We start from the raw sequence: 56708 nt of genomic DNA on the forward strand, positions 1-56708 counted from the left end.
GGGTTGAGCAGGATGGTCAGGTCGGGCAGGGCGGTCGGCGCCGGCTCGCCGTCGTCGTCTGTCTGGCCGGGCTCCGACTCCCAGTCGATCAGGGCGACCGTCACGGTCCAGCGGCCCGCCGGCAGGGGGAACCGCACGCCGTCGGAGGGGTCGGCCCGGACGTGTTCCAGGCCGCTAATCACGGCGCCGCCGGCGGTGGTCAGCAGGTAGGGGGCCGAGGTGGCGTACGCGTATTCGCGCTCCCGCTCGGTCCAGCGGGCCGGGGCCGCGGCCGTGCCGATGCGGGCCACGAACGCGAACCGGCCGTCGCTTTCGATGTCCACCGGCACGAGGGTGCCGGCGGCTATGTGCCCCGCTATGTCCTCGTCGTGGTCGACGATGCGGTCGAAGGCGCCGGGTGCCCACAGCGCGCCCACGGCCACGTCGGTGACCATCGTGCCGGTGACTTCCATCGATGATCGGTCCTCAGGGGGTGGCTCGGGCTCGGAGGATCAAGGCTAGGCCGAACAGGGCCGGCAACACCATCACCTGTGGCAGCAGGGCGATCAGGCCGTGGCCGGACAGGCGCCAGTTGGTCCACAGGCCGATCAGGGTGGCCGCGGCGATGATCGCGAGGCCCACCGGGACCTCACGGGTGGCGGGGCGCGGGACCGGTGGCGGCAAGGGACGGTCCGGCTCCACCGCTATGCCGGCCGTCAGGCGGCGGTAGCCCTCCGGGGTGCCGATCCCGGCCCGCTCGGCCGGGTGGGCCAGGTAGAACCGGAGGGCGGCGGCCACGAACGCGCCGGAGGTCTTGTCGAAGGTGAGGGTCGCCTCGGGCGCGCCGGCCAGGGCGACCGTGATCTCGCCGTCCAGGTCGTTGCGGGGCTGGGTCTCGGCCAGTGCCGGCCACGGGTGGAAGAAAGTGCCGGTCAGCCTGTCCGCGCGTACCCCCGAAGACGTGAAAGTGACTCCGGTGCCGTGCCACAGGCCGTACCCGTAGAACGGTAGTGGCGTGAGCGTGGCGGCCAGCAGGACCACCCACGCGGTCCGGTCGGGCTCGGTCAGGCCGAGTGACAGAACCGTCGCGATGAGCGCGAAGTGGGCCAGGCCGGCCAGGATCAGCGCCGGGCCGCGGGGTGTGGCGAAGCCGGGCATCGACGGTGTGCGGGGGCGTTCGGCCACGAACCAGGCCAGCAGGGCCAGGACGACCGCGGCGCCGAGCAGCAGGGCACCGCGGTGGGCGAGGGCCAGGACCACGAGAACCGCCGCGCCTCCCAGGAGGGTGGCGCGGCGGTGCCGGACGATGAGCACGGGTGGAGGCTAGCGCCGTGGGGTGACGGCAACCTGAAAGATGGGCAAACGGCCGAGCTTGCGGTACGCGTTGAGGGCGGCCGGCGTGCTGTCCACCGACGAGTCCTGGCCCTTCTGGTTGCTCGGCGTCTCGAACTGCACCATGGCCTTGATCCGCGGGAACTCGCGGATGTCGTTGCCCATCCGGCGGTAGAAGTCGGCCTTGTACTGGGTGTTCCGCTTGGAGGACCAGACGCCCCACTCGGCCAGCATGAGCGGCTTGTTGGGGTGGCGGGTCACCGCCCAGCTGTAGAAGCCGGGCCAGCTGCGCTTGCCTTCGAGCCGGCGGTTGAGGATCTCGGCGAAGTCGCCGTGCCCGTATCCGGGGTCGCTGTAGGCGTAGGTGTCGAAGCCGATCCAGTCGACCACGTCGTCGCCCGGGTACATCTGGTTGAACCAGCTCTTCTGGGCGTGCGGCACGTACGCCATGTGGACGAGCACGCTGACGATGTTGTCGGCGCCCTTGGCCCGCAGCCGCTTGACCACGTGACGGTACATGGCGGCGTAGTCGCGGGCGGTGTAGCCGGAGCCGGCTTTCTCGCGGACGTCGTTCTCGCCCTCATGGTGCACGGCGAAGAAGAACTGCTCGGGAAAATTCTTCTTGATGTGTACGGCGAGCCGGTCCAGGAACGCGTCGGTGCGCCGGTCCCCCTTGGCGATCTTGGCCCAGGACGCGGACTCGGGCTTCCAGTTGAGGAACAGGATGCGCTGGCGGCCGGGCTGGTGCGCGATCGCGATCTCCTGCTCGGTCGGGAACAGCTGCCGCGTGCCGCCGTGGTAGGCGTGGTAGATCGCCTGGTGGCGGCCGGTCTTGCGCTCGAACCGGGAGAGGGCGGAGGCGCCGCGGCTCTCGGTGTGCGCGCCGGGGGCCACGCCCCAGAGGACCCCGCAGGTCGGCACCAGGTTGTGGCCGGTGTAGCAGCGTCCCCCGCGACGCTGCTGCTGCTGCTGTTGCTGCGGCTGGGTGATGGCGGCGGCGAAGCCGGGCGCGGCGATGTTGGCGATCCGTGGCGCCGGGGCGGGCGCCAGAACCGCGGCGGCGGCGCTGGTGGCCGAGGTGGCGGCGGTGGAGGGAGCAGCCGACGACGGCGCGCGGAAGACCGGCGGCGCGACGCCGGGCTCGGCCGTTTCCGGGGCTTCGGGCGGCGACATGGCCGGAACGGAGACGGTCGGGTCGCTGAGCCCGAGTCCGATCTGGTCGGCGCCGCCGGTCCACGCCCAAGCGAGCGTGGCCGCGACCGACAGCGCGAATGCCGTGGGTATCGCGGCGAACTGAACAATTCGTCGACTCACGATCAGCCAGTATTGAGGCTTAAGTCCGTTTTGTCTAATACCCGACGGGAAAAGGCAGAGGGGAGTCCCATCTCGACCACGATCACGCGGGCTGCCAAACTGTCCCCTTAGTCGGCCCGCAGGGGGATACGGAAGTGAATGGTTCGATGCTGCCCGAAGACGTGCTGCGCGACGCCCCGTCGTACACGCCGCACCCGCACGAGCTGGCGGACCTCGAACTTCTGCTCTCCGGCGCCTATGCGCCGCTGACCGGTTTCCTCGGCCGCGCCGATCTGCACGCGCTGCGCCGCCGGGGCCGTCTGGCCGACGGCACGCCGTGGCCGGTTCCGGTCACATTGGAGATTCCCGAGGAGATCGCCGGACGGCTCGACCTCGAGGACCCGCTGCACCGCACGGTCATCCTCACCGACCCCGAGGGCGCCCCGGTGGCCGCGCTCGAGGTCAGCGACGCCTGGCCGTCGCGGGAGCGCGAGTGGGGCGTCGGCGGCCGGGTGACCCGGATGGGCGACGGCGGCCACGGTCCGTTCCAGCGCCTGCGGCGTACGCCCGAGGAGGTCCGCGCCCTGCTCCCACCCGGCCGGGTGCTCGGCGTGATCGCCGACCGGCCGCTGCATCGCCCGCAGCTCGCGCAGATCTCGCACGCCGCCCGCACGCTCGGCGCTCACCTGCTGATCCTCATCCCGGTGATCGGCCCCGGGCCCGACGGGCTGCCGCCCGAGGCGCTGGTCCGCACGATCTTCGCGGCCCGTGACCGGATGCCCCCGGCCACGATCGTCGCCGTGCCGCTGCTGCCGCGCGGTGACGAGCTGCGCGACGCCCTGCTGCGGGCCCGCGTCGCCGGCGCGTACGGCGTGAGCCACGTGCTCTCCACCGGCGACATGCTCACCGGCGGCAACCTGCGCGTGCTCGTGCCGCGCGAGCTGGCCTACGACAACCGGGACGGCCAGTGGCGCTGGCGCGACGACATCCCGCCGCGCAACCGCCGACTCGCGATGACCCCGGCCGAGATCGACGACCTGCTCGACCGCGGCTTCCCGCTGCCCGAGTGGCACACTCCCCCGGCCGTGGCCAAGGAGCTGGTCCGGGTCCGGCCGCCGCGCCGGCACCGCGGCCTGGTGGTCTTCTTCACCGGCTTCTCCGGCTCCGGCAAGTCGACGATCGCCCGCGGTCTGGCTGACACGCTGCGGGAGAGCGGCGACCGGACGATCACGCTGCTCGACGGCGACGTGGTGCGCCGCGAGCTCTCGGCCGGGCTGGGCTTCAGCAAGGCCGACCGCGACCGCAACGTACGCCGCATCGGCTGGGTCGCGGCCGAGGTCGGCCGCCACCGGGGCATGGCGGTGGCCTGCCCGATCGCGCCGTACGAGAACGCCCGCGCGGCCGTGCGGGCGATGGCCGTCGAGGCCGGCGCGGGCTTCGTGCTGGTGCACGTGAACACGCCGCTCGAGGTCTGCGAGCAGCGCGACCGCAAGGGCCTGTACGCCCGGGCCCGGGCCGGCCAGCTGCGCGGCATGACCGGCATCGACGACCCGTACGAGGAGCCGGCCGACGCCGAGCTGACCATCGACACCACGACGATGTCGGTGGCCGAGGCCATCGAGATCGTGATCGCCCATCTCGTGGAAAGCGGCTGGGTGGAGCCGAAAATGTAAAGCACCCATCACGTCGGCGGGAGTGAGGCGTTGAGCCCTTGGGGGCGAAACGCCCAAATGAACCTCACTCCACCCCCGAAAGGGCCGCCAACCGATGGAAGCGTCACGCCCCGCGGATGTCTCGCACTATCTCGGTGTCTTCCGCCGGCACTGGTGGATCGCACTGATCGCGACGGGCGCCGGCCTCGGTGCGGGAGCGGGCCTGACCTCGGCGATGCCCAAGGTCTACCAGTCGTCCACGGCGGTGCTCGTGCAGGCCGTCGACCAGGACACCAACGCGCAGGGTGGCCGCACCAAGGGCTCGGTCAACCTCGACACCGAGGCCCAGCTGGTCGGCTCGGGCGCGGTCGCGACCAAGGCGGCCGCGTTGCTGCGCAGTGACCGGTCGCCGATCGAGCTGGCCAAGGACGTCTCGGTCGAGGTGCCGGCCAACACGACGGTCCTGATGGTCACCTTCCAGGCGGACTCGCCGGAGGGCGCGCAGGCCGGCTCGCACGCTTTCGCCGAGGCCTATCTGCGCAACCGCGAGGAGACCGCGCAGAACGGCCTGGACCAGCAGATCAAGACGCTCACCGCGAAGATCAAGCAGCTCACCACGACGCTGACCGGGATCAACGCGCGGCTGGCCCGGGCCACCCGGGGCAGCTCGGACGAGAGCAACCTGCAGAGCCTGCGGCAGAACTCGCAGAACCAGCTCAACGGCATGACCGGCAAGCTGAACGAGCTCACCACCACCACTGTCGGCGCGGGCAGCATCATCAGCGACGCCCGCCTGCCGGAGACCCCGGTCAGCCCGAACGCGATGATCAACATCGCCACCGGGGGCATGCTGGGCCTGCTGCTCGGCCTGGCTCTCGCCTTCGTCCGGGAGCGGTACGACCGTCGGCTGCGCTCGGCGGCCGACGTGCGCGACCGCGGGCGGATGAACGTGCTGGCCGCGCTCGACGAGCGGACCACGCCGCACTTCGACGACGTCCTGCAGCCGTACGGCGCCGGTGGCCGGGTCTTCAACCGGCTGCGCAACGAGGTGCTGGCGACCCTGCCGGCCGACGCCCGGACCATCGTGGTGACCGGCGCCAGCCGCGGCTCGGCCAGCACCCTGGTCGCCGCGAACCTGGCCGCCGCCCTGGCCCGCACCGGCAGCGACGTCGTGCTGATCGGCGCGCACCTGCCGGACAGCGTCGTCGACGCCGCCCCGCTGGCCCGGATGCTCGGCGTCTCGGCCGTACCCGGCCTGTCCGACCTGCTGGCCGGCCGGGTCGGCCTCAACCGCGTGCTGCAGCGCTGCCCGCGCATCCCGTCGCTGCGGGTGATCACCACCGGTGGCGCCGCCACCGCGGCCGGGCTGATGCAGTCGCAGCGGCTGCGCGACACCCTGGAGACGCTGCGCGGACAGGGCGGCTACGTGGTCATCGAGGCGCCGTCGACGGCGAGCAGCGCCGACGCGCAGAGCCTGGCCAGCCTGGCCGACGCCGCGATCCTCGCGGTCGAGCTGCGCCGGGCCCGCCGCCCCGCCCTGCTCGACGCGGCCGAGCAGCTGCAGCGGGTCGGCACGCCGCTGCTGGGCGCGGTCGTGCTGCCGCATCTGACCAACCTGCGTACGGCCGAAGCGGCCGCACCCGTGGTGACCCTGACGCCCGCACCGGCCTCGTCGGAGGGCCCTCGGCCCGACGAGACGGCCGTGCTGACCGCGCCCCAGCGCTTCCCGACCAACACGGTCTCGTCGGCCGAGAAGGCCGCGCTGCGCCAGCGGGACGCCAACCACGCGGACGAGATCACCGCGGTGATCGACATGTCGGGCGCGGTCAAGGACATCGCCAAGGACGGCGACAAGAAGTGACCCAGACGGCCCCCACCCCGGCGCGTGTAGCGGGCGGGGCGGCTCACGGTGCGCCGAAGCGGCGGGATCTGCCGGCCTGGCCGGTGGCGTGCATCCTGGCCTTCTACCCGGTCTGGTGGGCGCTCGGCCTGGGCGTGCTGATCTTCGCGCTGATGGCCGTGCCGATGCTGTTCCTGCTGATCCGGCGCCGCGCCGCCGGCCGCCCGCTGCGGCTGCCGCCCGGCTTCGCCTTCTGGGTGATCTTCCTGGCGGCCGTGGTGGTCAGCATCGGCGCGCTCGGCGCCGACCCGGCCGGCACGGTGGCCGAGCACGCGACCGGGCGACTGCCGGCGGTGACTTACAAGGCTCTGATGTACGCGTCGCTGACCGTGCTGCTGGTCTACGCGGGCAACCTGACCGAGGCCGAACTGCCGAAACGCCGGCTGGTGAAGCTGCTCGGCTGGCTGTTCGTGGTGACCGTGCTGGGCGGGCTGCTCGGCATGGTGGCGGGCACGTTCGAGTTCACCTCGCCGGTCGAGTGGCTGCTGCCCCCGGGCGTACGCAACAAGGGCTTCGTGCAGTCGCTGGTCCATCCGTACGCGGCACAGATCATGGACATCGTCGGCGAGGGCCAGCCGCGCCCGGCCGCGCCGTGGGGTTACACGAACACCTGGGGCAACAACTTCTGCCTGCTGGTGGGCTGGCTGATCGTGGCCGCCCGGTCGTCCCGGGCGAAATTCTGGACGACCGTCTGCCTGGTCGTCTCGATCGTGCCGGCCGTCGTCTCGCTCAACCGGGGCCTGTGGATCGGCATCGGCGTGCTGGTCGTCTACGTGGCCGCCCGGTACGTGCTGGCCGGCAAGCTCTGGATCATCGGCGCGGTCGTCATGGCCGCCGCCATGCTTTCGGTCACCCTGGTCGCCACCCCCCTCGGCGACGTGGTCGGGGCCCGGATGGACAACGGCAAGTCCAACGGCGTCCGCTCGTTCCTCATCGACCGCGCCCTGGACGGCTTCACCGGCTCCCCCGTGATCGGCTACGGCGGCACCCGCAACACCCTGGGCGGCCGCAACTCGATCACCGTCGGGGAGAGCGCCGGCTGCGAGCGCTGCGGCAACTTCACCGTCGGCGGCAACGGGCAGCTGTGGCAGCTGCTCTACGCGCACGGCGCGGTCGGCACCGTGGGTTATCTCGGCTTCTTCGCGTACGGGCTGTGGCGGTTCCGCCGCGACCGCAGCCCGATCGGGGTGGCCGGCAGCGCCGCGATCGTCACCTCGTTCTCGGCGATGCTCTGGTACAACTCGCTCGTCACCCCCCTGGCCTTCACCGTTCTGGCGTTCGCGCTGCTCTGGCGCAATTCATCCGAGGGGGACACGACGACATGAGTCCGGTCAAGACGGCGCCGGCCGAGCTGACCGCGGGCGACGCGGAGCTGCGTACGCGGTACCTGACCGAGGTGCTCGACCTTCTCTACCCGCAGCCGTGCCGTACGGACGGCTCGCCGGGCACCCCGATCGCCGAGTACCTCGTGGTTCCGGACGCGCGGCGGCCCCGCCTGCTGGTGCCCTCGATGTCGCGCCGGGTCGCGGCGGCCGCGGTCCGGCGTTACGCCGAGCCGCAGTCGCGGGCCGCCCGCCTCAAGCGCGAGGCGGTGGTCGCCGCGGTCCGCACGGGCGCCTCCGGCGTGCTGTTGCGCGACCGGGTCCGGGTCACCGGCCCGTACTCGCAATGCATCGACGGTTATCTGAGCGAGGCGCTGGGCCGCGAGCTGGCGGTGAGCGTCCACATCGGCCCGGCCCGGGCCAACCGCAAGCCGGTGCTCCAGCTGCTCAGCCCGGACGGTGACACGTTCGGCTTCGGCAAGCTCGGCACCGGGCCGCTCACCCAGCGGCTGGTCAAGGCCGAGGCGGCGGCGCTGACCGCGCTCGGCAACAGCGGCCTGACCAAGCTGACCGTGCCGCGGGTGCTGCACGCCGGCGAGTGGCGCGGCCTGCAGGTGCTGGTGCAGTCGGCGCTGCCGGTGTGGTTGCCGCGCGCCCCGCTGAACCAGCGCCGCCTGGTCGGGGCGATGCTCGACATCGCCGGCTGCTGCGGCTACACGACCGGGACGCTGGCCGGCAGCGCGTACTGGCACGAGCTGCGGGGACGGCTGGCCGGGGTGAGCGACCGGCCCGAGGGCGTCGCCCTGGCCTCGGCGGCCGAGCTGCTGGTGCGCCGCGGCGGCGAGATCGGCTTCCGCTACGGCGCCTGGCACGGCGACTGGGCGCCCTGGAACATGGCCAACCTGGCCGACGCGCTGCTGGTCTGGGACTGGGAACGGTTCGCCACCGGGGTGCCGCTGGGCTTCGACGCGGTGCACCACGAGCTGCAGAAGCGCATCCAGTCCACCGAGGACGCCCGGGACGCGGTCGAGGCGACCGTCAAGCGCGCGGGCGAGCTGCTGGCGCCGTTCGGGGTGGTACCCGAGGGCCGCGAGGTGACCGCGCTGCTCTACCTGGTCGACCTGGCCACCCGATATCTGACCGACCGCCAGGCCGAGGCCGGCGCCCGCCTGGGCGTGCTCGGCACCTGGCTGCTCCCGGTGCTGATCCGCCGGGTCGAGGAGCTGTGACCATGGACGTACGCAAGATGCCGGCGCCGATGAAGCGCGTGGTGCACCTGGGCTCACGCTCCTACGGCCGGCTCACCGCGCCGGGCCGGATGACGCCGTCGTTCCTGATCTGCGGCGGGCAGCGCTGCGGCACGACGTCGCTGTACCGCGCGCTGGCCGAGCATCCGGTGGTGCTCAAGGCCGTACTGCACAAGGGCGTGCACTACTTCGACACGTCGTACGACCGCGGAATGGGCTGGTACAAGGCGCATTTCCCGCTGACCCGCAGCGCCGACAAGATCTCCGACAGGTACGGGGTGGCGGCGCAGACATTCGAGTCGAGCCCCTACTACATGTACCACCCGCAGGCGGCGGCCCGGATCGCCCGCGACCTGCCGTACGCCAAGCTGGTCGTGCTGGTCCGTGACCCGGTGGAGCGGGCGTACTCGCAGCACCACCACGAGGTGGCCCGCGACTTCGAACCCGAGCGCGACTTCGGGGCGGCGCTCGCCCTCGAACCGGCCCGCCTGCACAAGCAGGAGGAGAAGCTGGCCGAGGACCCGGAGTACTACAGCTTCAGCCACCAGCACCACGCGTACCGGGCCCGCGGCGAGTACGCCCGCTACCTGAGCGTGATGGCGCAGCACGTGGGCCGCGAGCGGATCCACGTGGTGGAGAGCGAGCGGTTCTTCGCCGAGCCGGAGGACGTCTACGACGAGGTCTGCGACTTCCTGGGGCTGCCCAACTATCTCGAGCGGCCGCCGTTCGAGCGGCACAACGCCCGCCCCCGCCAGGCCGACATGGACCCGGCCCTGCGCCGCGAGCTCACCGACTACTACCTGCCCCACGACGAGGCCCTGGCCCGGTGGCTGGGGCGCATGCCGATCTGGCGCCGCACGTGACAGCTGTTCTGGATAGCTCTTCTTCGACGAAAGCGGCGGCCCGGGGCGGGCTGGCCAACATGGTCGGTTCGGCGCTGGCCGGCGGCACCGGGGTGGTGGTCACGTGGGTGGTGGCCCGGTCGCTCGGCGCCGAGCAGGCCGGGGCGTTCTTCGCCGCCACGGCCGCGTTCGTGCTGGCCGGTGGGCTGGCCAAGCTGGGCACGCAGACCGGGTTGGTCTACTGGCCGGCGCGGCTGCGGGCCACCGGCCGGGCCCACCTGCTCGGCGCGTGCCTGCGGGCCGGGCTGGCGCCGGTCGTGGTGGTCTCGGTCGTGCTCGCGGCGGCGATGTGGCTGACCGCGCCGGCGATCGCGCGGATCACCGCGCACGACGCGGGACACGTGGTCGACGCCCACACCGCGGGGCTGCGGGTGCTGGCCGCGTTCCTGCCGTTGCAGGCGCTGACCGACGCGCTGCTCACGGCGACCCGCGGCTACCGGGCCATGCGGCCGACCGTGCTGCTCGACCGGGTGCTGCGCAACCTCGTGCAGGTCGCCCTGGTCGGGATGGCGGCACTGTGGACCGCGGGATCGTTGCCCGGGTTCGCGCTCGCCTGGGCGGCCCCCTACCTGCCGGTCGCGGTGCTGGCCGCGTACAGCCTCAGAAAGGTCTATCGCGCTCAGAAGCCGCCCGGGGTGACCACGCACCGGGCCGAGCGGATCGGCGTCCGCCGCGACTTCTGGCGGTTCACCGGGCCGCGCGCGCTGGCCAGCGTGGCCCAGCTGGCCCTGCAGCGGGTGGACGTGCTGCTGGTGGCGGCGCTGGCCGGTCTCGCGCCGGCCGCCGTCTACGCCGTAGCGGGGCGATTTGTCGTTTTGATTCAGTTCGCCAATCAGGGGATCTCGCAATCGGTGCAGCCGCGGCTGGCCGAGGCGCTGGCCACCGGCGACCGCCGCCAGGCCAACCACCTCTACCAGACCGCCACCGGCTGGCTCGTGCTCGTCACCTGGCCGATCATCCTGCTGGTCATCCTGTTCGCGCCGCTCTGGCTGCGGCTGTTCGGCGAGCACTACGCGAGCGAGGGACGGGTCGTGGTGGTCGTGCTGGCCGGCGCGATGCTGGTCGCCACCGGCTGCGGCATGGTCGACATGGTCCTGGCCATGGCCGGGCGCACCTCGTGGAACCTGGCCAACGTGCTGATCGCGCTGGTCGTCACGGTCGGGCTGGACCTGCTGCTGATCCCCGCGTACGGCGCGCTGGGCGCGGCCATCGGGCTGGCCTGCGCGATGGTCGCCAACAACCTGCTCCCGCTGGCCCAGGTGGGCCGGTCGGCGGGGCTGCACCCGTTCGGGCGCGGCACGCGGGTGGCGGCCCTGCTGGCGGTCGTCTGCTTCGGCGTACTCCCCTGGGCCGTCACCGCGATCGCCGGAACCGGCGGCATCGGACTGACCCTCGCGGCGCTGGCCGCCGTTCCCGCCTACGGCGGCGGCGCCTGGCTGCTGCGCGCACACCTCGCTCTGGACGCCTTCAAACCTTCGAGGAGGACGAGTTGACCACCGACTACACAAAGGTGTTCCAGGACACCGACGCGGTCGAGAAGTACGAGAACGTCACCTACGCACCGGACAGCTACGCGTCGCAGATCAACGAGCGGCAGCAGGACTACCTGCGCACGCTGGTGCGGCGCGAGTTCGGTCCGCTGGCGCCGGTGCAGCACGACTTCGCCTGCGGCACCGGGCGGGCCATCCGCATCCTGCACGGGCTGGTCCGCGAGGCGCACGGCTACGACACGTCGGCCGAGATGATGGCGAAGGCGGCCGAGGTCGGCTCGCGGGCGAACTGGCACCAGGTGGCGCCGGACGGCCCGGTGCCGCACCCGGTGCCGGCCGGCTTCCCGGCCATCGTGACGATGTTCCGGCTGTTGCTCAACGTGGACTCGGCGATCCGGGACCGGGCGCTCGCGTTCGCGGCGAAGGCGCTGCCGACGCGGGACTCGGGGGTGCTCGTGGTGGAGAACCACGGGAACGCGGCCTCGGTACGCCATCTGCGGGCCCGCCGGCACCAGGGGCAGCGGTGGTTCGCCGAGCTGTCGCACGAGGAGGTGTCCGCGCTGTTCGAGCGGCACGGATTCGAGATCGTCGAGCGGCGGGGCTTCTCGATGATCACGCCCTCGCTGCACGGGAATCCGGTGGCCCGGGCCGTGGACGCGGCGGCCCGGCGAATGCCCGGCAGTGACTCGTACGCCGTGAACGTTCTCTACACCGCCCGCCGTGTCCATGCGTAAAGGCATTTTGATCTTAGTTCTTGTCCTGTTTGTGAGCGCTTGCTCATTTAGCCGGGACAAAAAGGACACGGAGCTACCCCCGGTGCCACCCGATTTGTCGGCGGCGCCGGCCGCCGTCGCCGTCCAGCAGGGGCCCTTCGCGTCGGGCCCGGTACGCGCGCCGCAGCGGGGCGCCCTGGTCGGGGCGTGGATCAAGCCGGATGCGCTGACCCACGTCGGCCGGCTCGCCGCGGTGGACAGCCTTCAGGCCGACCTGGGGCGGCGGCTGAGCATCGTGAACACGTACCGCCGCTTCGAGCAGATGGTGGGCACCCCGTCCGACAAGGAGTTCCTGGCCCGGGGTTCCACGCTCATGGTGAGCTGGGCGACCGGCGACAACCGGTCCATCCTGGACGGCGAACACGACGAGCTGATCCGCAAGCAGGCCAAGGCCGTACGCAAATTGAAGGTCCCGGTGTTGCTGCGGATGCGCTGGGAGATGGACCGGCCCAACCTGCGCGCGACGATGTGGTCCGGCGCCGACTACATCGCGGCCTGGAAGTACGTCCGGAAGATCTTCGACGAGGAGCGGGCGACGAACGTGTCGTGGGTGTGGTGCCCGACGGCCGAGGGTTTCATCCGGGGCGACGCGCCGGACTTCTATCCGGGCGACGACCAGGTCGACTGGACGTGCGTCGACGTGTACGCCGGCGAGAAGTTCGAGCCCATCGGCCAGCTGATGGCCCCGTTCCTGCAGTGGGCGGCCCAGCGCCCGAAACCGATCGTGATCGGCGAGTTCGGCGTGGCGAAGGCGTGGGGTTCAGCCGGCCGCGCGGACTGGCTGAAGGACGCCGGCCGCACCTTCAAGGCCAACCCGCAGATCAAGGCCATCGCCTACTTCGAGTCGGACCCGGAGGGCAACGGCCCGACAAAGCAGTTCCAGCTCACGGGCGACAAGGCGGCGTTCAGGGCGTTCCACAAGCTGGTGCGAGACCCGTACTTCAATCCGTGACGGCTTCAAGAAACTCCAGCCGATTCCCGTGATCGTCCTGCGAGTAGAACCGCCGGTGGCCCGGAAAGTGAGCATCCCACTCCACCGGGCGACCGGCGGTTTTCAGCCTCTCCGCAAGACCGTCAAGGTCATTGACGAGTACGCCGGCGTGAGCCCTCCTAGCGGCCACGAAGCCGGCCACGGGACTGACGTGGATCTCCCAGCCCCCACCGCGGAACCAGCACCCACCCCGCGCCGCGAGGGCAGGCGGTTTGGGGAGTTCCGTCATGCCGAGCACACCCCCGTAGAAGCCGCGCGCGTCATCCTCACCCCCGGGCGGACAGAGGACTTGAACGTGGTGCAGCCGCTCAAAACTGAAGGACATGCCCGCAGCCTACCCTGCAAACCGTACGTACGTCTTGCTTAAGGTTCCGCCTTGTGCACATGGGCACCGCCCATGGTGGCTTGCCCTGGACGGCCCAGGCCGGGCGAGGGTGCGGCCCCGGCCGCCCGACTCACGCTTGCACGGAGGGCAAGCGCTGGTCGCGGCCTCACGCCTGCCCGGCTTCCGCTTCCACGAAGGGCCAGCCCGGGCTCCATCCTTACGCCTGCACGGCTCGCGCTTCCACGGACGGCCAGCCCTAAGCCTGCACGGCTCGCGCTTCCACGGACGGTCAGCCCTAAGCCTGCCGACCTGCGCTTCCGCGGACGGCCAGCCCGGGTCTCGCTTCAGGGCTGCCCGACCTGCGCTTCCACGGACGGCCAACCCGGGTCTCGCTTCAGGGCTGCCCGACCTGCGCTTCCACGGACGGCCAACCCGGGTCTCGCTTCAGGGCTGCCCGACCTGCGCTTGTGCGGACGGCCGGTTCGGGCGGAGGCGCGGCTTTACGACCGGATCGCGTTCGAGCGGTTCTCCGGCCGCACAATTCCCTATCGCCGCGTCGAATTTGGCATGATCCTCATCAATTATCGATGGCTTAGACGACGCGGCGGCGGGATAATTGGGCATGCGATACCAACAGCTTGGACTTTTCACTCGCAAACAAATGGACAGCATGCGCGATCGCACCCGTGCCCGAAATTGGTCGCCCGAGAATGACGCCTTCCGCCGAGAGCACGAACGTCACCGCGCATGGGGTCTCATCCAGCGCCACGGACTCAAGCTCATGCGGTTACGACTCGAGCAAAGCGCCGCGCCCCGGTCCCCGACCGACACTCGAGGACCGGACACCGCCCAGTCCACTTCGGAACATTGCCGAACCGGAGTGCAGACGAGGACCCCGCCGCCAGAGCAGCCCCGCCCCGCCACTACAGCTCAGGCGCCAGCCTCATCCACAGCTCAGCAGCCACCTGAGGCCCCGATGATCACTGAAGGTCCACAGTCGCCAGTGGCTGCGAGCATCGTCTCTTTCCCGCAGCCACCGCAAAGCTCAAGCATCGTCGGCGATCCGCCGTCGCCGCAGAGCTCGGGCATCGCCGGCGATCCGCCGCCGCACATTGGGGCTGCGCCTTAGCCGTCCCAGGCCACGCCGTCGTCGCTGGTCCACGCGTGCCTCAAAGCCCCAGGGGTCGCTACTGCTCGACGCACCGTCAACTGTGGCGTCGCCACTGCGCCGCAAGCCCGGGAGGTCGCCACGGCCTAGCGCGTCGCCGCTGCGCCCAGCCCGAGAGGTCGCCACCGCCCTGCGCGTCGCCGCTGCGCCCAGCCCGAGAGGTCGCCACCGCCCTGCGCGTCGCCGCTGCGCCCAGCCCGGGAGGTCGCCACTGCTCTACGCGCCGCCAATTGTGACGTCGCCATTGTGCCCCAAGCCCGGAAGGTCGCCACTGCCCTGCGCGCCGCCAACCGTGGCGTTGACACTGCGCCCCAAGCCCGGAGGTCGCCACGGCCCTGCGCGCCGCCAACCGTGGCGTTGACTGCGCCCCAAGCCCGGAAGGTCGCCACTGCTCTACGTGCCGCCAACTGCGGGCGTTGACACTGCTCCGCAAGCCCCGGGGTGTCGCCGTCGCAATGGGGTACCGCCCCGCCTATGCGCGGCGAATTCGGCGGCCGGGGCGCGGTCGGTTATGCGGCAATCGGGGCGACCGCGCGCGACGGGCAATTCGAGCAAGCTGCTATCACGCTTCTTGGTAAAGCTTACTTCGGTGAAATTGCGCTTTTCGCCGGGCGAGAAGGGGCCATCGAATAATACGCCTGCGGTTTTGGGGGCGGCAATGGCGACTGTATGCCGCTTAATTGGGCCGGGAAAGGCAGATCAACGGGCTCGAGCACGCTGGCCGGGGGCCTGGGCCAGTAAGCGCAGCGCATAGGGGGCGTCGTGGCGTAGGTAGCGGCCGGCCAAGCGGCGGGGCTCCGTGCCGAGGCGGTGGGCCCACTCCAGGCCGGTTCGCTGCATCCAGCGGGGGGCCCGTTCGATGTCGCCGGCGACGAAGTTGACCGCGGCGCCGCAACCTATGAACCAGCCCTGGGGGAGCAGGGAGCGCAGGCGGGTGATCATGCGTTCCTGTTTGGGGTAGCCGAGGCCGACGAACACCAGGTCCGGGGAGGCGCCGGCGATTTTCGTGCAGTAGTCCTCGTACATCAGGGGGTCGCGGTCGAAGCCGAACGGCGGGCACAGCGTGCCGGCCACGCGCAGGCCGGGGCATTCGCCGGCGAGGCGGTCGGCGGCCCGGGTGGCGCCGTCCTTCTCGTTGGCCCGGGCCGGGGTTCCGCCGATCACGAAGATGGAGCGGCCGTCGCGGCCCAGGCCCTCCGACAGGGACCAGATCAGGCTGCTGCCGGCCACCCGCTCGGGCAGGGGGCGGCCGCCGAGGCGGCTGGCCCAGACCAGCGGCATGCCGTCGGCGACGATCAGGTCGGCGTCGTCGAGGTGGCGGCGGCATTCGGCGTCGGCCTGGGCGCGGCGCAGGATGTCGATGTTCGGGGTGAGGATGCGGCCGCCGCGGCCGCGGGCCAGCGAGTCGCGGACGACCGCCACGACCTCCGCCTCGGTGATCCGGTCGATGCCCGTGCCGTCCAGGTGGACGCGGTCGAACGCCTGGATTGTCACGCAACGCCTCCTTCGCGCTTGTTCGCTCGTTATAGGAGCGAAACGAGCGAAGGTGGGCAAGAGTGGCACGCGTGGTATTTCTGGGTGGATTAGGGCGAAGTGGGACAACGCTCGTCGAACGTCTGCTCGGTCAACTGCCCGGGGTGTGTGCGCTCGGCGAGGTCGTCCACCTCTGGCAGCGCGACATCCGCGACGACGAGCGGTGCGGCTGCGGCGCCCGGTTCTCGGCCTGCACGTTCTGGCGGCGGGTCGGCGAGCGGGCCTTCGGCGGCTGGCACCACGTCGACGTCGACCGGGTGCACGCGCTGCGCGACGCCGTCGAGCGGACCCGGCACATCCCCCGCCTCGCCACCGCCGGCGAGGCGCCCAGCGAGGTGCACGAGTACGCCGACTTCTACGCCCGCGTCTACGCGGCCGCCGCCGAGGTGTCCGGGGCCGAGGTCGTCGTCGACTCCTCCAAGCATTCGGCGCTCGCCCACGTGCTGCGCTGGTCCGGCGACATCGACCTGCGCGTCGTGCACGTCGTGCGGGACGCGCGCGGGGTCGCGTACTCCTGGACCAAGCGGGTCTCCCGGCCGGAGACCGACGGCGCCGAGGAGATGACCCGCTACTCCCCCGGCCGCTCGGCCATGCTCTGGAACGCCCACAACGCCGCCTTCGGCCTGCTGGCCAAGCGCGGCGTGGCCGTGCACCGGCTGCGCTACGAGGAGTTCCTCGCGCACCCGCGGTCGGAACTGCTCAAGATCGGCGACTTCGCCGGCCTCCGGCTCCTCCCCACCGACCTGGCGTTCCTCGGCGAGGGCCACGCCGATCTGGGTGTCGGGCACAGCGCGGCCGGCAACCCGATGCGTTTCACCGTCGGGCGCCTGGAGCTGCGCCGCGACGACGCCTGGGTGAAGTCCCTGCCCGCCAAGCAGCGCCGCCTGGTCGGAGCGGTGTGTGCGCCGATGCTGCGGGCGTACGGATATCCGCTTCTGAAAGAGGAGAGTCGATGAACTGGCCGTCCGTCGGTGTCGTCATCCCCACCCGGAACCGGCCCGAGCTGGTCCGCAAGGCGATCGCCTCGGTGCGTGACCAGCGCTATCCGGGCGAGATCAAAATCTTGGTGGTGTACGACCAGACCGAGCCCGACTACCTGCTCGCCGCCACCGAGGGCGTACAGGTGCTGGTGCTTACCAACTGGCGTACGTCCGGCCTGGCCGGCGCCCGCAACACCGGCATCCTGGCCCTGGACACCGAGTACGTGGCCTTCTGCGACGACGACGACCAGTGGCGCCCGGACAAGCTCCGCCGTCAGGTGGCCGCGCTGCTGGCCGACCCGGATTCCGAGTTCGCGACGTGTGCGATCGAGGTGGAGTACGAGGGGAAGACCACCGCCCGGCTGGCCGGGCGCAGCCGGGTCACGGTCGACGAGCTGGCCCGCTCCCGGATGGCGATGCTGCATTCGTCGTCGTTCCTGATCCGCCGTACGGCGCTGGTCGAGGACGCGATCGGCCTGGTCGCCGAGGACGCGCCGGGCAGCCAGAACGAGGACTGGGACCTGCTGCTGCGGGCGGCCCGCCGGTCGCCGATCGTGCATCTCGACGAGCCACTGGTGCGGGTGCTGTGGGGGCGGACCTCGCATTACGCGTACGAGTACGCGACGAAGATCAGCTCGCTGCGCTGGATGATGCAGCGGCACCCGGAGATCAGCGGCTGCCGTCCGGGCGCGGCCCGCGTCTACGGCCAGCTCGCGTGCTGGTCGGCCGCGACCGGCAACCGGAGCCAGGCCTGGCAGTTCAGCAAGGAGGCCGTACGGGCGAATTGGAAAGAGCCGCGCACCGCGATCGCCCTCGCGGCCATGACCGGCGCGGTCAAGGTCGAGAACGTGCTCTCTGCCTTGCATAAGCGCGGCCGAGGCATCTAGAGGGGTAACACACTCTTTCGGTCACGCCCGATCACAAGGTAGTGTTCGGGCGTGTTCGAATTAGTGCGGATCCTCTGATGCTGGCGCAGCAGCGCCAAGCCGCGATCCTCGACCGGGTGCGGGCCGCCGGCGGTGTACGGGTCAGCGAGCTGGCCGCCGAGTACGGCGTCTCCGACATGACGATCCGCCGTGACCTGGAGTCGCTGGCCGATCGTGGCCTGCTCGCGAAGGTACACGGCGGAGCGACCACCGTCAGTCCCGGCTCCGCGCACGAGCCCGGCTTCGCCGCCAAGAGCGTCCGCCAGCGGGCCGAGAAATCCGCCATGGCCATGCGCGCCGCCGCCATGGTCTCCCCCGGCGACGCCATCGCGCTCTCCGCCGGCACCACCACGGCCGAGCTGGCCCAGCGCCTTGTCGACGTCCCGTCGCTGACCGTGGTGACGAATTCGATCCCGGTCGCCGACGTCTTCTACCGGGCCGGCCGCCCGGACCAGACCGTCGTGCTGACCGGCGGCACCCGTACCCCCTCGGACGCCCTCGTCGGCCCGGTCGCGGTCGCCGCGATCGGCACCCTGCACCTCGACATGCTCTTCCTGGGCGTGCACGGGATGAGCGAGCGCGCCGGATACACCACGCCGAACCTCATGGAGGCCGACGTCAACCGGGCCCTCGTCGAGGCGGCCGAGCGGCTCGTCGTGCTGGCCGACCACACGAAGTGGGGCACCGTCGGCATCAGCTCGATCGTTCCGCTCGAGCGGGCCGATGTGCTGATCACCGACGACGGGCTGGACGAGCAGGCCCGTGCATTGCTGAGCGAAACAGTTCCAGAACTTGTGATGGTGAGTGGCCAGTGACCTTCAAGAGCCGCACGGCGATCCGTCTCTCCGACGGCCGTGAGCTGATCTACTTCAACGAACAGGACGGTTCGCACCGGGCCGAGCACCCGGACACCCGCACCCTTCCGCCCCCGCCGCACACCTCGCAGTTGCGCTACGACCCGCTCGTCGACGAGTGGATCGCGATCGCCGCCCACCGGCAGACCCGCACGTTCCTGCCGCCGAGCGACTCGTGCCCGCTGTGCCCGACCAAGCCGACGTTCGCGAGCGAGATCCCGGCTCCGGACTACGACGTCGTGGTCTTCGAGAACCAGTTCCCGTCCTTCAGCGACCGGGTGTCCCCGGACGAGGTTCAAGAGATCAACCCCATGGTTCCCGTACGCCCTGGCGTGGGCCGCTGTGAGGTCGTGTGTTTCACCAGCGACCACAACAGCTACTTCGGAGCGCTCACGCCGGCCCGCGTTCGCACCGTCGTGGACGTGCTCGCCGACCGTACGGCCGAAATCTCGCGGTTGCCCGGCGTGGCCCAGGTCTTCCCGTTCGAGAACCGGGGCGTCGAGATCGGCGTGACCCTGCACCACCCGCACGGGCAGATCTACGCGTACCCGACCGTCCCGCCGCGCACGAAGCTGATGCTGACGGCCGCCGCTGCCTACCGGGAGCGGACCGGCGGCGACCTGTACACCGACGTCCTGGCGGCCGAGCGCGAGCAGGGCACCCGGATCGTCGGCGGCAACGAGCACTGGACGGCCTTCGTGCCGGCCGCGGCCCGCTGGCCGTTCGAGGTGCAGATCGCGCCGAACCGCAAGGTGGCCGACATCCCCGAGCTGTCCGACGCCGAGCGCGACGCGTTCGGTCCGCTCTACCTGGACATGCTGAAGCGCTTCGACGGGCTGTTCGGCAAGCCGATGCCGTACATCTCGGCCTGGCACCAGGCGGTCGTGGGCGAGGGCCGCGACCTGGGATATCTGCACTTGCAGCTGTTCAGCATCCGGCGCGCCGCCGACAAGCTGAAGTACCTGGCCGGCTCCGAGTCGGCCATGGGCTACTTCGTGAACGACATCGTTCCGGAGAGGGCCGCGCAGCTGCTGCGCGAGGCCGCGTAAGTCTTCCCTTCCTCTCTTCCGCCTTCTCGCCTTTTCACCAGGCGAGGCCTTCGGGGCGGGAGAAGAGGGGCGGGGGTCCCGGGACATTGGGACCCCCGCTGGGAAGGGACGGCAGGCGCAAAGGTGGTGGTGCGCCCACGTGGCCGCATCGCCGGCGAGAGAACCGATCGGCGCCCGGGACAAGGCAGCCGGATCGGTGGGCGACCCCTCGGCGTCGCGCGGCCCATCCGTTCTGCCATGAGAAACGACGCCCGTACCCACTGGTTACGGATCTAAACATCACAGGGCCGCCCACGCTCACGCGCGGGCGGCCCTGTTCTGCTTGCGAGATCAGGCGAGCTTGCGGGCCAGGTTCTCGTCGAGCGCGTTCATGAACTCGTCAGTCGAGAGCCACGGCGCGTCCTTGGAGATCAGCAGGGCCAGGTCCTTGGTCATCTGACCGCCCTCGACGGTCTCGACGCAGACCTTCTCCAGCGTCTCGGCGAACTGGGTCACCTCGGGGGTGCCGTCCAGCTTGCCGCGGTGCTTGAGACCACCGGTCCAGGCGAAGATCGACGCGATCGGGTTCGTCGACGTCTTCTCGCCCTTCTGCCACTGCCGGTAGTGCCGGGTGACGGTGCCGTGCGCGGCCTCGGCCTCGACGGTGTTGCCGTCCGGGGTCATCAGCACGGAGGTCATCAGGCCGAGCGAGCCGAAGCCCTGGGCCACGGTGTCGGACTGCACGTCACCGTCGTAGTTCTTGCAGGCCCAGACGTAGCCGCCCTCCCACTTGAGCGCGGCCGCGACCATGTCGTCGATCAGCCGGTGCTCGTAGGTCAGCCCGGCCGCCTTGAACTGGTCGGCGAACTCGGTCTCGAAGATCTCCGCGAAGAGATCCTTGAAACGGCCGTCGTACGCCTTGAGGATCGTGTTCTTGGTCGACAGGTAGACCGGGTAGTTGCGGGCCAGGCCGTACCGGAACGAGGCGCGCGCGAAGTCGCGGATCGACTCGTCGTAGTTGTACATCGCCATGGCGACGCCGCCGCCCGGGTAGTCGGCGACGTGGAACTCCATCGGCGCCGAGCCGTCCTCGGGGGTGAACGTCACGGTCAGCTTGCCGGCGCTGGGCACCACGAAGTCGGTGGCCTTGTACTGGTCGCCGTGGGCGTGCCGGCCGATGATGATCGGCTTGGTCCAGCCCGGCACCAGCCGCGGCACGTTCTTCATGATGATCGGCTCACGGAAGACGACGCCACCGAGGATGTTGCGGATGGTGCCGTTGGGCGACCGCCACATCTTCTTCAGGCCGAACTCCTCGACGCGGGCCTCGTCCGGGGTGATCGTCGCGCACTTGACGCCGACGCCGTGGCGCTTGATGGCGTTGGCCGCGTCGATGGTCACCTGGTCGTCGGTCTCGTCGCGGTACTGGATCGACAGGTCGTAGTACTCGAGGGGGACATCGAGGTAGGGCAGGATCAGCTGCTCACGGATCTGCTTCCAGATGATCCGGGTCATCTCGTCGCCGTCGAGCTCCACCACCGGGTTTGTGACCTTGATTTTCGCCATTCGGCCGGCGCTCCTCTCCCGAAAACATGCTTAGCAGTACGAGCGTACGGCAGGGCCGTTGAAGATCACCGGTCACCCCCGACCGGGATCTACCCGGATCGCCCCAACCAGTCTGCCCGCTCGTCGGCACCTTGTATCGCAAACCCGATGGCATCGAGAAATGTAACTGCAAAAGAAGCTCGACCAGCCGATCGGCCATCGACTGCTCCTCTCTGCCGGGCCGCCGGGCCGCTGCTCCTCAACCACACGTAGGCGTACGCCAACAACAGCACCACCCGCCTCCCGGCGGACCTCTTCGGGCTCGACGTAGCGTCGGGCGACCCGCTGCCGGAAGCGGCGAAGGACCCGGCGCTGACCATGACCGGCCCCGAGCAGGAGAGCCGGCTGGTCAACGGGCGGCGCCACTCCGGCGCCCGCTGGAACCTGCTGGCCAACCAGGTGTTGTGGGCCGTCGCCGGCGCGGAGTCGGGCCGCCCGGGCATCGCCGAGGTGGTCGAGTCGGCGGTGCTCACGGCCGTCGCGAGGAGCGCCCAGCGGGCCTACGACGATACCGACGACCAGAGCCTCGGCCAGTAGTTATCCACAGGGGCCGGGGTTATCCACAGATCCGGAAAACGGGGGCGCGGGGCGGACGGCGTCCCCGGCAGAATCGCGGCATGCCTGTCACCCACGCCGTCGGACGGCTCACTGTCATCGCCCTGGAGGATGCCGCGGGGCCCTTCTTCATGCCCCGGGCCGAGGCGTTTCCGGACGCCACGGCCGAGCAGTGGGCGGCCGCCGACGCGGCCGATCCGGCCGCGGTGACGGCCGAGGGTGAGTGGTGGCTGCGTTTCCGGAGCTATGCGGTGCGGGCCGGGGACGGCCCGGTCACGCTGGTCGACGCGGGTATCGGGCCGGCCGGGTCGCTCGCGTCCGACTGGGCGCCGGTGCCGGGGCGGCTGCCCGAGGAATTGGCCGCGGCGGGCATCGAGCCGGCCGACGTCGAGACGATCGTGCTGACCCATCTGCACAACGACCACATGGGCTGGGCCGTCCCGCGCGACTCACCCTTCCCGTCGGCGCGGGTGGTCGTGTCGCGGGCGGACGTCGAGCTCTATGAGGCCAACCGCGAGCGGGCCGGCCAGTTCGACCTGCTGATCGCGCCGCTGCGCGCCCAGGGCCGCCTCCAGGAACTCGACGGCGACCTGGCCCTGGCCCCGGGCATCCGGGTGGTGGCGACGCCCGGCCACACGCCGGGCCACCAGTCGGTCCTGGTCGAGGACGGGTCCGACAGCCTGCTCGTCGCGGGCGACATGCTCGTCCACGCCATCCAGCTGCTGCACCCGGAGCTGGCCTACGCCAGCGACATCGATCCGGAGCTCGCCCGGGCCACCCGTCAGCGCACGTTGAAGGAGGTGACAGCGGTGGCCGTGTCGCACTTGGGGGAGGCGTTCCGAAACGTCGGAGCGTGAGACGACCGGGCGCACCGGGGGCGGCGATCCAGCCGGACGCGCGTACAAGGAAAGGCCGGACCGAACGGCCCGGCCTTTCCCGATGAAACTCAGAGGGTCGCGACGTCGGCCTGCTTGGCGCGGACGGCCTCGGCGGCCTCCTTGAGGCCGGCGATCTCGGAGTCGGTGAGCTTCTCCTCGACGACCTTCTTGATGCCCTCGGCGCCGATCTGGGCTTCGACGCCCAGGTAGACGCCGGAGATGCCGTACTCGCCGTCGACCCAGGCGCAGACCGGGAGGACCTCGCCGGAGTCCTCGACGACGGCCTTGGCCATGCGGGCGGCGGCGGCCGACGGGGCGTAGTACGCCGAGCCGGTCTTGAGCAGGGCGACCACCTCGGCGCCGCCGTTGCGGGTGCGGACGACGAGCTCCTCGATCTTGTCGGCGGGGAGCAGGTCGGACAGCGGCTTGCCGTCGACGGTGCAGCGCGACGGGACCGGGACCATGGTGTCGCCGTGCGAGCCGAGGGTGAGCGCCTTGACGCTCTTGACCGGCACCGCGAGGGTCTCGGCGATCGAGTTGGTGAAACGGGCGGTGTCGAGCACGCCGGCCTGGCCGAAGACCCGGTTCTTGGGGAACTGGGTGGCGAGCTGGGCCAGCGCGGTCATCTCGTCGACCGGGTTCGAGACCACGATGACGACGGCGTTCGGCGCGTACTTGGCGATGTTCTCGGCCACCTGGCGCACGATCTTGGCGTTGACCTCGAGCAGGTCCATGCGGCTCATGCCGGGCTTGCGGGGCAGGCCGGCGGTGACCACGACGACGTCCGAGCCCTCGATGGCCTCGTAGCCCTCGCCGTTGGGGCCGGTGGTGACGCCGACGACCTTGGTCTCGAAGCCCTCGATCGGCCGGGACTGGTTCATGTCGAGCGCCAGACCGGCCGGCTTGCCGTCGATGATGTCGGTGAGCACCACGGTGTCGAAGATGTCGTACTCGGCCAGACGCTGTGCAGTCGTGGACCCGTAGAAGCCGGCACCGACGACGGTTACCTTCTTGCCCATAGCTCTATCCACTCCCAGTCCTGGGGACAGTTTTTGCGAACGTATCAGTCGGTTAACGCCACGTTTCGGCCTGGTCGGCTTAACGCGAAGTAAGCCACTCCCCACTATTCCCCGACGACGGCGCCGTACGCGGTGGCGAACTGCACCGCCTGCGCGATGTCGATCTTGGCGCCGGTGAGGTCGACTCCGCGCAGTTGGACGCCGTCGAGGTCGGCGCCGCGCAGGTCGGCGCCCTTGAGCACGGCGTCGGTGAGCCGGGCGTTCGACAGGTCGCAGTCGCGCAGGTCGGCCCGGGTCAGGTCGGCACCCATCAGGTCGGCCTCCCGTAACCGTAGGCCGGGCAGGCGGGCGCCGGTGAGGTTCTGGCCGCGCAGGTTGACGAAACCCCAGTCGCCGCCCTCGACGGTGATCGGGCGCAGGCCACAGTCGATGAACTGGGTGCCGGTCAGCTTGCAGCCGGTCAGGGTCGCGTCGAAGAAGGAGCAGCGCCGCACCGTCGACTGCATGACGGCCACGCTGTCGAGCGTCGCCGCGTTGAAACGGACGTTCCCGAAGAGGCAATTGGTGAAGACGCAGCCGGTCAGCCGCGCCTCCGACCAGTCGACGTCGTGGAACGCGCAGTCCTCGTACCGGACGCCGACGACCTCCTCGAGCGCCCAGTCGGCGCCCGAGAAGGTCCGGTCCTGCACGAGGTCCGTCACGAAGCCTCAGCCGTGGTAGAAGTGCCGCGTCCCGGTCAGGTAGACCGTCATGCCGGCCTTTTCGGCGGCCTCGATGACGAGGTTGTCGCGGATCGAGCCGCCCGGCTGGACGACCGCCTTGACGCCGGCCGCGATCAGCACCTCGAGCCCGTCCGGGAACGGGAAGAAGGCGTCGGAGGCGGCGAAGCTGCCCTTGGCCCGGTCGGCGCCGGCCCGGTTGACCGCGAGGTGGGCCGAGTCGACCCGGTTGACCTGGCCCATGCCGACGCCGACGGTGGCGCCGTCCTTGGCCAGCAGGATCGCGTTGCTCTTGACGCTGCGGATCGCGCGCCAGGCGAACGCCAGGTCGGCCAGATCGTCGGCGGACAGCGCGGCGCCGGTCGCGAGCTCCCAGTGGGCCGGGTCGTCGCCGTCGGCGTCGATGCGGTCGGGCTGCTGCACGAGGGCGCCGCCGCCGATCAGCTTGACCTCGGCCGCGGCCGGGTTCCAGGCCGGGGCGACCAGCACGCGCAGCTTCTTCTTGCCCTTGAAGATCTCGAGGGCGCCGGCCTCGTACGACGGCGCCACGATCACCTCGGTGAAGATGCCGTCGAGCTGCTTGGCCATCGCCTCGGTGACCTCGCGGTTGACCGCGATGACGCCACCGAACGCCGAGACCGGGTCGCAGTCGTTGGCCTTGCGGTGCGCCTCGGCCACGTCGGCGCCGATGGCGATGCCGCACGGGTTGGCGTGCTTGATGATCGCCACGCAGGGCTCGGTGAAGTCGTTGGCGCTGCGCCAGGCGGCGTCCGCGTCGACGTAGTTGTTGAACGAGAGCTCGCCGCCGTGCACGAGCTCGGCCTGGGCCAGGCCCGCCGGGGCGCCCGGGTCGAGGTAGAGCGCGGCCTGCTGGTGCGGGTTCTCGCCGTACCGCAGGGTGTTCTGCTTCTTCAGCGCGAGCCCGGTGAACTCCGGCCAGCCGGTCTCGCCGACCAGGGTCGTCGCGGTCCAGTTGGCCACCGCCACATCGTACTCCGCGATGTCGGCGAAAGCCCGCGCCGCCAGCGCCTTGCGCTGCGGCAGGGTGAAACCGCCGGCTTCCAGGGCCGTCACGATCAGGGGGTACGCCTCGACGGCGGTCACGACCGCGACCGACGGATGGTTCTTGGCGGCGGAGCGGACCATGGCCGGGCCGCCGATGTCGATCTGCTCCACGCACTCGTCGACGCTCGCGCCCGAGGCCACCGTCTGGGTGAACGGGTAGAGGTTGCTGACGAGCAGGTCGAACGGCTCGATCTCGAACTCGGACAGCTGCTCGGCGTGCGAGGGCAGGCGCAGGTCGGCGAGCAGGCCCGCGTGCACGCGCGGGTGCAGCGTCTTGACCCGGCCGTCCAGGCACTCGGGGAAACCGGTCAGCTCCTCGACCCGGGTCACCGGCACACCGGCGCCCTCGACGGTCGAGGCGGTCGAACCGGTGGAGACGATCTGCACCCCGGCCGCGTGCAGCGCCTGGGCGAGCTCGACCAGCCCGGTCTTGTCGTACACGCTCAGCAGCGCGCGACGGATCGGGCGGCGCCCCTCGGCAGTCGAACTCATGGAATGCGTACCTTCCTGTCCTGGATGGTCCAGCCCTCACGAACCAGGCGGCCGACCCACTCGACGAGCTGGGCCCGCTCGGCCACTTTGATGCGCTCGGTCAGCGTTTCCTCGGTGTCGCCGTCGAGCACGGGCACCGCGACCTGGGCGATGATCGGGCCGGTGTCGACACCGGCGTCGACGAAGAAGAGGGTCGCCCCGGCGATCTTGACGCCGTAGGCGAGCGCGTCGCGCGGGCCGTGGATGCCGGGGAACGACGGCAGCAGCGCGTTGTGCGTGTTGATGTAGCGGTCGCCGAACGCGGCCAGGAACGCCGGGCCGACCAGCTTGAGGAAGCCGGCGGAGACGACCAGGTCGGGCTTGAACTCGGCGACGTGGCTGGTGAGGGCCGCGTCCCAGTCGTCGCGCGTCTCGTACGCCTTCACCGAGTCGACGAAGGTCGGCACGCCCGCGGCGGCCGCGTGGTCGAGGCCGGCGATGCCGTCACGGTCGGCGCCCACGGCGACGACCTGCGCGCCGTAGGCGGGATCGGCGGTGGCCTCGAGCAGAGCCTGCAGGTTGCTGCCCGAACCGGAGACGAGGACGACCAGGCGGGCGGGCGCGGGGTCGGTCACCCGAGGAGCCTATCGCCGCGGTTCGCGACGGCCGACAACGGGTAGTGCCAGCGGCACACATAACCGCTGATCATCGGTTACGCTGCCGATTCTCAGGAATGCGAATTCGTCGCTTGCCAGCGCCATCTGTGACACTGGAGGACGCGTGACAACCCCACCCCCCTACTACGGCCCCCCGGCCGGTGACCCGGTCGGCCCGCCGGCCGGCAACCAGAACACCCAGGGTCTCGTCGGCATGATCCTCGGGATCGTCGCGATCCCGCTGGTCTGCTGCGTATATCTCGGTATCCCGCTCGGCATCGCCGCCGCCATCGTGAGCTGGCTCGGCCTGCAGAAGGCGAACGCGGGCCGCGCCACCAACCGCAGCCAGGCCCTGACCGGCCTGATCTGCGGCGCCGTGGCCGCCGTGCTCGGCATCGGTCTGCTGATCTGGGCGCTGACCGCCGGTCAGAACATCAACTGGGAAGACCTTCAGAACAGGAACAACTGACGGTCGTACGGAAGGGGGCGCCCACCGGGCGCCCCCTTTCTCATGCTTGCGACTTCTTGAAGCGGCGCCCGGCGGCCGCGCCGATCGCCGCCGAGACACCGACCACGGCGGTGGCGACCAGCCCGACCTGCCAGGCGTCGGGCCCGATGGTGGCCATCCGGCCGTCGCCCAGCGGGCCGCCGGAGAGGTCGGCCAGCACGCCCAGCACGATTCCGGCCGCGGGCCCGGCGATCAGGCCACCGCCCAGGAGCAGCGACCACGGGGTGTCGGGGGTCTTCGGCGACGCCGGCGGGCGGGTGGATCCGGGGCGGCGGCGCGGCTCGGGCGGCGCGGCCTGGCCGGCCTCGCGGTAGACGCGCAAGGTGAGCAGCCAGCCGGCGGCCAGGCCGGCCAGCACCGGGATCGACAGCAGCAGCGCGCCGACCGCGCCCATCGGGCCGTTCGGCAGGCCGGCCAGCAGCGGCAGGGTGGGCAGCGGCCCGACGGTCACCTCGGTCAGCCGCACCACCGATCCGGTGCCGAGGGCGAAACCGGGACCGAGCAGGTACGCGGCCGCCCAGACCACGCCGTTCACCCCGTAGGCGAGGCTGACCAGCGTGATGCCGGCCTGCCCGGCCACGCCGGTGCCGTAGGCGGAGATCATGTCGGCCGCCTGCCCGCCGCCGACCGCGACGGCGAGCCCGGTCACCGCGGCCCCGGCGGCGAGGATCAACAGCGCCGCGAGTACGCCCGTACGCAGCCCGTGCCGCAGCACCGCGGGCATGCCACGCGCCCACCGGGCCAGCACCCCGGTCCCGCGCACCGAACCCGCGAACGCGGCCAGGCCGCCCAGGACGAAGAAGTTGATCGCGGCCCGGCCGGGCGTGACCTCGGTGCCGCGCCCGTCGACCACGAGCGCGGCCACCGAGCCGAGCAGCGAATAGGTCAGAGCGATCGCGAACGCGACCGAGAGAGCGTCGCCCGTGGAGCCCGAGCGGCGGGCGCCGACGGCCCGGGTGACGTGCAGGCCGGCGCGCTCGAGCCGCCAGAGGATCAGGGCGGTGAGCAGCAGCGGGGCCAGGCCGAGGGAACCGATCGAGGTGCCGATCGGCACGCCGTGGCCGAGCATCCAGCCGGCCAGGCCGGCGTGCGCGGCGCCGGCCAGGCCGCCGGCGCCCTCCAGGGTGCGGGCCAGGCCGATCACGGCGGCCACGGGCAGGTACGAGATCAGGGCGGCCCAGATCGTGGCGAAGCCGGCGGCCACCGGCAGCGGGGCCCGGCGGACCCGCTCGGCCGGGCGGCGCTGGGTGGGCAGCTTGACGGTCTCGCGGTTGCCGAGCGCCTTGTCGTCGACCAGGACGGTCTTCCGCTCGGCTTCCTCGTCGCGGTCCGGCTGCCCCGGGTCGAACGCCTCGGTGCGGCGCTCGATCGGCTCGGTGTTCTTCCCGACCGGCTCAGCCTGAACCGTCTCGGCGACCTTCGGGTCGTCCGAGTTGCCGGGTCGGTCGGGTGGCGTCGACATCGTGAACTACTTTTCCACGCCGGGGGCGGCCCGGCGCTGCAGATACGGCGGCGCGCCGTCAATCAATTGACGGCGCGCCGACGTGCGTACGAACGAAATCAGCTCATGACCTCGCGCATGAGGCGCGCGGTCTCGCTCGGCGTCTTGCCGACCTTGACGCCCGCGGCCTCGAGCGCGGCCTTCTTGGCGTCGGCCGTGCCGGCCGAGCCCGAGATGATCGCACCGGCGTGACCCATGGTCTTGCCGGGCGGCGCGGTGAAGCCGGCGATGTAGCCGACGACCGGCTTGGTGACGTTCGCCTTGATGAACTCGGCGGCCCGCTCCTCGGCGTCGCCACCGATCTCACCGATCATGACGATGGCGTCGGTCTCCGGGTCCTCCTGGAACGCCTTGAGCGCGTCGATGTGCGTGGTCCCGATGATCGGGTCGCCACCGATGCCGACGGCGGTCGAGAAGCCGAAGTCGCGCAGCTCGTACATGAGCTGGTAGGTCAGCGTGCCGCTCTTGCTGACCAGCCCGATGCGGCCGCCCGGGGTGATGTCGGCCGGGATGATGCCGGCGTTCGAGGCGCCGGGCGAGGCGATGCCGGGGCAGTTCGGCCCGATGATCCGGGTCTTCTGGCCGCGGTCGATGTTGTACGCCCAGAAGGCGGCCGAGTCCTGCACCGGCACGCCCTCGGTGATCACCACGGCCAGCGGGATCTCGGCGTCGATCGCCTCGATCACGGCCGACTTGGTGAACGCCGGCGGTACGAAGATGACCGACACGTCGGCGCCGGTCTCCTTCATCGCCTCGGCCACGGTCGCGAAGACCGGCAGCTCGGTGCCGTCGAAGTCCACCTTGGTGCCCGCCTTGCGCGGGTTGACACCACCGACCACCTGGGTGCCGGCAGCGAGCATCCGCTTGGTGTGCTTGGAGCCCTCCGAGCCGGTGATGCCCTGGACGATGACCTTCGAGTCCTTGGTAAGCCAGATCGCCATTACGTCACTTCCCCGCAGCCGCGAGCTCGGCGGCGCGCTCGGCCGCTCCGTCCATCGTGTCCACCCGCTCGACCAGCGGGTTGTTCGCTCCGTCGAGGATGGCCCGGCCGGCCTCGGCGTTGTTGCCGTCGAGGCGCACCACGAGCGGCTTGGTGACGGTCTCGCCGCGCTCGGCGAGCAGGGCGAGGGCCTGGATGATGCCGTTCGCGACGGCGTCGCAGGCGGTGATGCCGCCGAAGACGTTGACGAAGACGGACTTCACGGCCGGGTCGCCGAGGACGATCTCGAGGCCGTTCGCCATCACCTGGGCGCTGGCGCCACCGCCGATGTCGAGGAAGTTCGCCGGCTTCACGTTGCCCTGCTTCTCACCCGCGTATGCCACCACGTCGAGGGTGGACATGACCAGGCCGGCGCCGTTACCGATGATGCCGACCTCGCCGTCCAGCTTGACGTAGTTGAGGTTCTTGGCCTTGGCCGCCTGCTCCAGCGGGTCCACCGCGGACTGGTCGACCAGCCCCTCGTGGTCGGGGTGCCGGAACGCCGCGTTCTCGTCCAGGGTGACCTTGGCGTCGAGCGCGAGCACCCGGCCGTCGCCGACCTTGGCCAGCGGGTTGACCTCGACCAGGGTGGCGTCCTCGGCCACGAAGGCCTGCCACAGCTTGACCGCGATGTCGACGACCTGGTCGGCGACCTCGGCCGGGAACTGCGCGGCGGTGACGATCTCGCGGGCCTTGGCCTCGTCGACGCCCTTGCTGGCGTCGATGGCGACCTTGGCCACCCGGTCGGGCTGCTCCTCGGCGACCTGCTCGATCTCCATGCCGCCGGCGACGCTGGCGATGCAGAGGAAGGTGCGGTTCGCGCGGTCGAGCAGGTAGGAGAAGTAGTACTCCTCCTTGATGTCGGCCGTCTCGGCCAGCATCACCTTTCCGACCGTGTGGCCCTTGATGTCCATGCCCAGGATGTCGGTGGCGCGGGCCTCGGCCTCGTCCGGCCCGTCGGCCAGCTTGACGCCGCCCGCCTTGCCGCGGCCGCCGACCTTGACCTGCGCCTTGACGACGACCTTGCCACCGAGCCGCTCGGCGATCGCCCGGGCCTCCTGCGGGGTCTCGGCGACGCCGCCGCCCAGCACGGGCAAGCCGTGCCGTTCGAACAGGTCACGCCCCTGATACTCGAACAGGTCCACGTGTCTCCTTTCGCTCGCGACGCCAAGCGCCGGCAAGCCGCACCGTTGCGTCCCGACCTGTGTGCGCGCGGCGAACGGAAGCCGCCGGCGTGAAGAATGTCCGGCCCTGAAGGCCTTCATTCGCAGACTAGCGACCTGAACGGGTACTCCGAAGGCGCGGGTGCGTGGTGTGCAAGACCACACACCCGGGGCGGGAGTGGCCGCTGTTATGAGGACATGCCGGAGTTGCCCGAGGTTCCCCGTAACCGGCTCTTCAGGGCGTCGTTGAGTGTGGTGTCGGAGCGCTACGGCGCACCGGCGCGAAGGCGGCCGATGCCCTGTCGGTCGAGGGGTGGCGGCGGGGCATCGTGCATGAGAGGCCGGACGTGTGAGGGGTGCGTCCGGCCTCTCCCCTTGCCCCCGCTACACTTGCCCCCGCCGCATTTTCCCCTGCTCAGCTCACCGGTGTTGAGACATTGGCGCGTACCCATTCGACGATGGACGCGGTAGTGGCTCCCGGAGTGAAGATGTGCGCGACTCCGAGCTTTTCCAATTCGGCGATGTCGTCGGCCGGAATGATGCCTCCGCCGAATACGACGACATCGGCGGCGTCACGCTCCGCCAGCAGTTCGATTACCCGACGAAACAATGTCATGTGCGCGCCGGACAGAACGGACAAACCGATCGCGTCGGCGTCCTCCTGAATGGCAGTCTCGACGATCTGCTCCGGCGTCTGGTGCAGGCCGGTGTAGACCACTTCCATGCCGGCGTCGCGCAGCGCGCGAGCCACCACTTTGGCGCCGCGGTCGTGCCCGTCCAACCCGGGCTTCGCGACGACGACCCTGATCCGTGCTTGCATCCTGACCCTCCGAGCCACTGACCGCGTTGTCACCTGAACGAACGGTAACCCGCGCCGGGCCCACGGGGTAGCGGTGGTCACATAACCGTGATCACCCGGCGTAGTCGAAAATGTATTCTGCGTCACCTTACTTTGCGCTTCTCAACCAATCACACCGCGTGTGCGAACAGTTCACCAGGGAAAGACCACGAATTCGGACATTCGCTGCGCAATGCGGACCAGGAACTGTCAGCGAATTGGCGCTGCGACTTGTGACACGGCTGGCGTTTGGCTACCGTGGCTCCCGGCTGTCAACCGGATAACACCGATCCGACAGCACGGAAGACCTGGTTCACCGGCAATTAGGTGAGCTCGGGACACCGACGTTTTGCCACCGACGGAGGGTTGTTCGTGCGCCAGCGCTTGTCGTCTGAGCCCGATCGCTATCGCGGCCGACGCCGCGTACCCACCCCTCCCCGCAGCCGCTACGCCGTCGCCGTCACGTCGGCCTTCGTCGGAGCCGGGGTCGTGGCCCTGGGTGCCGCGGCCAACATGCCCGACACCAAGCAGGTCGACACCGAGGTCCTGAAGAGCCTCCAGACGGCCCAGGTCGCCGACGCCGTCGCCGACCGCGCCACCGACGAGGCCGCCGCCTCGCGCAGCGACAGCCGCGACTCGGCCGCCAAGCAGAAGGTCAGCGCCGAGCAGGCCACCGAGGACGTGTGGCTGCTCCCCCTCGACGACTACGTCTTCACCTCGCCCTACGGCGTCCGGTGGGGCAAGCTGCACGCCGGTATCGACCTGACCGCCCCCGAGGGCATGCCGTACAAGTCGGTGCACGCCGGCGAGGTCACCCAGGCCGGATACAACGGCGGCTACGGCTACTCGGTCACCGTCAAGAACGACGACGGCACCGAGGTCATCTACGCGCACTCGCGCCGCGTGCTGGTCAAGACCGGTGACAAGGTCAAGGCCGGTCAGGTGCTCGGCGAGGTCGGCAACACCGGCGCCTCGTACGGCGTGCACCTGCACCTCGAGATCCACGTGAACGGCGCGCCGACCGACCCGATCCCGTACCTGCGCGATCGCGGCGTCGACATCAAGCTTCAGGTCGAGTCGGTGTACGCCGGGCTCGCCGCCGCGTCCTGACCCTTTTCTTCTCGCGGTGCCGCATGGTTGCCGCTCGGTAGGCGTTCCGTTCCCAGTGGCCCGGGTGGCTCAGTGCCCGCCCCGGGGGACCGACAGGCAGATGTCGGTCACCAACTGGGGAGGTCTTGCCGCGTGCCGAATCGAGTCGAGTCCCGCACCGGCGGACGTCACCGCCAGGAGTCGGTCCGCCGGCACGTCGCGCTGCCCTTCGCCCTCGCCAGCCGCCGTACGCGCAACGCAGCCCTGACCGTGATCCTGGGCGTCGCCCTGGCCACCGGTATCACCGGCGGCGTGGCCGCGGCCGCCTCGTCATGGCAGACCACACCGGTCGACGCTCCGATCGCGGCCGCCTCCGACTTCGGCAGCGGCGATCTGGGCAGCGGCGATCTGGGCAGCGGCGATGACTACGTTCCGGGTGAGCCGATCGCCGCGGGCGACATCGCTGCGCAGTCGGCCGGTCAGAAGGAGCGGCCCAAGGTTGTCGCCGCGGCCACTCCCGCCGCGAAAACGGCCGCCGAGCGCGCCGCCGCGTGGGTCAACCCGAACCCGGCGGGCCGGGTGACCTCCTGCTTCGGCCAGCGCTGGGGGCGGCTGCACGCCGGCGTCGACATCGCGGGCCCGCACGGCTCACCCATCCTCGCGGCGGGCGCCGGCGTGGTGGTGCGCGCGGGCGCGGCCGCCGGCTACGGCAACGCGGTGCTCATCGACCACGGCAACGGATACCTCACCCACTACGGGCACATGTCAGTGATCGCGGTCCAGGCCGGCGAGCACGTCGCGCCCGGCCAGCGGATCGGCGACGAGGGCTCCACCGGCCACTCCACCGGCCCGCACCTGCACTTCGAGGTGCACCTGGGTAGCTACAAGAACCCGATCGAGCCCACCCGCTGGCTGCACGAGCACGGCGTACAGCTGCCGGGCTGTTAGATCTTCTCGATCGGGGCGTGCCGCAGCACGAGCCACATCACCTGATCGCCGAAGTCGATCTGGGCCCGGGCGCCGGGACCCTGCCCCTCGACGGTGACGACCCGGCCCAGGCCGTAGCGCTGATGGTTGACCCGGTCGCCGGCCGACACCTTGGGCGCCTGCGGCAGCTCACTCGCTGTCGAAAGCTTGCTGGCGTCGATGCCGAGGCGGCTCGCGAGCTGCTGCGCCTTCGGCGTGCCGCCGGCGAAGCCACCACCACGGGACCGGTCGCCACCCGCACGGCCGCCCACCCCGCCGCCCGTACCGGACCAGGAGGTGTAGTTGCCGGCGGTGCGCTCCCAGCGGATCAGCTCGGGCGGAAGCTCGGCCGTGAAGCGCGAGGGCGGGTTGTACTGCGGCTGGCCCCACGCGCCGCGGGTCACCGCGCGGGAGAGGTAGAGCCGCTGGCGGGCGCGCGTGATGCCCACGTAGGCCAGGCGCCGCTCCTCCTCGAGCTCGTTGTTGTCGCCGAGCGCGCGCGTGTGCGGGAAGACGCCGTCCTCGAGACCGGTCAGGAAGACCACCGGGAACTCGAGACCCTTCGCCGTGTGCAGCGTCATCAGCGTGACCACGCCCTGGTGGTCGGGGTCGTCGCTCGGGATCTGGTCGGCGTCGGCCACCAGCGCGACCTGCTCGAGGAAGCCGGCCAGGGTCGCGGCCGGGGCCTCACCCTCCTCGGCGTCCTCGGCCTGAGCCTCGACGCGCTCGGTGTACTCACGGGCGACGCTGACAAGCTCCTGAAGGTTCTCCACCCGGCCCTGGTCCTGCGGGTCGAGGCTTTCCTCGAGCTCGGAGAGCAGGCCGGAACGCTGCAACACCGACTCGAGCACCTCCTCGGGCGGCGCCGTGCGGGACAGCTCGCGCAGGTCGTCGAGGAGCTGGACGAAGTCACCGATGCTGTTGGCGGCGCGGGTCGAGATGCCCGGCGCGTTCTTGGCGTGGCGCAGCGCCTGGCCGAACGAGATGCGGTCGCGGGCCGAGAGCGCCTCGACGCAAGCCTCGGCCCGGTCGCCGATGCCGCGCTTGGGGGTGTTGAGGACGCGGCGGATGCTCACCGTGTCGTCGTCGTTGACCACCGCGCGCAGGTAGCCCAGGGCGTCGCGCACCTCCTTGCGCTCGTAGAAGCGCACTCCGCCGACCACCTTGTACGGCAGGCCGACCCGGATGAACACCTCCTCGAACACACGGGACTGCGCGTTGGTGCGGTAGAAGACGGCGACGTCGCCGGGGCGGGCGTCACCGCGGTCGGTGAGGCGGTCGATCTCGCGGGCCACCCAGTCGGCCTCGGCGTGCTCGGTGTCGGCCACGTAGCCGACGATCTGCTCGCCCTCGCCCTGGTCGCTCCAGAGCCGCTTGGGCTTGCGCGACGTGTTGCGGTCGATCACCGCGTTGGCCGCCGACAGGATCGTCTGGGTGGAGCGGTAGTTCTGCTCCAGCAGGATGGTGCGGGCGTCGGGGTAGTCACGCTCGAACTCGAGGATGTTGCGGATGGTGGCGCCGCGGAACGCGTAGATCGACTGGTCGGCGTCACCCACCACGCACAACTCGCCGGGCGGCACGTCGCCGTCCTTCTCGCCCACCAATGCCTTGACCAGCATGTACTGCGCGTGGTTGGTGTCCTGGTATTCGTCGACGAGCACGTGGCGGAAGCGGCGGCGGTAGGTCTCGACCACGTGCGGGTGCGACTGGAACAGGTGGACCGTGGCCATGATGATGTCGTCGAAGTCGAGCGCGTGGGCCTCACGGAGGCGGCGCTGATAGAGCTCGTACGCCTCGGCGATGGCCCGCTCGTTGGGACCCTTGGCCTTCTCCTTGAACTCCTCGGGCTCGATCAGCTCGTTCTTGAGGTTGGAGACCTGAGCGGCCAGGCCGCGGGCCGTGTACCTCTTCGGGTCGAGGTCGAGCTCGCGGACCACGAGCTGCATGAGCCGGCGCGAGTCGTCGGCGTCGTAGATGGAGAAGGTGCTCTTGAGGCCGGCGTGCTCGTGCTCGGCGCGCAGGATGCGGACGCACGCGGAGTGGAAGGTCGAGACCCACATCAACCGGGCACGGGGCCCGACGAGGGCGGCGACCCGCTCCTTCATCTCACCGGCGGCCTTGTTGGTGAACGTGATCGCGATGATCTCGCCGGGGTGCACGTCGCGCGCGGCCAGCAGATAGGCGATGCGATGGGTCAGCACCCGGGTCTTGCCCGACCCGGCGCCGGCCACGATCAGCAACGGCGACCCGGCGTGGGTCACGGCGTCGCGCTGCGGGCCGTTCAGGCCGGTCAGCAGCGACTCGGGGTCGAGCCCGCGCGGTTTCGGGCGCGGGGGCCTCGGCGCCTCGGGCTCCCGCACAGCGGGCATCGCGAACAGGGCACCGTCGGAGGTTTCAGAGGAAGGTCGCATCGCGGGGGCAAGTCTATGCCGACCCACCGACAAGAATCGCGGTCGTCCACAGCCGCCGGGTTATCCACAGGTTTCGGCGAAGCGGTAGCGCGCACGCCCATCGATGCACCAGGCTGTCGGAGTCGGCCGCCCCTCACCTTGATCCGGAGTTGAGCACTATGGACCGTCTCCGCCATCTCGCCGCCCCGGCCCTGGCGCTCGCCGTCGTCGCCGCCCTGCCGCTGGCCCGGCCGGCCCCCAGCGCCGCCGCGCCGCCGGAGTTCGCCCCGGTCAGCGTCTCGGCCGGCGTAGCCAAGGGCGCGGCCGTCAAGGGACAGTTCCTGAGCTACAACGACTTCCACGGCGCGATCGACCCGCCGAGCGGGAGCGGCGCCGTGGTCAACGCGTCCGGCACGAGCACGCCGGCCGGCGGCGTCGAATACCTCGCGACCTACCTGAAGAAGCTGCGCGCCGAGGCCAAGACCGAGGGCCGCCAGACGCTGACCGTCGGCGCCGGCGACCTGATCGGCGCGTCCCCGCTGGTCAGCGCCGCCTTCCACGACGAACCGACGATCGAGCTGATGAACCAGGTCGGCCTCCAGGTCAGCTCGGTCGGCAACCACGAGTTCGACGAGGGCGTCGACGAGCTGATCCGCCTCCAGCGCGGTGGCTGCCACCCGGTCGACGGCTGCCAGGACGGCGACGGCTTCGGCGGCGCGAAATTCACTTACCTCGCGGCCAACACGATCGACAACAAGACCGGCCTGCCGATCCTCCCGCCGATCGACATCAAGCTGGTCGGCGGCGTGCCGGTCGGCTTCGTCGGCCTGACCCTGGAGGGCACGGCCGGCATCGTCAACCCGGCCGGCATCAAGAACGTGCACTTCGCCGACGAGATCCAGACCGCCAACAAGTGGGGCAACGTGCTCAAGCTGTTCGGCGTGAAGGCGCAGGTGCTGCTGGTGCACGAGGGCGGGTCGCAGGCCACGGCCACCCCGACGCCGGGCGTCTCCGACTGCAACGGCTTCTCCGGGCCGATCGTGCCGATCGTGGCCGGGCTCAACCCCGAATTCGGCCTGGTCGTCTCCGGGCACACCCACCGTTTCTACTCGTGCACGCTGCCCAACAAGAAGGGCACGTCGGTGGTGACCAGCGCCGGCACCAACGGCCAGCTGATCACCGACATCGACTACACGCTCGACCGGCGCAGCGGCCGGTTCGCCGAGATCACCGCGAAGAACGTGATCGTCGAGAACGGCGTGGCCGACGGGCAGGGCGGCTGGAAGAAGGACGCGAACGGCGTCTACCTGAAGAACCCCGACACGGTCGACCCGGGCGCCAAGAAGATCGCCGACAAGTACCGCACGGCGGTGGCGCCGATCGCCAACCGGGTCGTCGGCTCGATCACCGGCGACATCACCCGCGCCGCGACGCCGGCCGGCGAGAGCCCGCTCGGCGACGTGATCGCCGACGCCCAGCTGGCATACACGAAGGCGGCCGGGGCGCAGATCGCGCTGATGAACCCGGGCGGCATCCGGGCCGACTTCGACGCCGAGGCGTCGTCCGGCGGTGAGGCCAACGGCCAGGTGACGTACGGCGAAGCGTTCACCGTCCAGCCGTTCAACAACCTGGTGGTGACGCAGACCTTCACCGGCGCCCAGATCAAGACGGTGCTGGAGCAGCAGTTCGCCGGCTTCCAAGGGCAGACGACGAACAAGATCCTCCAGGTGTCGGCCGGCTTCACGTACACGTGGAGCGCGTCGGCCGCCCCCGGGTCGAAGATCTCGAACCTGGCCCTCAACGGCACGCCGATCGACCCCGCCGCCTCCTACCAGGTCACCACGAACGACTTCCTGGCCAACGGCGGTGACGGCTTCGGCGCCCTGACCGCCGGCACCGGCCGCACGACCGCACCGGGCTTCGACATCGACGCCCTGGTCGCCCACCTGGGAGCGGCCCCGGTCTCCCCCGGCCCGGCCAACCGCATCAGCACCACGGCCTGACCCGGGCCACGCGCACGGGATCAGAAGAGCTCGAGGCCACCGCCGCCGTCGGCGGTGGCCGCGAGCTGGGCCGGGCCGGAGTGTTCGGGGGCCAGCTGGTCGATCTGGGCGATGGCGGCCTGGACCTGGGAGATCAGGCCGCTGATGCTGTGCTGCTGGTCGACGTGTCGTCGGCCAGCTTGCGGACCTCGTCGGCCACCACCGCGAAGCCCTCGCCCGCCTGGCCCGCGCGGGCGGCCTCGATCGTGGCGTTCAGGGCGAGCATGCGGGTCTGCCGGCGATCTGCGCGATCACGGCGACCATCTCGGCGGCGGCCGGCAGGCTGACGCCGAGCGCCTCGGCCGCCCGGTCGGCGTGCGCCGCGTGCTCGGCCATCTGCTCGGTCGCCTCGTGGGCGGTGGCCGCGCCGGCGTTGATGTTCTGCACCGACTCGCGGACCGTGTCGACCTCGTGGATCGCGTCGCCGAGCTGGTAGGCGATACCACCGATGATCTGCTCCGACTCGGCCTCGACCCGGCGCAGCGTCTCGTCACGCGTCCGCTCCTCGGCCGACTGCTCCTCCTGCCGCCGCGTCTCGGCGCGCTCGCGCTCCACCGCGAGCTCAGCCTCCTGCGCCTCGAAGGCGGCCAGCATGCCGTTGGCCGCCGCACTCAGCGCCCGCAGGTCCGGGTGCGGCGAGTCGGGAAGCCGTCCGCTCAGGTCGCGGGACTCCATGATCCGGTCGGCGGCCTCGCGCAGCGGCCGGACCTGATCGCGGATGCTGCCGCGCACCACCCGGCCGATCGCCACCTTCAGGACGACCATCATGAGCGCGACGGCGATCGCGATCGCGGTCAGCGAGCGGACCGCGGCGGCGTGCACCGGCCGCTCCTCCAGGTTCTCGAACGTCACCGGGACACCGTCCACACCAGTGACCGTCGACTGCACGGCCACCTCGGTGCCGACCACCGCCGTGTGCACCTCCAGCGTGCCGATCAGACTCGACATGTCCTCGTGACGCACGCTGTCGGCGCGGGGAGCGCCGCGCAGCTGAATTTCGTCGTCGGTGTTGCGGCCGACGAAGCTGAGGCCGCCGGCGTCGAGCGCCCGCAGCATGATCAGCGAGCCGGACGCCGCGCCACCGCCGTCGCGCTTGTAGACGGCCAGGCTGCAGAAGATGGTGGGCGTGCCGGTGACCGAGGTGACCCCGCAGCTCGCCGATCCGGGAGTCGCCGTGGTGTCGGCCATCCGGTTCAGGACCGTCGTGTCACGCAGCTCGTCCGGCAGGCTCTCGTACCCGGCCGGGCCCAGCAATCCGCCGACCGTCCCCATCCCGTCCCGGCTCACACCCACGATGCCGGACAGCCCGTAGAAGGCCCGCAACTGCTCGGCCGGGAAGTCCGCGGCGAAGCTCCTCTGGTTTCCCGTGGCCACGTCGGTGTACGCGCTGCTCCGCATCGAGTTGGTGATGCCGAAGTCGACCATGCTTCCGGCCCGGTCGCTGAGCGCGACCCGCAGCTCCTCCGCCTCTTGGTCAGCAACCGCTGCTCGGCGGTGCCGAACGAGCGGAGGGTGATCACCCAGACGGGTACCAGCAGAACCACGAGCATCGTCGCCAGCAGGGCGAGGATGCGCAGCCGGCCCGGCTCCCGCAGCCAGCTCTCCTTCACATGATCACGTTAGGCGGACGTTTGTCCTGGCGAGGGGCATCCCACGGATCGGGCGCTTTTCTTGCGGACTGGTTGTCGGCGGGGGCATACTCGGCAACGTGATCCAGCAGGCGCGATTTTTCTATGGCAGCGGAAGCCCCGCGGCCGTAGGACGCGTCTGAACGACAGACCTCCATCAAGCCCCGGGCCTCACCGCCCGGGGCTTGATGCTGCCCGGGCCGGGTCGACCGGGGCGCAAGCACCCGAGGAGCACGACATGACCGCCGACGTGGTGGACAACAAGACCGGTGACAGCGCGAACGTGGCCGGCATGGATCTCAAGACCGGCGCGGCCGAGCCGCTGGCCGCGCACGAGATCCGCGCGATGCGCGAGCGGATCGACGAGATCGATCAGGCGATCATCGACCTGTGGCTGGAACGTGCCCGGCTCTCCCAGGAGGTCGGCCGCACCCGGATGGCCAGCGGCGGCACCCGCCTCGTGCTGTCCCGCGAGCGCGAGATCGTCGAGCGCTTCCGCGAGGCCCTGGGCGCCGACGGCGCCCAGGTCGCCCTGATGATCCTGCGCGCGGGCCGCGGGCCCCTCTGACACGCGGCCATCCCGCGCGCGGGCCTCTCTGACGCGCGGCGGTCAGTAGCGGCGGGCCAGGTCCAGGGTCTCGGCGAAGTGGCAGGCGCTCGGGTGCGGGGAACGCTGGCGGACCTCCAGCAAGGGCTCGTGCTCGGCGCAGCCGGGCTGGGCCTTCCAGCACCGGGTGCGGAAGCGGCAGCCCGACGGCGGGTTCGCCGGTGAGGGCACGTCGCCCTCCAGGACGATGTGCCGCCGGTGACCGCGCAGGCGGGGGTCCGGCACCGGCACCGCCGACAGCAGCGCCTGGGTGTACGGGTGGGTCGGCTGGTCGTAGATCGCCACGTGGCTGCCCGTCTCGACCACCTTGCCCAGGTACATCACGGCGATGCGGTCGGAGATGTGCCGGACCACCGACAGGTCGTGGGCGATGAAGACGTACGACAGGCCGAAGTCGCGCTGGAGACGCTCCAGCAGGTTGATCACCTGGGCCTGGATCGACACGTCCAGGGCGGAGACCGGCTCGTCGCAGATGATGATCTCGGGGCGGAGGGCCAGCGCGCGGGCGATGCCGATGCGCTGGCGCTGACCGCCCGAGAACTGGTGCGGGTAGCGGTTGATGTGGTCGGGGTTGAGGCCGACCGTGTCGAGCAGGTCCTGCACCGCCCGTTCGCGGCCCGGCCGGGGCACCGCGTCCGGGTGGATCGCGAACGGTTCGCCGACGATGTCGCCGACGGTCATCCGCGGGTTCAGGGACGTGTACGGGTCCTGCATGACCATCTGGATGTTGCGGCGGGCCTGGCGCAGCGCCGGGCCGCGCAGGCGGATCATGTCGTCGCCGCGTACCCGGATCTCGCCGCTTGTGGGTTTCTCCAGGCCGACCAGCATCTTCGCCAGCGTCGACTTGCCGCAGCCGGACTCGCCGACGATGCCCAGGGTCTCGCCGCGGCGCAGGTGAAGGTCGACACCGTCGACCGCCCGTACGGCGCCGGTCTTCTTCTTGACCACGATGCCCTGGGTGATCGGGAAGTGCTTGACCAGGCCCCGCGCCTCGAGAACGACGTCAGACACCGAGGACCTCCCGGATGAAGTGGCAGCTGGCGATGCGCCGGGAGGCGATCTGGTACGCGGGTGGCGGCGGATCCTGCCGGCACACGTCCCGGGCGTACGCGCAGCGCGGGTGGAACGGGCAGCCCCGGGGCACGTCGGTCAGGGCCGGCGGAAGCCCGTGGATCACGTTGAGCCCGCGGCCCTTGAAGTCCAGGCGCGGGATCGATTCGAGCAGCGCCTTCGTGTACGGGTGAGCCGGGTGGGCGTAGATGTCGTACACCGGCGCGTACTCGACGACCCGGCCCGCGTACATCACGGCGATCGTGTCGGCCACGTCCGCGACCACGCCCATGTCGTGCGTGATCAGCACCAGCCCCATGTTGCGCTCGCGTTGGACCTCGGCCAGCAGACCCATGATCTGGGCCTGGACGGTCACGTCGAGGGCCGTGGTCGGCTCGTCGGCGATCAGCACGTCGGGGTCGAGGGCGAGCGCCATTGCGATCATGACGCGCTGGCGCATGCCGCCGGAGAACTGGTGCGGGTAGTCGTCGACTCGGTTCTTGGCGTCGGGGATGCGCACCTGGTCGAGGAGTTCGACGGCGCGGAGCTTGGCCTGCTGGCGGGAGAGGCCACGATGCGTACGGAAAAGCTCGCCGATCTGAGTTCCGACACTGTGGACCGGATTCAGCGCGCTCAGCGCGTCTTGAAAGATCATCGCGATCCGGTTGGCCCGGATCTGGCGGCGCTCGTTCTCCGGCAGGCGCAGCAGGTCGACGCCGCGGTAGAGCACCTCGCCCTTGGTCACGTGGGCCGGCGGCGAGTCGAGGATGCCCATGATCGCCTGCGCGGTGACCGACTTGCCGCAGCCCGACTCGCCGAGCACGGCCAGCGTCTCGCCGGGGCGCAGGATCAGGTTGACGCCGTTCACCGCGCGGGCGATGCCGTCGCGGGTCCGGAACTCCACGTGCATGTCATTGACCTGCAACAACGGAGCCTGAGGGTCGAAATCCATGGCGGTCACCGCAGCTTCGGGTCGAAGGCGTCGCGGATGGCGTCGCCGAGCATGATGAAGGCGAGCACCGTCACCGCGAGGAAGATCGAAGGCCAGACCAGAGGGGCGGCGGTGGTACGGATGTACGGGCCGGCCTCCGCGATGGCGATGCCCCAGCTGATCGCGTCGCCCTTGAGCCCGACGCCGAGGAACGACAACGTCGATTCGCTGGCGATGTTGATGCCGAGCAGGATCGTCAGCACCACCAGGAACGGGCTGATCGAGTTGGGCAGGATGTGCCGGAACATCTGGCGGCCCGGGCCGGCGCCGAGCATGCGGGCGGCCGCCACGTAGTCCTGACCCTTGGCCGAGATGACGGCCGAGCGCATCACCCGGGCCGAGGTCGTCCAGCCGAGCAACCCGAGGGTCAGGGTCACCGCGAGGATGCCGTTGTCGTCCGGGTTCGCCGAGAACCGCTTGGCCAGCACGATCGCCGCGAGCAGGAACGGGACGCCGAGCATGACGTCGATGAAGCGGGACAGCACCGCGTCGAGCCACCCGCCGTAGTAGCCGGCGGCGAGGCCGAACAGCAGGCCGATCACGCCGGCGATGAGGGTGGCGAACAGGCCGACGATCAGCGAGTTGCGCGCGCCGTAGATGGTCTTGGCGTAGACGTTGCAGCCCTGGAAGTCGTATCCGAAGGGCGCCCCGTTCGCCGCGCCGGCGTTCTTGTGGGCGAGCACGCAGTCGCGCGGGTCGGCCGAGGTGAACAGCGACGGCCAGACCGCCATCAGCAGGATCACCGCGACCAGCGCCGTGGCCACCCAGAAGATCGTGCTGGAGCGCAGGTCGAGCCAGGCGTCGCCGGCCAGGCTGCGCCCCGCCGAGCCGCCGCGGCGGGGGCGGGTCGGGGCCGGGCCGGGCGCCTCGGCCGTGGTCACGGCGGTGAGGTCACTCATAGCGGATCCTGGGGTCGAGGGCGGCGTACAGCAGGTCGACGATCAGGTTGATCACCAGGAAGACGATCACCAGGACGCTCACGAAGCCGACCACCAGCGGGCCGTCCTCGGACCGGATGCCGCGGAACAGGTTCAGGCCCACGCCGGGGATGTTGAAGACGCCCTCGGTGACGATGGCGCCCGACATCAGGGCGCCGATGTCCACACCGATCAGCGTGATCACCGGGATGAGCGAGTTGCGCAGCACGTGCGCCCCGATCACCCGCTTGTTCGTCAGGCCCTTGGCCCGGGCCGTACGCACGTAGTCGGCGCGCATGTTCTCGGCCACCGAGGAACGGGTGACTCGCAACTCGGTGGCGATCACCAGGGTGCCCAGCACCAGCGCCGGTAACAGCAGATCCCAGAGGCCGGCGTCGCGGGTGACGGTCACCGGGAACCAGCCGAGCTGGACGCTGAAGATCACCTGGGCCACCGGCGCCAGCACCACGACCGGCAGCGCCAGCACGATCAGGGTGATCACCAGCGTCACGTTGTCGAAGACGCCGCCGCGCCGGATGCCGGAGAGCACGCCGGCGGAGACGGCGATGACGGCCGAGATGAGGACCGCCAGCAGCGCCAGCTTGATCGTGATGGGCCAGGCGTCGGCCAGCATCTCGCTGATCGGGCGGCGCTGGGTCAGCGAGGTGCCGAGGTCGCCGGTGAGCAGGCCGCGCACGTAATGCCAGTACTGCGCCAGGAAGGGGTCGTCGAGGTGGTACTGCGCGTTCAGGGCCGCCCGCTGGCTCTCACTGAGCGGCCGTTCGCCGACGAGAGCCTGGTACGGGTCGTCCTGGTTGGCGAACATCAGCGCGTACACCAGGAACGTGGCCCCGAAGAAGGTGAGCACCATCTGAAGCAGGCGCCGCACGACATACCGGAACATGTGGGTGAAGCCTCTTGGGCCGAAGGGGTGGAACACAGCGGTGGCGCCACGGTGTCACCTGACCCGTGGCGCCACAACCGTTCGAACGGGCCAGACTAGCTGGCGATATCGATCTTGTAGATGTCCACCATGGCGAACAGGTCCATGGTCACGTCGGTGACCCGGTCCGAGTGGCCGAAGACGTTCTGGCTGAACCGCAGCGGCAGCACCGGCACGTCCTTGGCCAGGATGTCTTCCGCCTTCTGCCAGTACTTCGTGGCCTGCTCCACGGTCGGCGCCTCGGAGCCCTGACGGACCAGGGTGTCGAACGCCGTGCTCTTGTAGGCGCCGTAGTTGGAGGACCCGTCGCTCGTGTACAGCGGGCCGAGGTAGTTCTCCATCAGCGGGTAGTCCATCGACCAGGCAAGCCGGTAGAGGCCGACATCCTCGCGGGCGCGCACCTTGGCCAGCAGGTCGGTCAGCTTGGGCACCGTCGTGCCGACACAGTTGACGCCGAGCGACGACTTGATCTGGTTGCACATCGCGTCGATCCAGGGCTTGTGGCCGCCGTCCGCGTTGTACGTGATCTTGATTTCGGCCGGGCCGCCGGCCGCGGTGTACATCTGCCTGGCCTTGATCGGGTTGTACTCGCAGTTCGGGCCGCAGGTGTTGCGGCGCGCGCCCTGCAGGACCGGCGAGACGAACGCGGTGGCCGCGGTCTCCGAGCCGAGGAAGATCTGCTCGGTCATCTCCTCGCGGTTGATCGCCATCGAGATGGCCCGGCGCACCTGAGGGTTCTTGAACTTCTCGTCGTACAGCGGGAAGCCGACGAAGTCGAAGCCCGAGCTCGGGCTTTTCAGCAGCCGGTCGCCCAGGTCGCTGGAGGCCTGCGAGAGGCTCTCGACAGGGATCTGGGTCTCCACGTCGAGGTTGCCCGCGACGAGGTCGTTGTACTGCGTCGACAGGTCCTGGTAGATCTTCCAGTTGATGGCGTTGACTTTGGGGATGGTGCCCTTGAAGTCGGCGACCTTCTCCACCTGGATCTGCTGGTCGTGCTGCCACTTGCCCTTGATCTTGAAGGGCCCGTTGCCGATCGGCGCCTCGGCGAAGTCCTTCTTGAGCACCCCCTCGCTCTCCCAGGCGGCCTTGGGCAGCGGGTAGAACGCGGTGTAGCCCATCACCGACTCCCAGCCGGCGAAGCCCGCGGAGAGCGTGACCGTGAAGGTCGTGTTGTTCACCTTCTTGAGGCCGCTCATCGTCCGGGCCTTGGGCTCGGGCGCCTGAGCCGGCCCGTCCTTGCCGTCCGGGTCCTCGGACTGCAGGTCGGCGAAGCCCTGGATCCGGCTGTAGAAGTACGAGGCGAGCTGCCCGTTCGGGCCGTACGCGCCGTAGTTCCAGGCGTTGATGTAGTTGTCCGCCGTGACCGGTTCGCCGTTGCTGAAGGTGAAGCCCGGCTTGAGCCGGATCGTCCAGACGCGGTTGGCCTTGTCGTGCGTGATCGACTGGGCGGCCACCGCGTACGGCGTGCTCTTGTCGTTGAATCGCACGAGCGGGTAATACAGCGACGCCAGGACCTGCGAGCCCCCCGTTTCCACCACATTGGACGGGATCAGGCTCGTCGGCTCGACGATGCCGATGCTGATGCTGTTCGGCAGAGCTTCGGCGTCGTCCGAGGAACTACCGCTGCAGCCGGACGCCAACAAGACGATGGCGGCCGCTCCGGCCGCCATCTTCCATGGCATTTTCCCAGGCATGGGGTGGGTGCCTCCTTCGGGGCGCTCACGGGGGTCGTGTGAGTCGCCCGCAACTGTGACACAGAGCCAACGACAGCCAAGGCCCCGTTACCAAGCCGATATTAGACAGGCCCGGTGCCACGCTTGCCCCCCGACCGGTTCTTCGATATGAGCAACCGGCCTTACCAGGGAAAACGTCGTTCGGTACGCGGGCCACCACCCACCGCAGCGCCCGCGTGGAGATCGGTCAGACGAGCCGGCGGTCGGCCGCCCAACGTGACAATTCGTAACGGTTGCTCATTTGGAGCTTGCGCAGGACGTTCGAGACATGCGTCTCGACGGTCTTGATCGAGATGAACAATTCCTTCGCGATCTCCTTGTACGCGTACCCGCGTGCGAGCAGGCGCAGGACCTCGCGCTCGCGGTTGGTGAGCTGGTCGAGCTCCGGGTCGGCGACCGGCACGTCGGGCCGGGAGGCGAAGGCGTCCAGCACGAAGCCGGCCAGCCGCGGGCTGAAGACGGCGTCGCCGTCGGCCACCCGGCGGATCGCCGCCGCCAGCTCGTCCGGCGAGATCGTCTTGGTCACGTAGCCCCGGGCGCCGGCCCGGATCAGGCCGATCACGTCCTCGGCCGCGTCGGAGACGGACAGGGCCAGGAAACGCACGTGCGGATGGGTGCGGCGCATCGCGTCGAGCACCGCGCGGCCGCCGCCGTCGGGCATGTGCACGTCGAGCAGCACCACGTCGGGCTCGGCGGCCGCGATCCGGGAGACCGCCTCGGCGACCGTGCTGGCCTCTCCGATGACGTCGACGTGCGCCCCCAGCTCGGCGCGCACGCCCGCGCGGAACATCGCGTGGTCGTCCACCAGGAAGACGGTGAGCCGCCGGCTCTCGGGCTCGGTCATCGTGTTGCCTCCTTACCGGCCGTCACGCTGTCCCGCGACACGGGAAGCGTCAGCCGGACCTCTGTGCCGTCGCCGACGGCGCTGCGGATCTCCGCCTTGCCGCCGTGACGCTGCATCCGTCCGATGATCGAGCCTCGCACGCCGTGCCGCGACTCCTGCACACCCTTCAGGTCGAAACCGGCGCCGCGGTCGCGGACGAAGACGCTGAGCTCGTCCGGCTCGACCTCGGCGTACAGCGAGACCGTCTGCACCCCGGCGTGGCGGGCCGCGTTCACCAGCGCCTCACGCGCCGCCGCGACCAGGGCCGCGACCCGCTCGTCGCACTCGGTGTCGCCCACCACGACGGTCTCGACGCTGATCGCGTACGTGTCCTCGACCTCGGCCGCGGCCTGCTCGAGCGCCGCCGCGAACCGCTCGGTGGGCGACGCGGTCGGCTTGTAGAGCCAGTTACGCAGGCTGCGCTCCTGACCCCGGGCCAACCGCTGCACCTCTTTGATGTCGGCCGAGTTGCGCTGGATCAAGGCCAGCGTGTGCAGCACCTGATCGTGGATCATGGCGGCCACCTCGGCCCGCTCCTGCTCCCGGATGCGCCCCTCGCGCTCGGCCCGGAGCTGGTTGAACATGCGCCAGAGCAGCGGCGCGGCCACCACGCCGACGCCGAGCAGGCCGACCAGCGCGAAGATCACGCCGTTGATGACCGAGGTGAGGCTGCCGGCCGGCGCGTAGACCGCGACCACGCCGATGACGCCGGTCGCGACCAGCACGCCGCCGCCGATGAAGCGCAGCAGGAAGAACCGCCGGTCGCTCTCGGCCACCACGGCGGCCAGCCAGGGGGTCTGCGGCATGTTGGCGCCCCACTGCCGGCGCGTGGGGTCGGCCTGGTGCCAGATGATGCCGGCGCCGACCGCGACCACGGCGATCAGCCAGCCCACCGTGCCGGCGACGTTGTCCTCGAAGACCAGGGCCTGAAGCACGATCACACCGAGGCCGATCGCGCCGAACGGAAGCAGCATGGCCAGGTCGCGGCGCTTGGCCGGCTCGCCGGCGGCCGGGACCTGCTGCGGCAGCACGGCCCAGAAGGCCGCGTAGAGCAGCAGGCCGAGGCCGTTGAAGCCGAGCAGCACGACCAGGGAGATACGCACGGCCAGCACGGGCACGCCGAGGTGCTGCGCGAGCCCGGAGGCGACACCCGCGATGATGCGGTGATCGCGCGGCCGGAACAGGCGGCGAGTGGGCGGTGCGGTGGCGGTGCTGATGGCTCCTCCTCGGTTGTGTCCTCCGATCGTCACACGTTCCGGCCGCGCGGACCACGGGGAACTTCCCCCGGTATCCGCGGCCCGGATCTCAGGGTGGCCTCAGGGTCGCCGCCGGAAGCGTCTCGGGTGCCCGGGGAGCGAGGATCGATGCCATGAACGAGGAAGCTGCCGAACCGCAGGGCACCCAAGCCCCTCCCGGAGCGGACCGGAACGCTCCGCCGTGGGCCGGCGGGCCGCCCTTCTCCCGCGACAAGCTGGTCCGCCCGCGCCAGGGCCGCTACCTGGCCGGCGTCTCCGGCGCCCTGGCCCGCGCCACCAACACCGACCCGGTGCTGTGGCGGGTGCTGTTCGCCGTGCTCGGTGTGATCAGTGGTGTCGGCCTGCTGCTCTACCTCATCGGCTGGCTGATCATCCCGGCTGAGGGGGACACCGCCTCGCCCATCGAGTCGCTGCTCGGCAAGGGCCGGGCGGGCATGACCCCGCTCTCGGTGGTCTTCCTCGGCGGCGCCGCGGTTCTCTCGTTCGCCTTCATCGTGCGGGACGGGGTACGGGCCAGCCTGCTGGCCTGCGCGGTCATCTTCGGCGCGATCATCCTGATCAAGCGGTCGGGTTCCCACGCGACTCCCCCGCCGCCGGCGCCGGAGGACCCGTTCCCGACGGCCGAGTTCGCCACCGCGCCCAACCCGGCGCCGTCCGAGCCGGCCTCACCTCCGCCCTTCGAGCCGGCCCCGGCCACACCTTTCGGGGCGGCCACGCCTTTCGAGGCGGCCACGGCCCCGGCCCCGGCTTTTGACGCGGCCGCGGCCCCGGCGGCTCCGCCTCCTCCGCCACCGCCGTTCGGGCCGCCGCCCGGTGCCTACCGGCCACCGTTCGCGCCGCACGGCCCGTTCGCCCGGCCCACGCCGGCGACGTACCCGCCGGCTCCGCCCGCCCCGCCCGCGGCGAAGCCGCCGAAGAAGCCGAAGGAGCGCTCCAAGCTGGGCCGCCTCACCTTCTTCGCGCTGATCGTCGTGATGGGCGTGATGGCCGCCGCCGACACGGCCGGTGCCAGCATCACCGTGTCCGCCTACTTCGCGGCGGCGCTGGCCACCATCGCGGCCGGCCTGATCGTCGGCGCCTGGCTCGGCCGGGCCCGCGGGCTGATCGCGCTCGGCCTGATCGCCACCCTCGGCCTGTTCGCCGCCACCGGCTCCGAGCGCTGGGGCGACGACGTGGGCAACAGCGTCTACCGGCCGACCACCCTGACCCAGGTCGCCGACCGGTACGACTTCAACCTCGGCGACGCCACGATCGATCTCCGCCAGATCGACTTCGCCGGCCAGCAGCAGACGATCGCCGTGAACATGAAGTTCGGCCAGGTACGGGTGCTCCTGCCGCCGACCGTCGACACGACCGCGACGCTCGAGGTCGCCAACGGCCGCGCCGAGATCTTCGGCAAGACCTTCGAGGGCGAATCGCTCGGCCACGAGGACCTGACCGACCTCGGCCCGGACGGCGCCGGTGGCGGCACGCTCAAGCTCGACCTGCGGCTGAACGCCGGCAACCTGGAGGTGTACCGATGAAACCGCACCGCACCGACGGCGTCTCGCTCAGCTTCGGCGTCCTGTTCCTGCTGGTGGTCGCCTGGTGGGCGGTCTCGGCGGTGGTCAACGTCCACCTGCCCGCGGTGGGCTGGCTGGTGGCCGGCGGCCTGATCGTCTTCGGCGTGATCGGCCTGCTCGGCGCGCTCCGGTCGGCCCGGGGCGGCCCGCCCGAGGCGGTGATGGAGCCGGCCATGGCGCCGGCCGTCCCGGGCGCGGCTCCCGGCCCCGAGATCCCGGGTGACCTCCCGCCCGAGATGCACGCGTCGATCGTCCGGGAACTCCTTGAGGAGCCGTCCGAGCGGTTCACCAAGGAGCACCCCGCGTCACCCGAGAAGTAGCCCCATATGCTCGTTGCCATGACGTACCCCGTGGTGTCCAACGCTCCGATCGCCGGGGTCGGCCCCGTCGCCGCCCGGGCCCTGACCGCCGAGTTCGCCCGGCACAACGCGCCCACCACCGCCCTGGTGTTCGCCGCCGACCACGCCACCGAGGTGGTGGCGGCCGCCGTCGAGGCCCTGCTGCCGGCCGACAAGCTCACCCTGGTGGCGGGCGAGCGCAGCACGGCCGACCTGCTGCGCGACCACATCACCGGGCTGGGCAGCTGGATCGCCGACCGGGTGCGGGTGGTCGACGCCCTCTCCGAGGCCGAGCCGGCCGACGTGGTGATCGTGGGCGAGCCGCTGACCGGCACGGCCGACGAGGTCCGGGTCCTCCTCGACAGCCTCGGTAAGTATCTGAACGAGGGTGCCGTGCTCACCGTGGCGACCCCGGCCACGCCGGGCCGCACCGGCGGCGCGGCGGCCGAGCTGTTCCGGCAGGGCGCGCTGTTCGGCGTCGGCTCCGATTTGGTGCTGCGCAACCAGCCGCCGCTGCGGGTGCACAAGCTGCGGTTCACCGCGGCCGACCCGCGGGTGGCGGCGACGCTCGCCCCGGCGTACCGGCCGTCCAGCGTTCCGGTGACCCGCTCGATGCACATCGACTCGAACGGCGTGGCCGCCGCCGGCGTCGCGCTCGGGCTGGCCGCGCTGGCCCGCCGGGCCCGGCCCGGGTCGAAGCTGTGGCTGCTGCCGGCCCTGGCCGCGGCGCCGGTGGCGGCGTTCTTCCGCGACCCCGAGCGCGACGTGCCCGACGACGCGTCGGCCGTGGTGGCGGCGTCCGACGGCCGGGTGCTGTCGGTCGAGCGGATGACCGACGAGCGCTTCGGCACCGGCGAGTTCCTGCGGATCGCGGTCTTCCTGTCGGTCCTCGACGTGCACGTCAACCGGGTGCCGGTGGCGGGCCGGGTGGCCGACCACTTCGTCGAGGAGGGCGGCTACGCGAACGCGATGACGGCCGCGGCCGAACACAACGTGGCCGCCTACACGGTGCTCGACACCGAGCACGGCACGGTCGTGGTGGCCCAGCGGACCGGCCTGATCGCGCGCCGCATCGTGCAGCGCACGCCGGTCGGCACGCTGGTCGCCAAGGGTGAGCGGATGGGCCTGATCCGGTTCGGCTCGCGCACCGACGTCTACCTGCCGGCCGGCGCGGCCGAGCCGCTGGTCGCGGTGAACGACAAGGTCATCGGCGGTTCCTCGGTCATCGCCCGCTGGATCTGAAGAAAAATGGCCGCCCCTCGGGGCGGCCATTTTTCACGCGGTTGTTCTTTGGCGCATCCAGAGGACCGGGCCACTGATCAGGTACGCCGCCACGACCATGACAAAGGTCAGACGGGCGTCGACCAGGGCGCCGACGATCGGCAGCAGCCAGAGCCAGGCCGGAAGCCGCAGGAGGCGGGCCAGCTTCGCGTACGGGAAACTGGACACCATCGCGAAGGCCAGCAGCGCCACCCCGCCGAGCAGCACCAGACCGGGCAGCGGCAGGCCGATCAGCACGGACACCGCGAGGACCGCGGCCACCATCGTGGTCGGCACGCCGCAGAAGAACTTGCCGTCCTTGGGCGAGACGTTGAAGCGGGCCAGGCGGATCGCGGCGCAGGCCGCGACGAGCACGCAGGCCACGGCGGCGGCCGGGGTCGGCACCGAGTGGACCAGCGAGGCGTAGACCACGACCGGCGCGGCCAGGCCGAACGAGCACATGTCGGCCAGCGAGTCCATCTGAGCGCCGAACGGGCTCGAGACGCCCAGCTTGCGGGCGAGCGCGCCGTCGAGGCCGTCGAAAGCGACGCAAGCAACCAGGCAGGCGGCGGCCAGGCGGACGTCGCCGTGCATCGCCAGGAAGATGGCCATGAGGCCGAGGGCGAGGCTGGCGATCGTGCAGCCGTTCACGATCGCGAAGCGCACCTTGCGGGCCGCGGTGTGCTCACCGGGCAGCAGGGAGGCCGGGACGGCCGGCTCGACGACCGCCGGGATGGCCAGGTGCGGAGCGGCCGGGCCGAGGGCCCGGGTGTGCTCGGCACCGGTGTAGATGACTTCTGCCCTGGTCGCGGTGGCGGCCCGGCCGGACTCAGCGTTCCGGCGGCCGACCCGCACCAACAGGGCCTGCCGCGCGATGGTTCCTCCGCGGCGCAGACGGCCTGCCCAACGACGACCGGCGGGACGGGGGCTATCCGTCGATCGACGCCGGCGCCAAGGGGATCTCGGCACGTGCTTCCTCCATGGGATAGGTGGCCCACCTGCACGTTTGCGGTGGGTTGGTTCCCGGTAGCCCGCCGCACACGCGGACCGGGGAAATTCGCGGTGTACACCATCGCACAGCCGGACGACCTTGGCGAGAAGTCGATCGACAGTCGTTGGCAGGTGCTCCTCCGGGTCTTTCCTTGGCCGGGTGGGTACGGGACGGGCCACGAGAGCGGCCCTCCCGGATAACGATTCTAACTCGCCCGTTCCGCCCCGATTCGGGCTACGGCGACGGCTGCCGGCTCGGTGAGGGCGAGCCGCCCGGCCTCGGCCAGCGTGAACCAGCGCGCCTCGGCGGTCGAGCCGTCCACCTCCTTGACCACCGGTTCGGTCGGCGTGTCGACCTCCACCCGGAACAGAACCCGGATGACGTGCCAGTCGACCGGCACCCCCTCCGGCCCCACGGCCGCCGGGTCGTAACGATGCGAGATCTCCACCAGACCGGTCACCCGACCGTGTTGCCCGGTCTCCTCGAACACCTCCCGGGCGAGCGCCGCCTCCGGCGTCTCCCCGTGGTCGGTCCCACCACCGGGCACATGCCAGCGCCCAGCTCCTGGATACCCCGGCGCGATCCGCGTAAGCAGAATCCGCCCCGCCACATCCGACGCCGCCGCATAGGCCCCAAATCGCTGTACCGGCCCCAGGGGCGCGGCTTCAACACCCACCCCGCTCGACCCCGCCTCCGGCCGTGTCGCCTTTCCGCCCTCACCGCGCGGCCCTGCCTCTGGTCGCCTCGAACTGGCGTTCACCGAATCGCCATCCCCTTCGCCCGACTTTTCGGAAATGTCGGACGGGAAGTGAGGTCGGGAGGAGATGCCGGTCGAGGAGTGCGGATCGGAACCGGCGCCGGGCGAGGGGGTGGGGGCGTCGGGCGTGAGGTTCAGTGCGGCGGCGGTGAAAGGCATCAGCGGGAGGGTGGCCGGGTCGGCTACCCACTCGACGAGTTCGGTGGTGCCTTCGGCTTCGTTGCGTAGGGTGCCGCTGACGGCTGTGACGTCGTAGATGATTCGGTCGGTGTGTTCGAGGGCGCCGTTCGACAGGGGGAAGACGTCGGCGGTGACCGTGTGGAGGCCGTCGAGGCGTACCTCAAGACCGGTTTCCTCGGCGAACTCGCGGACCACCGCGTCGTTCGGGTGTTCGCCCTGCTCGACGCCTCCGCCGGGCAGGGTCCACAGGCCGGGGAACTCGCTGCGGGGCGAGTTCCGGGCGAGCAGCACCCGCCCGGAGGAGTCGCGACAGATTCCGTAGGCCCCGACCCGTCTGATCTTCACCAGATCAGATTAGCCGCGCCTTCCGCAGCGCCTCGGCCGTCACTTCGGTCAGCTCGTCCTCGGCCAGGTCGGCGACCTCCTTGACCGGCATCCAGCGCGCCTCGGAGGTGGAGCCGCCCACGTCTTTGACGATGACCTCGGTCGGCCGGTCGACGATCACCCGGTAGAAGGCCCGTACGCCGTGCCAGTCGATCGGGTAGCCCTCGGGGCCCAGTGACGCCGCGTCACGGTGACTGGCCACGCCGAGCAGTTCGACCAGCCGGCCCTCCTGGCCGGTCTCCTCGACGAGTTCGCGGATCAGCGCCGTGCCGGGCTGCTCGCCGTAGTCGGTGCCGCCGCCGGGCAGGTGCCAGCGCCCCTCCCCCGGATAGCCGGGGGCGATGCGGGTCAGCAGCAGGCTGGCGTCCCGCGGGTCGGTGGCGATCGCGTACGCCGCGAAGCGCTGCGCCCGGTGCAGCCCGTCCGGGCCGGGGTAGGCGTAGAACGACGGGAAGGTCGGCGCCGGCTCGGGCCGCAGGTCGGCCGAGGCGCCGCCCAGGCCGAGGGCGTCGGCGGTGAACTGCCGGAGTTTGAGGTGTTCGGCCTCCTCCAGCGTGTGCCAGCGGGCGAGGTCGGTGGGGTGGCCGATGCGGTCCACCAGCGTGCCACCCCGGATCGACACCTCGTAGATGAGGCGGTCGGTGTGGATGGTGACGCCTCGGTGCGGCAGGGAGCGCATGTCGGCCAGGACGTCCTGCAGGCCGGTGACGGCCACGGACAGGCCGGTCTCGGCGGCCGTCTCGCGGACGACGGTGTGGTTGGGGTCTTCGCCGTGGTCGACGGCGCCACCGGGCAGGGACCAGACGCCCGGCGTGCCGGAGCTGGTGGAGGCCCGGACCAGCAGCACGCGGCCCTCGTCGTCGCGGGCGACGGCGTAGGCGGCGATCCGGCGGAGCGGTTCGAGTGCGGGGGTCACGGGCGGCATTCTGCCCGGAATATGTTAACTGCAGAAAACATCTGTCGGATTCCTGACAGGGTGCTCGCGCTGCGTAATCCCTGATCAGAGCGTTGCCAGGGACAACGTGCACTAGATCGACCACGGCCCGTAACCATCATTTCAGGGTACGTATCCGGGCCTCACCTGAGGTCGTAGGGCCCCGTTCAGTCCCACCATTGGGGCATGAACGAGGCACCCTACAAACTCCTGCGCCGCCCCAAGGACGACCGTGTCGGGGCCGGCGTCTGCAGCGGCATCGGCCGCTACTTCGGCATCGACCCGGTGCTGGTCCGGGTCGCCTTCGTCGTGCTGGCCGCCGCCACCTGGGGCGCGGCCCTGCTCGCCTACCCCGTGATGTGGTTCCTGATGCCGGAGGAGTGGTGAGCGGTCACTCCCACTCGATGGTGCCCGGCGGCTTGCTCGTCACGTCGAGCACGACCCGGTTGACCTCGCGCACCTCGTTGGTGATCCGGGTCGAGATCTTGGCGATCACGTCGTAGGGCAGCCGCGACCAGTCGGCCGTCATGGCGTCCTCGCTGGAGACCGGGCGCAGCACGACCGGGTGACCGTACGTGCGGCCGTCGCCCTGCACGCCGACGCTGCGCACGTCGGCCAGCAGCACCACCGGGAACTGCCAGACGTCGCGGTCGAGGCCGGCCGCGGTCAGCTCCTCGCGGGCGATCAGGTCGGCCGCGCGCAGCAGGTCGAGCCGCTCCCGGTCGACCGCGCCGATGATGCGGATGGCCAGACCGGGCCCGGGGAACGGGTGGCGCTGCACCATCTCGTCGGGCAGGCCCAGCTCCGTACCCAAGGCCCGAACCTCGTCCTTGAACAGCGTGCGGAGCGGCTCGATGAGCGCGAACTGGAGGTCGTCGGGCAGGCCGCCCACGTTGTGGTGGGACTTGATGTTGGCCGTGCCGGTGCCGCCGCCGGACTCCACCACGTCGGGGTAGAGCGTGCCCTGCACGAGGAACTCGATGTGCCGCTCGGCGTCGAGCTCGCGGGCCGCCGCCTCGAACGTGCGGATGAACTCGCGGCCGATGATCTTGCGCTTCTGCTCGGGGTCGGTGACCCCGGCCAGGTGGCCCAGGAACGTGTCGGCGGCGTCGACCACCTTGAGCCGGATGCCGGTCGCGGCCACGTAGTCCTTCTCGACCTGCTCCGCCTCGCCCGCCCGCAGCAGGCCGTGGTCGACGAAGATGCAGGTCAGCTGGTCGCCGATGGCCTTGTGCACGAGCGCGGCGGCGACCGCCGAGTCGACACCGCCGGAGAGGCCGCAGATCACCTGCTTGTCGCCGACCTGCTCGCGGATGGCGGCCACCTGCTCGTCGATGATGTTCGTCGACGTCCAGGTCGGCTCGAGGCCCGCGATGTCGTACAGGAAGCGCTTGAGCATCTCCTGCCCCTGCTCGGTGTGCGCCACCTCGGGGTGGAACTGCACACCGGCCCGCTTGGCCGTGAGGTCTTCGAACGCGGCCACCGGGGCGCCCGGCGTCGACGCGGTCACCGCGAAGCCCTGCGGCGCCACCGCCACGCTGTCGCCGTGGCTCATCCAGACCGGCAGGTCGTCGGGGAGCTCGCGCAGCAGGGTGCCGCCCTGCGCGCTGAGCAGGGTCCGCCCGTACTCCCGGGAACCGGTGTGCGCGACCGTGCCGCCCAGCGCCTGTGCCATGGCCTGGAAGCCGTAGCAGATGCCGAAGACGGGCACGTCGTTGTCGAACAGGCTCGGGTCGAGCACGGGCGCGCCCGGCTCGTAGACGCTGGACGGGCCGCCGGACAGGATGATCGCGGCCGGGTTCTTGGCCAGCATCTCGGCGACCGGCATCGAATGCGGGACGATCTCCGAGTAGACCCGCGCCTCGCGGACGCGGCGGGCGATCAGCTGGGCGTACTGGGCGCCGAAATCGACGACGAGAACGGGTCGGGGAGTGCTCACCGGGGAAGTTTACCGGAGGGCCTGGAGGGCCTTCAGAGCGTCGACCCGGCCCGACGGCATGGTCCTGGAGGCGACGATGGCCGAGCGGATCTGGGCGGCGGTCGGCTGCGACGGCGACGAGGCGAGCAGGCCCGCGACGCCGGCGATGAACGGAGCCGCCGACGAGGTGCCGCAGTACTGGCCGATCGCGCCGGACGGGCCCTGGGCCGGGTTGCA

General features: G+C 70.8%; 52 protein-coding genes and 1 pseudogene (2 of these 53 only partly in view). 24 read left to right on the top strand and 29 right to left on the bottom strand.

Annotated elements, in window-relative coordinates; translation table 11 throughout:
* The 3 genes in view from AB0C26_RS11115 to AB0C26_RS11125 are tightly spaced (at most 13 nt apart) and all read right to left on the bottom strand, a layout consistent with a single transcriptional unit that may run on beyond the window.
* Window positions 1–452: the 5' portion of a hypothetical protein gene (locus AB0C26_RS11115; protein ID WP_360245230.1), read on the bottom strand. The gene continues 55 nt to the left of window position 1, outside the view; only the first 452 of its 507 coding nucleotides appear in the window; its start codon is at window positions 450–452; the stop codon falls past the left edge of the window.
* A 13-nt stretch (window positions 453–465) separates the two neighbouring features.
* Window positions 466–1293 (bottom strand): hypothetical protein, encoded by an 828-nt coding sequence (locus AB0C26_RS11120; RefSeq protein ID WP_360245233.1) that lies wholly within the window; start codon window positions 1291–1293, stop codon window positions 466–468.
* A gap of 9 nt (window positions 1294–1302) precedes the next feature.
* Window positions 1303–2625, bottom strand: coding sequence for a glycosyl hydrolase (locus tag AB0C26_RS11125; RefSeq protein WP_360245236.1), 1323 nt, complete (start codon window positions 2623–2625; stop codon window positions 1303–1305).
* A 146-nt stretch (window positions 2626–2771) separates the two neighbouring features.
* Between AB0C26_RS11125 and cysC the strand changes: the two genes are divergently transcribed.
* The 8 genes from cysC (at window position 2772) to AB0C26_RS11165 (ending at window position 12842) form a co-directional block, all read left to right on the top strand.
* Complete coding sequence (gene cysC, locus AB0C26_RS11130) at window positions 2772–4277, top strand: adenylyl-sulfate kinase (RefSeq protein ID WP_360245239.1); 1506 nt, start codon at window positions 2772–2774, stop codon at window positions 4275–4277.
* A 94-nt stretch (window positions 4278–4371) separates the two neighbouring features.
* On the top strand, window positions 4372–6117 hold the full coding sequence (locus tag AB0C26_RS11135) for a Wzz/FepE/Etk N-terminal domain-containing protein (protein ID WP_360245242.1): 1746 nt from the start codon (window positions 4372–4374) through the stop codon (window positions 6115–6117).
* Window positions 6114–7481: a hypothetical protein gene (locus AB0C26_RS11140; RefSeq protein ID WP_360245245.1), complete on the top strand. Its 1368-nt coding sequence runs from the start codon at window positions 6114–6116 to the stop codon at window positions 7479–7481. The genes AB0C26_RS11135 and AB0C26_RS11140 overlap by 4 nt, the downstream gene beginning before the upstream one ends.
* Window positions 7478–8707, top strand: coding sequence for a hypothetical protein (locus AB0C26_RS11145; protein WP_360245248.1), 1230 nt, complete (start codon window positions 7478–7480; stop codon window positions 8705–8707). The genes AB0C26_RS11140 and AB0C26_RS11145 overlap by 4 nt, the downstream gene beginning before the upstream one ends.
* 2 nt (window positions 8708–8709) lie before the next feature.
* A complete protein-coding gene (locus AB0C26_RS11150; protein ID WP_360245251.1) occupies window positions 8710–9588 on the top strand; it encodes a sulfotransferase in 879 nt (292 codons plus the stop codon).
* Complete coding sequence (locus AB0C26_RS11155; RefSeq protein WP_360245254.1) at window positions 9585–11120, top strand: MATE family efflux transporter; 1536 nt, start codon at window positions 9585–9587, stop codon at window positions 11118–11120. Before AB0C26_RS11150 ends, AB0C26_RS11155 begins: the two co-directional genes overlap by 4 nt.
* Window positions 11117–11851, top strand: a complete 735-nt coding sequence (locus AB0C26_RS11160) for a methyltransferase domain-containing protein (protein WP_360245257.1) — start codon at window positions 11117–11119, stop codon at window positions 11849–11851. Before AB0C26_RS11155 ends, AB0C26_RS11160 begins: the two co-directional genes overlap by 4 nt.
* An 82-nt stretch (window positions 11852–11933) precedes the next feature.
* Window positions 11934–12842: a glycosyl hydrolase gene (locus AB0C26_RS11165; RefSeq protein ID WP_360245260.1), complete on the top strand. Its 909-nt coding sequence runs from the start codon at window positions 11934–11936 to the stop codon at window positions 12840–12842.
* Here AB0C26_RS11165 and AB0C26_RS11170 read toward each other — a convergent pair.
* The gene (locus AB0C26_RS11170) at window positions 12832–13206 is read right to left on the bottom strand and encodes a glyoxalase (RefSeq protein WP_360245263.1); all 375 of its coding nucleotides are present in this window, start codon (window positions 13204–13206) and stop codon (window positions 12832–12834) included. The genes AB0C26_RS11165 and AB0C26_RS11170 overlap by 11 nt on opposite strands.
* 1642 nt (window positions 13207–14848) lie before the next feature.
* Between AB0C26_RS11170 and AB0C26_RS11175 the strand changes: the two genes are divergently transcribed.
* Window positions 14849–15007 carry a hypothetical protein gene (locus AB0C26_RS11175; protein WP_360245266.1) on the top strand — a complete coding sequence of 53 codons (159 nt, stop codon included), beginning with the start codon at window positions 14849–14851 and terminating at the stop codon, window positions 15005–15007.
* A 66-nt stretch (window positions 15008–15073) separates the two neighbouring features.
* Here AB0C26_RS11175 and AB0C26_RS11180 read toward each other — a convergent pair whose 3' ends face one another.
* The gene (locus AB0C26_RS11180) at window positions 15074–15868 is read right to left on the bottom strand and encodes a WecB/TagA/CpsF family glycosyltransferase (protein WP_360245269.1); all 795 of its coding nucleotides are present in this window, start codon (window positions 15866–15868) and stop codon (window positions 15074–15076) included.
* Between the two features lie 62 nt (window positions 15869–15930).
* Here AB0C26_RS11180 and AB0C26_RS11185 point away from each other — a divergent pair, with 62 nt between their 5' ends.
* The 4 genes from AB0C26_RS11185 to galT all read left to right on the top strand — a co-directional run bounded on the left by AB0C26_RS11185 (window position 15931) and on the right by galT (window position 19716).
* Complete coding sequence (locus AB0C26_RS11185) at window positions 15931–16863, top strand: sulfotransferase (protein ID WP_360245272.1); 933 nt, start codon at window positions 15931–15933, stop codon at window positions 16861–16863.
* Window positions 16860–17774 carry a glycosyltransferase family 2 protein gene (locus AB0C26_RS11190; protein ID WP_360245275.1) on the top strand — a complete coding sequence of 305 codons (915 nt, stop codon included), beginning with the start codon at window positions 16860–16862 and terminating at the stop codon, window positions 17772–17774. Before AB0C26_RS11185 ends, AB0C26_RS11190 begins: the two co-directional genes overlap by 4 nt.
* Before the next feature lie 77 nt (window positions 17775–17851).
* Entirely contained in the window at window positions 17852–18628 is a 777-nt protein-coding gene (locus AB0C26_RS11195; RefSeq protein WP_360245278.1) for a DeoR/GlpR family DNA-binding transcription regulator, read from the top strand.
* Window positions 18625–19716 carry a galactose-1-phosphate uridylyltransferase gene (gene galT, locus AB0C26_RS11200; RefSeq protein ID WP_360245281.1) on the top strand — a complete coding sequence of 364 codons (1092 nt, stop codon included), beginning with the start codon at window positions 18625–18627 and terminating at the stop codon, window positions 19714–19716. Before AB0C26_RS11195 ends, galT begins: the two co-directional genes overlap by 4 nt.
* A 330-nt stretch (window positions 19717–20046) precedes the next feature.
* Here galT and AB0C26_RS11205 read toward each other — a convergent pair whose 3' ends face one another.
* Window positions 20047–21261 (bottom strand): NADP-dependent isocitrate dehydrogenase, encoded by a 1215-nt coding sequence (locus AB0C26_RS11205; protein ID WP_360245284.1) that lies wholly within the window; start codon window positions 21259–21261, stop codon window positions 20047–20049.
* A 324-nt stretch (window positions 21262–21585) separates the two neighbouring features.
* Between AB0C26_RS11205 and AB0C26_RS11210 the strand changes: the two genes are divergently transcribed.
* Window positions 21586–21837, top strand: coding sequence for an alkaline phosphatase D family protein (locus AB0C26_RS11210; RefSeq protein WP_360246518.1), 252 nt, complete (start codon window positions 21586–21588; stop codon window positions 21835–21837).
* Window positions 21838–21917: 80 nt separating this feature from the next.
* On the top strand, window positions 21918–22712 hold the full coding sequence (locus AB0C26_RS11215) for an MBL fold metallo-hydrolase (protein WP_360245287.1): 795 nt from the start codon (window positions 21918–21920) through the stop codon (window positions 22710–22712).
* An 89-nt stretch (window positions 22713–22801) separates the two neighbouring features.
* Here AB0C26_RS11215 and mdh read toward each other — a convergent pair whose 3' ends face one another.
* From mdh to purN, 4 genes are all read right to left on the bottom strand, one after another.
* The gene (gene mdh, locus AB0C26_RS11220; RefSeq protein WP_360245290.1) at window positions 22802–23752 is read right to left on the bottom strand and encodes a malate dehydrogenase; all 951 of its coding nucleotides are present in this window, start codon (window positions 23750–23752) and stop codon (window positions 22802–22804) included.
* Between the two features lie 104 nt (window positions 23753–23856).
* Window positions 23857–24453, bottom strand: a complete 597-nt coding sequence (locus AB0C26_RS11225; protein ID WP_360245293.1) for a pentapeptide repeat-containing protein — start codon at window positions 24451–24453, stop codon at window positions 23857–23859.
* 6 nt (window positions 24454–24459) lie between these two features.
* The gene (gene purH, locus AB0C26_RS11230) at window positions 24460–26028 is read right to left on the bottom strand and encodes a bifunctional phosphoribosylaminoimidazolecarboxamide formyltransferase/IMP cyclohydrolase (RefSeq protein ID WP_360245296.1); all 1569 of its coding nucleotides are present in this window, start codon (window positions 26026–26028) and stop codon (window positions 24460–24462) included.
* On the bottom strand, window positions 26025–26642 hold the full coding sequence (gene purN, locus AB0C26_RS11235; RefSeq protein WP_360245299.1) for a phosphoribosylglycinamide formyltransferase: 618 nt from the start codon (window positions 26640–26642) through the stop codon (window positions 26025–26027). Before purN ends, purH begins: the two co-directional genes overlap by 4 nt.
* A gap of 145 nt (window positions 26643–26787) precedes the next feature.
* Here purN and AB0C26_RS11240 point away from each other — a divergent pair, with 145 nt between their 5' ends.
* The gene (locus tag AB0C26_RS11240; RefSeq protein WP_360245302.1) at window positions 26788–27132 is read left to right on the top strand and encodes a DUF4190 domain-containing protein; all 345 of its coding nucleotides are present in this window, start codon (window positions 26788–26790) and stop codon (window positions 27130–27132) included.
* Window positions 27133–27172: 40 nt separating this feature from the next.
* Here the strand turns inward: AB0C26_RS11240 and AB0C26_RS11245 are convergent, their stop codons facing one another.
* The 4 genes from AB0C26_RS11245 to AB0C26_RS11260 all read right to left on the bottom strand — a co-directional run bounded on the left by AB0C26_RS11245 (window position 27173) and on the right by AB0C26_RS11260 (window position 31634).
* Window positions 27173–28633: a DUF6350 family protein gene (locus AB0C26_RS11245; RefSeq protein ID WP_360245305.1), complete on the bottom strand. Its 1461-nt coding sequence runs from the start codon at window positions 28631–28633 to the stop codon at window positions 27173–27175.
* 98 nt (window positions 28634–28731) lie between these two features.
* A complete protein-coding gene (sucD, locus tag AB0C26_RS11250; RefSeq protein ID WP_360245308.1) occupies window positions 28732–29613 on the bottom strand; it encodes a succinate--CoA ligase subunit alpha in 882 nt (293 codons plus the stop codon).
* A 4-nt stretch (window positions 29614–29617) separates the two neighbouring features.
* Window positions 29618–30796, bottom strand: coding sequence for an ADP-forming succinate--CoA ligase subunit beta (gene sucC, locus AB0C26_RS11255; protein ID WP_360245311.1), 1179 nt, complete (start codon window positions 30794–30796; stop codon window positions 29618–29620).
* A 433-nt stretch (window positions 30797–31229) separates the two neighbouring features.
* The gene (locus AB0C26_RS11260; protein ID WP_360245314.1) at window positions 31230–31634 is read right to left on the bottom strand and encodes a cobalamin B12-binding domain-containing protein; all 405 of its coding nucleotides are present in this window, start codon (window positions 31632–31634) and stop codon (window positions 31230–31232) included.
* A gap of 390 nt (window positions 31635–32024) precedes the next feature.
* Between AB0C26_RS11260 and AB0C26_RS11265 the strand changes: the two genes are divergently transcribed.
* Both AB0C26_RS11265 and AB0C26_RS11270 read left to right on the top strand, forming a co-directional pair.
* Complete coding sequence (locus AB0C26_RS11265) at window positions 32025–32762, top strand: M23 family metallopeptidase (RefSeq protein WP_360245317.1); 738 nt, start codon at window positions 32025–32027, stop codon at window positions 32760–32762.
* A 132-nt stretch (window positions 32763–32894) separates the two neighbouring features.
* Complete coding sequence (locus AB0C26_RS11270) at window positions 32895–33689, top strand: M23 family metallopeptidase (RefSeq protein ID WP_360245320.1); 795 nt, start codon at window positions 32895–32897, stop codon at window positions 33687–33689.
* On the opposite strand, the gene pcrA is transcribed toward AB0C26_RS11270, so the two are convergent.
* Window positions 33686–36076: a DNA helicase PcrA gene (gene pcrA / locus AB0C26_RS11275; protein WP_360246520.1), complete on the bottom strand. Its 2391-nt coding sequence runs from the start codon at window positions 36074–36076 to the stop codon at window positions 33686–33688. The two genes, AB0C26_RS11270 and pcrA, sit on opposite strands and share 4 nt — an antisense overlap.
* A 200-nt stretch (window positions 36077–36276) precedes the next feature.
* Between pcrA and AB0C26_RS11280 the strand changes: the two genes are divergently transcribed.
* Window positions 36277–38100 (top strand): bifunctional metallophosphatase/5'-nucleotidase, encoded by a 1824-nt coding sequence (locus AB0C26_RS11280; RefSeq protein WP_360245323.1) that lies wholly within the window; start codon window positions 36277–36279, stop codon window positions 38098–38100.
* Between the two features lie 133 nt (window positions 38101–38233).
* Here the strand turns inward: AB0C26_RS11280 and AB0C26_RS11285 are convergent, their stop codons facing one another.
* Window positions 38234–38365 (bottom strand): methyl-accepting chemotaxis protein, encoded by a 132-nt coding sequence (locus tag AB0C26_RS11285; protein ID WP_360245326.1) that lies wholly within the window; start codon window positions 38363–38365, stop codon window positions 38234–38236.
* Entirely contained in the window at window positions 38353–39738 is a 1386-nt protein-coding gene (locus AB0C26_RS11290; RefSeq protein WP_360246522.1) for a CHASE4 domain-containing protein, read from the bottom strand. Before AB0C26_RS11290 ends, AB0C26_RS11285 begins: the two co-directional genes overlap by 13 nt.
* 267 nt (window positions 39739–40005) lie before the next feature.
* On the opposite strand from AB0C26_RS11290, the gene AB0C26_RS11295 reads away from it, so the two are divergent.
* Window positions 40006–40335 (top strand): chorismate mutase, encoded by a 330-nt coding sequence (locus AB0C26_RS11295; protein WP_360245329.1) that lies wholly within the window; start codon window positions 40006–40008, stop codon window positions 40333–40335.
* Window positions 40336–40377: 42 nt separating this feature from the next.
* Here AB0C26_RS11295 and AB0C26_RS11300 read toward each other — a convergent pair whose 3' ends face one another.
* From AB0C26_RS11300 to AB0C26_RS11330, 7 genes are all read right to left on the bottom strand, one after another.
* Complete coding sequence (locus AB0C26_RS11300) at window positions 40378–41385, bottom strand: dipeptide ABC transporter ATP-binding protein (protein WP_360245332.1); 1008 nt, start codon at window positions 41383–41385, stop codon at window positions 40378–40380.
* On the bottom strand, window positions 41378–42376 hold the full coding sequence (locus tag AB0C26_RS11305) for an ABC transporter ATP-binding protein (protein WP_360245335.1): 999 nt from the start codon (window positions 42374–42376) through the stop codon (window positions 41378–41380). Before AB0C26_RS11305 ends, AB0C26_RS11300 begins: the two co-directional genes overlap by 8 nt.
* 5 nt (window positions 42377–42381) lie before the next feature.
* Window positions 42382–43314 (bottom strand): ABC transporter permease, encoded by a 933-nt coding sequence (locus AB0C26_RS11310; RefSeq protein WP_360245338.1) that lies wholly within the window; start codon window positions 43312–43314, stop codon window positions 42382–42384.
* Entirely contained in the window at window positions 43307–44236 is a 930-nt protein-coding gene (locus AB0C26_RS11315) for an ABC transporter permease (protein ID WP_360245341.1), read from the bottom strand. Before AB0C26_RS11315 ends, AB0C26_RS11310 begins: the two co-directional genes overlap by 8 nt.
* A 95-nt stretch (window positions 44237–44331) precedes the next feature.
* Complete coding sequence (locus AB0C26_RS11320; RefSeq protein ID WP_360245344.1) at window positions 44332–45969, bottom strand: ABC transporter substrate-binding protein; 1638 nt, start codon at window positions 45967–45969, stop codon at window positions 44332–44334.
* Window positions 45970–46195: 226 nt separating this feature from the next.
* The gene (locus AB0C26_RS11325; RefSeq protein ID WP_360245347.1) at window positions 46196–46852 is read right to left on the bottom strand and encodes a response regulator transcription factor; all 657 of its coding nucleotides are present in this window, start codon (window positions 46850–46852) and stop codon (window positions 46196–46198) included.
* Window positions 46849–48108 carry a PspC domain-containing protein gene (locus tag AB0C26_RS11330; protein ID WP_360246524.1) on the bottom strand — a complete coding sequence of 420 codons (1260 nt, stop codon included), beginning with the start codon at window positions 48106–48108 and terminating at the stop codon, window positions 46849–46851. Before AB0C26_RS11330 ends, AB0C26_RS11325 begins: the two co-directional genes overlap by 4 nt.
* 152 nt (window positions 48109–48260) lie before the next feature.
* On the opposite strand from AB0C26_RS11330, the gene AB0C26_RS11335 reads away from it, so the two are divergent.
* The 3 genes from AB0C26_RS11335 to AB0C26_RS11345 are packed head-to-tail and all read left to right on the top strand — an operon-like array spanning window position 48261 to window position 51289.
* Window positions 48261–49670, top strand: a complete 1410-nt coding sequence (locus AB0C26_RS11335; RefSeq protein ID WP_360245350.1) for a PspC domain-containing protein — start codon at window positions 48261–48263, stop codon at window positions 49668–49670.
* Window positions 49667–50029, top strand: coding sequence for a hypothetical protein (locus AB0C26_RS11340; RefSeq protein WP_360245353.1), 363 nt, complete (start codon window positions 49667–49669; stop codon window positions 50027–50029). The genes AB0C26_RS11335 and AB0C26_RS11340 overlap by 4 nt, the downstream gene beginning before the upstream one ends.
* A gap of 18 nt (window positions 50030–50047) precedes the next feature.
* Window positions 50048–51289: a phosphatidylserine decarboxylase gene (locus AB0C26_RS11345; protein WP_360245356.1), complete on the top strand. Its 1242-nt coding sequence runs from the start codon at window positions 50048–50050 to the stop codon at window positions 51287–51289.
* Between the two features lie 33 nt (window positions 51290–51322).
* On the opposite strand, the gene AB0C26_RS11350 is transcribed toward AB0C26_RS11345, so the two are convergent.
* The 3 genes from AB0C26_RS11350 to AB0C26_RS11360 form a co-directional block, all read right to left on the bottom strand.
* Window positions 51323–52201: a CDP-alcohol phosphatidyltransferase family protein gene (locus AB0C26_RS11350; RefSeq protein WP_360246526.1), complete on the bottom strand. Its 879-nt coding sequence runs from the start codon at window positions 52199–52201 to the stop codon at window positions 51323–51325.
* A 302-nt stretch (window positions 52202–52503) separates the two neighbouring features.
* Complete coding sequence (locus AB0C26_RS11355) at window positions 52504–53580, bottom strand: NUDIX hydrolase (RefSeq protein ID WP_360245359.1); 1077 nt, start codon at window positions 53578–53580, stop codon at window positions 52504–52506.
* A gap of 4 nt (window positions 53581–53584) precedes the next feature.
* Window positions 53585–54535, bottom strand: coding sequence for an NUDIX domain-containing protein (locus tag AB0C26_RS11360; protein ID WP_360245362.1), 951 nt, complete (start codon window positions 54533–54535; stop codon window positions 53585–53587).
* A gap of 204 nt (window positions 54536–54739) precedes the next feature.
* On the opposite strand from AB0C26_RS11360, the pseudogene AB0C26_RS11365 reads away from it, so the two are divergent.
* Window positions 54740–55003, top strand: a pseudogene (locus tag AB0C26_RS11365) (PspC domain-containing protein).
* On the opposite strand, the gene guaA reads toward AB0C26_RS11365, so the two are convergent.
* Window positions 54945–56492, bottom strand: coding sequence for a glutamine-hydrolyzing GMP synthase (gene guaA / locus AB0C26_RS11370; protein ID WP_360245365.1), 1548 nt, complete (start codon window positions 56490–56492; stop codon window positions 54945–54947). The pseudogene AB0C26_RS11365 and the gene guaA sit on opposite strands and share 59 nt — an antisense overlap.
* A 9-nt stretch (window positions 56493–56501) precedes the next feature.
* Window positions 56502–56708, bottom strand: the final stretch of a protein-coding gene (locus AB0C26_RS11375; RefSeq protein WP_360245368.1) for a S8 family serine peptidase. 717 nt of this gene lie beyond the right edge of the window; only the last 207 of its 924 coding nucleotides appear in the window; the start codon falls outside the window, past its right edge; the stop codon is at window positions 56502–56504.

Origin of the sequence: Actinoplanes sp. NPDC048796, assembly GCF_040650035.1 — a bacterium.
Taxonomy (GTDB): Bacteria; Actinomycetota; Actinomycetes; order Mycobacteriales; family Micromonosporaceae; genus Actinoplanes.

What these genes read in the sequence shown, in the direction of transcription:
- cysC (WP_360245239.1), top strand. Translation starts at nt 2,772, where the DNA reads ATGCTGCCCGAAGACGTGCTGCGCGACGCCCCGTCGTACACGCCGCAC.
- AB0C26_RS11135 (WP_360245242.1), top strand. Translation starts at nt 4,372, where the DNA reads ATGGAAGCGTCACGCCCCGCGGATGTCTCGCACTATCTCGGTGTCTTC.
- AB0C26_RS11145 (WP_360245248.1), top strand. Translation starts at nt 7,478, where the DNA reads ATGAGTCCGGTCAAGACGGCGCCGGCCGAGCTGACCGCGGGCGACGCG.
- AB0C26_RS11150 (WP_360245251.1), top strand. Translation starts at nt 8,710, where the DNA reads ATGGACGTACGCAAGATGCCGGCGCCGATGAAGCGCGTGGTGCACCTG.
- AB0C26_RS11170 (WP_360245263.1), bottom strand. Translation starts at nt 13,206, where the DNA reads ATGTCCTTCAGTTTTGAGCGGCTGCACCACGTTCAAGTCCTCTGTCCG.
- AB0C26_RS11175 (WP_360245266.1), top strand. Translation starts at nt 14,849, where the DNA reads ATGCGCGGCGAATTCGGCGGCCGGGGCGCGGTCGGTTATGCGGCAATC.
- AB0C26_RS11190 (WP_360245275.1), top strand. Translation starts at nt 16,860, where the DNA reads ATGAACTGGCCGTCCGTCGGTGTCGTCATCCCCACCCGGAACCGGCCC.
- AB0C26_RS11195 (WP_360245278.1), top strand. Translation starts at nt 17,852, where the DNA reads ATGCTGGCGCAGCAGCGCCAAGCCGCGATCCTCGACCGGGTGCGGGCC.
- AB0C26_RS11205 (WP_360245284.1), bottom strand. Translation starts at nt 21,261, where the DNA reads ATGGCGAAAATCAAGGTCACAAACCCGGTGGTGGAGCTCGACGGCGAC.
- AB0C26_RS11215 (WP_360245287.1), top strand. Translation starts at nt 21,918, where the DNA reads ATGCCTGTCACCCACGCCGTCGGACGGCTCACTGTCATCGCCCTGGAG.
- mdh (WP_360245290.1), bottom strand. Translation starts at nt 23,752, where the DNA reads ATGGGCAAGAAGGTAACCGTCGTCGGTGCCGGCTTCTACGGGTCCACG.
- purH (WP_360245296.1), bottom strand. Translation starts at nt 26,028, where the DNA reads ATGAGTTCGACTGCCGAGGGGCGCCGCCCGATCCGTCGCGCGCTGCTG.
- AB0C26_RS11245 (WP_360245305.1), bottom strand. Translation starts at nt 28,633, where the DNA reads ATGTCGACGCCACCCGACCGACCCGGCAACTCGGACGACCCGAAGGTC.
- sucD (WP_360245308.1), bottom strand. Translation starts at nt 29,613, where the DNA reads ATGGCGATCTGGCTTACCAAGGACTCGAAGGTCATCGTCCAGGGCATC.
- AB0C26_RS11260 (WP_360245314.1), bottom strand. Translation starts at nt 31,634, where the DNA reads ATGCAAGCACGGATCAGGGTCGTCGTCGCGAAGCCCGGGTTGGACGGG.
- pcrA (WP_360246520.1), bottom strand. Translation starts at nt 36,076, where the DNA reads ATGCCCGCTGTGCGGGAGCCCGAGGCGCCGAGGCCCCCGCGCCCGAAA.
- AB0C26_RS11280 (WP_360245323.1), top strand. Translation starts at nt 36,277, where the DNA reads ATGGACCGTCTCCGCCATCTCGCCGCCCCGGCCCTGGCGCTCGCCGTC.
- AB0C26_RS11285 (WP_360245326.1), bottom strand. Translation starts at nt 38,365, where the DNA reads ATGCTCGCCCTGAACGCCACGATCGAGGCCGCCCGCGCGGGCCAGGCG.
- AB0C26_RS11295 (WP_360245329.1), top strand. Translation starts at nt 40,006, where the DNA reads ATGACCGCCGACGTGGTGGACAACAAGACCGGTGACAGCGCGAACGTG.
- AB0C26_RS11305 (WP_360245335.1), bottom strand. Translation starts at nt 42,376, where the DNA reads ATGGATTTCGACCCTCAGGCTCCGTTGTTGCAGGTCAATGACATGCAC.
- AB0C26_RS11310 (WP_360245338.1), bottom strand. Translation starts at nt 43,314, where the DNA reads ATGAGTGACCTCACCGCCGTGACCACGGCCGAGGCGCCCGGCCCGGCC.
- AB0C26_RS11315 (WP_360245341.1), bottom strand. Translation starts at nt 44,236, where the DNA reads ATGTTCCGGTATGTCGTGCGGCGCCTGCTTCAGATGGTGCTCACCTTC.
- AB0C26_RS11320 (WP_360245344.1), bottom strand. Translation starts at nt 45,969, where the DNA reads ATGCCTGGGAAAATGCCATGGAAGATGGCGGCCGGAGCGGCCGCCATC.
- AB0C26_RS11325 (WP_360245347.1), bottom strand. Translation starts at nt 46,852, where the DNA reads ATGACCGAGCCCGAGAGCCGGCGGCTCACCGTCTTCCTGGTGGACGAC.
- AB0C26_RS11335 (WP_360245350.1), top strand. Translation starts at nt 48,261, where the DNA reads ATGAACGAGGAAGCTGCCGAACCGCAGGGCACCCAAGCCCCTCCCGGA.
- AB0C26_RS11340 (WP_360245353.1), top strand. Translation starts at nt 49,667, where the DNA reads ATGAAACCGCACCGCACCGACGGCGTCTCGCTCAGCTTCGGCGTCCTG.
- AB0C26_RS11345 (WP_360245356.1), top strand. Translation starts at nt 50,048, where the DNA reads ATGACGTACCCCGTGGTGTCCAACGCTCCGATCGCCGGGGTCGGCCCC.